Source organism: Saccharopolyspora hattusasensis (assembly GCF_050972075.1).
GTDB lineage: Bacteria > Actinomycetota > Actinomycetes > Mycobacteriales > Pseudonocardiaceae > Saccharopolyspora > Saccharopolyspora hattusasensis.
The window spans coordinates 5392264-5448490 of sequence record NZ_JBPCDC010000001.1; the positions used below are offsets into that span (position 1 = coordinate 5392264).

The window sequence follows — 56227 nt, forward strand, 5'->3', positions numbered from 1 at the left end:
AGCGCGTCGCCGACGTCGACCACCGGCTCCAGCGGTTCGTAGTCGAGTGAGACGAGTTCGGCGGCGTCCTCGCCCAGTGCCCGGGTCTCGGTGAGCACCACGGCCACCGGTTCACCGACGTAGCGGACCGTTCCGCTGGCCAGGTGCGGACGCGCCATCGCCGCAGGTGGGGGCCCGCTGATGCCGGCGTTCGGCGGGAAGGGCGGGAGGTCGACGTCGGCGGCGGTGAATACGCCGACCACGCCGGGCAGCTCGCGGGCCGCCGAGGTGTCGATCTCGGTGATCTTGGCGTGCGCCAGCGGGCTGCGCACGTAGGTGACGTGCAGGGCTCCGTCCAGCGCTGGGTCTCGCAGGTCGTCCACGTAGGTGCCGCCGGCGGTGAGGAGGCGCGGGTCCTCACGGCGTTCGACCCGGGTGCCGAGAATGCTCAATGATGCCTCGCAGTCAACACGATCAGAATCGGGAACCGACCGGTGAGTCTGGTGCGATGCCATGTCGGGCCACAAGACCCACTGGCGTTTGGTGGTGGTCGTCCTCGCGGCCTTCCGCCGCGCGACAGGTTAGGCGTAGTTGTTCGCGCCCCCAGCCTCCTCTGCTTGCCCTGTCAGCTGGCGCACTCCGGCGGAGGCCGCCCCGCGGAGCAGGACCGCGTCGGAGGCTGGCGTCGTCATGCCGAAGCCCAGGTCTTGCCAGCGTTGCACGGTTTGGACGCTGTCACAATGGATGCCCGCCACCGCCCCGTTCCGCTCGCAACTGTCCAAAATGGAGCGGACGAGCCGCTCGTGCTCGGTCCCGCGGACCGCCAGCGTCGGACACGAGCTGCTTGCCGAGCCCGGTGCTGCCGAGGCTTACGCGGCTGCTCGCATCGCCTTCGAACTCGGCAGGTCCACGAGGGAGATGCGGAAGGCGCGGAACTGGACGCAGGCGCAGCACGCCGCCGCCGCTGGGATGACGCAGCCGGAGGTCGCTCGGTTCGAGGCGGGAGGCACCGTCCCGACGATCGCCGTTCTGGAGCGGCTCGCGCGTGCTCTCGGGGCCGAGCTCGTGGGGCGCTTCGCGGAACCGCGCAGCAGCGACTGACCCCGGTGGGGGAATTCGTTCAAGATCTACAGTGTGGCACTTGTCACATTCCTTCGTTAGGGGCAGAGTCGGTGCGGTAATCCCACCACTAGGCGGAAGAGGTGTTCGCCAATGGCCTCGACGACGACCGAACTGGCCGAACTCCAGCGGGTCCTGGCGCAGCTCCGCAGCAGCGTCGGCGCGCTGCGATCCCGCTACGGCGACGCCCCGGCCGTGCGCCGGATCCACAACGACGTGGAGCGGCTGGACATCGACGTCGCAGAACTCTCCGGCACCCTCCCCATCCAGCGGCGCAGCACCGAGTCGACCGAGGACGTGGTGATAGTGCCCGACACCCCCTACGACCCGTCGCTGTGGCGCGACGCCGACGACGAGGGGTTGGGCGGGCGGGCCCCGCAGTAGGGCCGCCGTCAGGTACCGCTCGCCGCCAGCCGGCAGCCGCCCGCCTGTCCGCCGTGGACGGGTCCGGATGCGGGGGATGCGTTCCCCCGCATTTCGCTTGATCGGGGTAAGCCCCCCGGCTGTTGCGCCGGTTGGGGGACTACCTGCACCGGGACCGTTGATCCACAATGAGCGGCCTCAGGTGAGCACTGCCGGACGACCAAGACAACGAGGTCTGCGAAATGTCCGCACCACCAACCGCCACCGGCCGGGCACGGATCTCCGTGCGAACCCTGCGAACCGACCGGTGGTGGCTGCCGCCGCTGGTCACTTTCCTCGGGTTGTTGGCCTTCGTGGTCTACGGCCTGATCCGCACCTTCATGAACCAGTGGTACTGGGTTCCCGAGTACCACTACCTGGCGCCGTTCTACTCGCCGTGCCTGTCCACCGCCTGCGTGCCGGGCTCCAGCCATTGGGGGCAACCGGCACCGGATCTGGGGCCGTTCGTGCCGCCGCCGATCTTCGTGCTGCCGTTCGTCCTCGGCTTCCGGCTGACCTGCTACTACTACCGAAAGGCCTACTACCGGTCGTTCTGGGCGTCGCCGCCGGCCTGCGCGGTCACCGAACCGCACCGCCGCTACACCGGCGAGACCCGGTTCCCGCTGATCATGCAGAACGTGCACCGCTACTTCTTCTACGCGGCGCTGATCGTGGCAGCGGTGCTGACCTACGACACGGTGATCGCCTTCCGGGGCGCCGACGGCGGCTTCGGCATCGGGCTGGGCACCCTGCTGATGGTGGTCAACGTCGTGCTGCTGTGGTCGTACACGCTGTCCTGCCACTCCTGCCGGCACCTGATCGGCGGCAGGCTCAGCCACTTCTCGAAGCACCCGGTGCGCTACTGGTTCTGGACCAAGGTGACCTGGCTTAACGGCAAGCACATGCTGCTGGCCTGGTCGTCGCTGGTGTCGGTGGCGCTGGTGGACCTCTACGTGCTGCTGGTGGCCAGCGGCGCGTTCCCGGATCCGAGACTGTTCAACTAGAAGGACGTTGATGGTGGAGATCGAACGGCACGAGTACGACGTCGTCGTGATCGGCGCCGGTGGTGCGGGCCTGCGCGCGGCGATCGAGACGCGGTCCCAGGGCTTGCGCACGGCAGTGGTGTGCAAGTCGTTGTTCGGCAAGGCCCACACGGTGATGGCCGAGGGCGGCATCGCCGCGTCGATGGGCAACGTCAACTCCCGCGACAACTGGCAGGTGCACTTCCGCGACACCATGCGCGGCGGGAAGTTCCTGAACAACTGGCGGATGGCGGAGCTGCACGCGAAGGAGGCGCCGCAGCGGGTGTGGGAGCTGGAGACCTACGGCGCGCTGTTCGACCGAACCCCGGACGGCCGGATCAGCCAGCGCAACTTCGGCGGTCACGAGTACCCGCGGCTGGCGCACGTCGGCGACCGCACCGGGCTGGAGCTGATCCGCACGTTGCAGCAGAAGATCGTGTCGCTGCAGCAGGAAGACCACGCCGAGCACGGCGACTACGAGGCCCGGATCAAGGTCTTCCAGGAGTGCACGGTCACCGAGTTGCTCAAGGATGACGGCCGGATCGCCGGGGCGTTCGGGTACTGGCGGGAGTCCGGGCGGTTCGTGTTGTTCCAGGCGCCGGTGGTCATCCTCGCCACCGGCGGGATCGGCAAGTCGTTCAAGGTGACCTCGAACTCGTGGGAGTACACCGGCGACGGGCACGCGCTGGCGCTGCGAGCCGGGGCGTCGCTGATCAACATGGAGTTCGTGCAGTTCCACCCGACCGGCATGGTGTGGCCGCCGAGCGTGAAGGGCATCCTGGTCACCGAGTCGGTGCGCGGCGACGGCGGCGTGCTGCGCAACTCCGAGGGCCGCCGGTTCATGTTCGACTACATCCCCGAGGTCTTCAAGGACAACTACGCGGACAACGAGGACGAAGCCGACCGCTGGTACGACGACCCGGACAACAACCGCCGCCCGCCGGAGCTGCTGCCGCGCGACGAGGTGGCGCGCGCGATCAACAACGAGGTGAAGGAAGGCCGGGGTTCGCAGCACGGCGGGGTGTTCCTCGACGTGGCGACCCGGTTGCCCGCGGAGCAGATCACCAAGCGGCTGCCTTCGATGTACCACCAGTTCAAGGAACTGGCTGACGTCGACATCACCGCGGAGTCCATGGAGGTCGGCCCGACCTGCCACTACGTGATGGGCGGCGTTGAGGTGGACCCGGACACCGCGGCGTCGCGGGTGCCTGGGCTGTTCGCGGCCGGCGAGGTGGCCGGCGGGATGCACGGGTCCAACCGGCTGGGCGGCAACTCGCTGTCCGACCTGCTGGTCTTCGGCCGCCGCGCGGGCGCCGGTGCCGCCGAGTACGTCGCGGGGCTCGGGGCGCGGCCGGACATCGGTCAGTCCGATGTGGACGCTGCGGCCCGTCGCGCGCAGGACCCGTTCGAGTCCGCTGCCGCGCCGAACGCGGAGAACCCCTACGCGCTGCACGCCGAGCTGCAGCAGGTGATGAACGACCTGGTCGGCATCATCCGCAAGGGCGAGGAGATGCGGCAGGCGCTGGAGAGGCTGCGGGACCTCAAGGCCCGCGCCGAACACCTCGCGGTGGAGGGCAACCGGCAGTTCAACCCGGGCTGGCACCTGGCCCTGGACCTGCGCAACATGCTGCTGGTCAGCGAATGCGTGGCGCGGGCGGCGCTGCTGCGCACCGAGAGCCGTGGCGGCCACACCCGCGACGACCATCCGGTGATGGAGTCGAAGTGGCGGCGCAAGCTGCTCGTGTGCGGCATCGGCGACGAGCAGGTCGAGGTCGTCGAGCAGTCGCAGGATCCGATGCGCGGGGACCTGCTGGAGCTGTTCAAGGTCGAGGAACTGCGCAAGTACTACACCGAGGAAGAACTGGCGGACGTCGAGGTGAAGGGGCTCTGATGGGATACCAGGCGCACTTCCGGGTGTGGCGCGGTTCGGACGACGGCGAGCTCCGCGACTACACCGTGGAGGTCAACGAGGGCGAGGTGGTGCTCGACATCATCCACCGGTTGCAGGCCACCCAGTGCCCGGACATGGCGGTGCGGTGGAACTGCAAGGCGGGCAAGTGCGGCTCGTGCTCGGCGGAGATCAACGGCCGCCCCCGGCTGATGTGCATGACCCGGATGTCGACGTTCGAGCCGGCCGAGACGATCACGGTCACGCCGATGCGGACGTTCCCGCTGGTCAAGGACCTCGTCACGGACGTCTCATATAACTACGTGAAGGCCCGCGAGGTGCCGTCGTTCAAGCCTCCGGAGGGGCTGGAGCCGGGCGAGTACCGGATGCAGCAGGTGGACGTGCAGCGGTCGCAGGAGTTTCGCAAGTGCATCGAGTGCTTCCTGTGCCAGAACACCTGCCACGTCATTCGCGACCACGACGACAACAAGCAGGCGTTCTCCGGGCCCCGCTTCCTGATGCGGGTGGCGGAGCTCGAAATGCACCCGCTGGACGCGGCGGAGAACCGCCCGGAGGAAGCACGCGGCGAACACGGCCTGGGCCTGTGCAACATCACCAAGTGCTGCACGGATGTCTGCCCGGAGAACATCCAGATCACCGACAACGCGCTGATCCCGCTGAAGGAGCGGGTGGCGGACCGCCGCTACGACCCGATCCTCCGCCTCTTCCGCCGCAAGAAGGACTGAGCGCGACGACGTCAACCCGAGAGTCCCGCCCACCCGGCTCCGCCAGGTGAGCGGGACTCTCGTCCTGTTCACGTGTCGTCATGCGCCGCGCGGAGGGCGTTAAGGGCTGCGGTGCTCTTGGCGACCAGGTTCTCCAGGCCGGTTTCGGTCGTTGTCAGGTAGAAGCCGTCCAGATTGCCACCCAATAGGAACTCCACTTCGTCGTCGTAGATCGTGTAGTTGATCGAGCAGCGGTCTATCCACGCGCACGCCTTCACGTCGACATCGCCCATGCCCCGACTCCTTCCAAACTGAACGTGCTGGCTGACCGGACGATCCGCGGTGCGCTCTAAGCTGGTCCCGATGTCTTCCGCGCCGCGGTGTTCGGACTCGGGGCACATGTACCCCTCGCAAGATCGAGAATACTGGGGTACATGTACCCCAGTCATTGCCCTGATCGGGGAATGCTGATCGGGTGCGACTGAGACCAGTACGGAGGTTTTCCCGGTGGGCGAGGCAGTTCCGACGTTGCCGAGGTTGTTCCTCGGTGAGGCGTTGCGGCAGTTGCGCGAGGATTCCGGTCGGTCGCTCGATGCTGCGGCGGCGCACATCGGGAAGAACCGGCAACGCCTGATCCGGCTGTTGGACGGCAAAGCCACGCTGACGCGGGACGAACTGGAAAGGCTGATCACCTTTCTCGGCGCGGGCAAGCAGCTCCGTCGTGAGCTGGCCGCGCTCGGCGAGGAAGCACGCAAGAAGCCGAACGACGAGCCGTACACCGACCTCGGCCCGGGTGCCTACCGGCGAGTCGCGTACCTGGAGGCGATGGCTACGACTATCCACTCCTACGAGAAGGGAATCTTCCCTGCGCTGGTCCAATCCCCGGCGTACGTGGAGGCGCTTATGGGCGTGGGGCACGGTATCTGGTGGGACGAGATCGACGATCAGGAACGACTGGATCGCATCTCGATTCGGCTGGAACGGCAGAGATTGGTACTCGAAGCGGCGAAACCCAAGCAAGTTCATCTTCTGTTCACAGATGATGCCTTCGACGCGGTGGTCGGCGATTCAGACGTGATGTACGAGCAGTCCAGCCACCTGCTGGATCTCATCAAGGGCAAACGCGATCTGACCGTGCAGGTCGTGCCGACGGAAACGCGCGGCAATCCGGCTCAGCAAGGTGGGCTGACGCTTTTCGACTTCGGAGGGCTGCTACGACCTGTTGGATCAGTGCCTGTTGTCTACGGTCCGGCGACCTACTTCGACAAGGAAGCCGACACGGGGCGTCTGGCGCGGGCCTTCAACAAGATCCAGGAGCTTGCTCTGTCCCCGTCGAAAACTGTTGACTTCCTTGAGCAGAAACTGCGGAAGGGAATCTGAGCATGGTGGACACCGGATGGTTCAAGAGTAGTTACAGCTCGAACGACAGTGACAACTGTGTTGAGGTTCGGATCGTCGCTGGTGACGAGTGGTTAAAGAGCAGCTACAGCGGTAGCGGCAATGATCACTGCGTCGAGGTGCGGCTCGGGCGTGGTGCCGTGGGCGTTCGGGACTCGAAGGACCGGGGCGGGCCCGCGTTGTGGGTCGGGGCGTCCGGCTGGGGTTCGTTCGTCGGGCGCATCAAGGCCGGGGGCTTCGACGCCGCGTAGTGCGAGGTCGTGAGTGCGCAGCAGGGCTCTAGCCCGATTACGCACTCACGACCCCCGTGGTGGGTCAGATGCCGAACGGGGCCGGGTACTCGACCTTGCCGCTGGGGATTTCGGCTTCCGGGTCGAGGGGGAAAGCCATCACGGCCTCGTCCGGGACCTCGATCGTCAAGCCGATCCCGAACTCCGACGCCCTCTTGAACCCGAAGCGCGGGTAGTACTCGGGATGCCCGAGCACCACGACCAGTTTCTCGCCCATCGCGCGCGCCGCTGCCAGCCCGGCCCGGATCGCCGCCGAACCGGCTCCGGTGCGCTGGTAACGCCGCAGCACCGCGCACGGCCCGAGGGTCAGCGCCGGGAAGCCGTCGACGTGGTTGCGCGTGAGCAGCGAGTGGCCGACGACCTCACCGTTCGCGTCCTCGGCCACAATGGACAGTCCGTCGATCCACGCCGGATCCTCGCGCAGTGCCTCGATCAAGTCCGCCTCCAGGGCGGTCGGGAAGGCGTCGAGGTTGACTGCGCGGATCGCTGGGATGTCGGCGTTGGTCTCCGGGCGGGTGGTCCACATCTCGGTGCTCTCCTCGTTCTCGGGCGCAGGACATAGCCGGCGTAGCGGTAGTCGCGGCCGTGCGCTCGGCGAACTCGATCTCGGCTCGAGCCCCGACCGCAGTAACGGTGAAGGGCACCTTCTGCCGAGTTGGCAGAAGGTGCCCTTCACCTGTTGAAACCGTGTCAGTTCAGAGCGAGTTGAGCTTGGTCGTCGTCTGCTGCTCGTCGGCCACGAGTTCCTCGGCCAGCTTGCGCATCACCTGCGCCGAGCCTTCCTCTTGCTCGGTGCGGGCCAGCTTCCCGGCGCCCTGCTGCAGCGACAGCATCGCCTGCTTCCACTGCTGGTCGAACTGCGCGCCCGAGGCCTTCGAAAGCTGCTGCAGCTGCTGGTCGGTCTGCAGGCCCGCGTCGGCGGAGTTCTCGGCCTCGTCCTCCGGGGCGCTGCCCGACTGCTGGCCGGCGGCGGAGTTCAGGAACCCGCTCAGCTGCTCGACCTGCGGCTGCACCGACTGCTTGAGCTCCGCGGCGAGCGACTTGACCTCGGCGCTCTGCGCGTTGGTGGCGGCCAGGTCGGCCAGCTTCGACACCTGCTGCCGGTTGGCCAGCAGTTGCTGCGCGAACTCGCGGTCCGTCGCGGTGTGCTCGCCGGTCGACCCGGTGCCGTGCTCGGCGTGCTGCTGCGCTGTCGCGGGCGGCGGCGTGCCGGGGGCCGGGGGCTGGTCGCTGGGTGCCTCGCTCGGCGTGCAGCCCGCGAGTGCGAGACCGCCGGCCAGCACGGCGCCGATGATCGTGCTCCTCCGCACGTGCTTCCCCTCCAGGATCTGGTGGACGTCGTCCCAGGGCGGCCCGTTGATCGGTAGCGGCTGATCACAGGTGGGCTGCCGGACCTCTTGCCCGTAGGCTAACCGGCGCCCCGCGGGCGCGTGCGGGCGACGTCGCCGCGTGCGCGCGCTGTCGGGTGGATCTCACTGTGGGTGACGGTGCCCGTCCCAATGAATAGGGTGGCTACGGCCCGGCCGAAGTACGGCCGGAGTCCCGGACTAGTATCCGCAGTCGGCAGGCATCGCGACTGGCTTGTGCTGCAGGGGTCCTGCAGGGTGTCGCGTGCTGTCAGTCAACCGGCCCAACCGGGTCGGGGCGGACCCAGTCGGGTTCGATGAGGCTTCAAAAGGGAGTGCAGGAGGCACCGTGACGGCCGTCGCGCCACAGCCGATCGCCACGCGCCCCTATCCGGTGCGCAAAACGGTCAAGGGGTCATTCCTGGCGCGGATGTTCCGCACCACGGACCACAAGCAAATCGGCATCCTCTACCTGGTCACGTCGATGGCGTTCTTCCTGGTCGGCGGCCTGATGGCGATGCTGATCCGCGGGGAGCTGGCCGTTCCAGGGCTGCAGTTCCTGTCGCAGGAGCAGTACAACCAGCTGTTCACCATGCACGGCACGGTCATGCTGCTGCTGTACGCGACGCCGATCCTGTTCGGCTTCGCGAACTACATCCTGCCGCTGCAGATCGGTTCCCCGGACGTCGCGTTCCCGCGGTTGAACGCCCTGGGTTACTGGCTGTACCTGTTCGGCGGCCTGATGGTCGTCAGCGGCTTCCTGCTGCCGGGTGGCGCCGCCGACTTCGGCTGGTTCGCCTACACCCCGCTGTCGGACGCCCTGCACTCGCCGGGCCACGGCGCGGACATGTGGATCGCCGGTCTGGCGGTCTCCGGTCTGGGCACCATCCTCGGTGCGGTCAACATGCTGACCACCGTGGTCTGCCTGCGCGCCCCGGGCATGACGATGTTCCGGTTGCCGATCTTCACCTGGAACATCATGGTCACGAGCCTGCTGATCCTGATGGCGTTCCCGATCCTGACCGCCGCGCTGCTGGGCCTGATGGCCGACCGCCACCTCGGTGCGCACGTGTTCGACCCGGCCAACGGCGGCGTGATCCTCTGGCAGCACCTGTTCTGGTTCTTCGGCCACCCCGAGGTCTACATCGTCGCGCTGCCGTTCTTCGGCATCGTGTCGGAGATCTTCCCGGTCTTCAGCCGCAAGCCGCTGTTCGGCTACACGGGTCTGGTCCTCGCGACGCTGGGCATCGCGGCCCTGTCGGTCGTGGTGTGGGCGCACCACATGTACGCCACCGGCGCCGTGCTGCTGCCGTTCTTCGCGTTCACCACGTTCCTGATCGCGATCCCGACCGGTGTGAAGTTCTTCAACTGGATCGGCACCATGTGGAAGGGGCAGCTGACCTTCGAGACGCCGATGATCTTCAGCGTCGGCTTCCTGGTCACCTTCCTCTTCGGCGGTCTCACCGGTGTCCTGCTGGCCATGCCGCCGGTCGACTTCCACGTCTCGGACACCTACTTCGTGGTGGCGCACTTCCACTACGTGCTCTACGGCACGATCGTGTTCGCGACCTTTGCCGGCATCTACTTCTGGTTCCCGAAGATGACCGGGCGGATGCTCGACGAGCGGCTGGGCAAGCTGCATTTCTGGCTGACCTTCATCGGCTTCCACGGCACATTCCTGGTGCAGCACTGGCTGGGCAACGAAGGCATGCCGCGCCGGTACGCCGACTACCTGGAGTCCGACGGGTTCACCGCGCTGAACACGGTCTCCACGATCGGCGCGTTCATCCTGGGCGCCTCGATGCTGCCGTTCCTCTACAACATCTTCAAGAGCTACCGCTACGGCGAGGTCGTCACGGTCGACGACCCGTGGGGCTACGGCAACTCCCTGGAGTGGGCGACCTCCTGCCCGCCGCCGCGGCACAATTTCACCGAGCTGCCCCGGATCCGTTCCGAGCGGCCGGCCTTCGAGCTGCACTACCCGCACATCTCCGAGCGGATGCGGCTGGAGGGACACCTCAGCCTCACCGGCAAGACCCTCGCGCACAAGCACGAGGCGAACCCGGCGGTCGGTGTCTCGGAGGGCTCCGAGAAGTGATTTGGGCGCTAGCCCCGCACGGCAGAACTGTGCCAGGGTGGAGTTAGCTCGACGATGAGCCCCGGCGGGCTGTGTCCCGCCGGGGCTCAACGTTTGTCTGGGGTCTAGAGAGGAATACCGCTGTCGTGAACGCGACTACCGTGTTGATCACCGTGACCGGGAAGGACAAGCCGGGGGTCACCTCCGTGCTGTTCGCCGCGCTGACCCGGCACGGGGTGGACATCGTCGACGTGGAACAGGTGGTGATCCGCGGTCGGCTGGTGCTCGGCGTGCTGGTGTCCACCGAACGCGACCCGGAGCAGCTGCAGGAGGCCGTCGAGCAGGCGATGGCCACCGTCGGCATGACCGTCGACGTGGCGATCGGCACCGAGGACGGCGGCGCGGCCAAGCTCGGCTCGACGCACGTCGTCGTGGTGCTCGGGCAGCCGGTCACCGCCCGCAGCTTCAGCGAGGTCGCCCGCGGCCTGGCCGAGATCGGCGTGAACATCGACTCCATCCGCCGCGTCGCCGACTACCCGGTGACCGGGCTGGAACTGCAGGTCAGCGTCCCGGACGACGGGGAGGGCTCGGACGATGCGCTGACCTCGGCGATGGCCGACCTGGCCGCGCGCATCGGCGTGGACCTGGCCGTCGAGCGCACCGGGCTGGCCCGCCGCGCCAAGCGGCTGGTGGTCTTCGATGTGGACTCCACGCTCATCCAGGGCGAGGTCATCGAGATGCTGGCCGCGCGGGCCGGCTGCGAACAGGAGGTCCGCGAGGTCACCGAGCGGGCCATGCGCGGCGAGCTGGACTTCGCCGAGTCGCTGCGGCAGCGGGTCGCCGTGCTGGAGGGCCTGCCCGCCTCGGTGCTCGACGACGTCGCCTCGGAGCTCGAACTCACCCCCGGCGCCCGGACCACCATCCGCACGCTGCGCCGCCTGGGCTTCCACACGGGCGTCGTCTCCGGCGGGTTCACCCAGATCATCGACCAGCTGGTGGACGAGCTCGGGCTGGACTTCAGCGCCGCGAACGAGCTGGAGATCGTGGACGGCAAGCTGACCGGCCGGGTCGTCGGGGAGATCGTGGACCGCCCCGGCAAGGCCAAGGCGCTGCGGCGGTTCGCCGAGCTGTTCGGGGTGCCGGCGGCGCAGTGCGTCGCGGTCGGCGACGGGGCCAACGACATCGACATGCTCACGGCCGCCGGGCTCGGGGTGGCGTTCAACGCCAAGCCCGCGCTGCGGGAGGTCGCCGACACCGCGCTGTCGTACCCGTTCCTGGACACCGTGCTGTTCGTGCTCGGCGTGACGCGTGCCGAGATCGAGACGGCGGACGCCGAGGACGGTGTGCTGCGGCGGGTGCCGCTGGACGTGTGACGTCCGCGGTGGGGCGGAATATCGGTGGGGGAATATCGGTGGGGCGGAATAGCGGTGGCCAGGGATCGGATAATCGTGGTGTGCCTGATTCCGCTGCCCTCTCCATCCTCGACCCGCTGATCGCCCGGTACGCCTCGTGGCTGGCGCTGCCGGGGGAGGCCACTGCGGACACCTCGGACGAGGACCCGGCGAACGTGGTCCTGATGCCGATGGTGCTGAGGATCGAGCGCCGCGAGCCGCCGGATCGCACGGCGCTGCTGGAGGCGGCCGCGGCGGCGGCGATTGCGGTGTGCCTCGACGAGCGCTGCAAGCCGGGCGGTGAGTGGCACCAGGCGATGCACACCTGGATCTCCGGGCGCATCCGCAAGGTGGCGCGGCGGGCGCGCGGCGCGCACTGGGAAGCGGTCCAGTCGTTGCCCGGGTGCACCGTTCGGGTGGGCAACGACGAGGTGCGGGCGTTCCTGCCGATGCGCGTGGCGGACATGCCCAAGGAGCTCAGCCGGTTGCAGATCTCCGGCAGCGAGTTGGCCGCCGACGAGCCGGGCGCGCCGGTACCGGATGCCCCGACGCTGTGGCTGAACCCTGATGTGCCGATGAGCGCCGGGAAGTCTGCGGCGCAGGTCGGGCACGCGACGATGATCCTGGCGGCGCAGCTGCACGGGGCGGGCCTGGACGCCGAGCTGGAGGGTTGGGCGGCCGACGGGTTCCGCTGCTCGGTGCGGCAGGCTGACGCGGCGACCTGGGCGCGGCTGCACCCGCGCGACGACCCGGAAACGGCTTGGCGGCAGGCACGGGTGGCGATGGTCCGCGACGCCGGTTTCACCGAGGTCGACCCGGGCACCGTCACGGTCCTGGCGCAGTGGCCCTGACCCTGACCCTGACCCTGACCCTGACTGTGGCCCTGACCGTGGCCCTGGCCCTGGCCCTGGCCCTGACCGTGGCCCTGACCGTGGCCGCAGGCAGCTAGCTGGCCGGGAATTACTTCGGGTCGCTGTAGCGGCTGTTTCCGACCTCGCCGTGCGCGGCGGAACCTCAGCCGCCGTCTGGTCTCCGGGCCGACTCATGGACCAATACGCTGCCTCGGGGCTGTCGTAGCCAGAAGACGTCTGAGAACCCGCGGCGGTGCGAGCAGCGGGAGCTGGGAGGCGGGCCGAGAACGGGCCCAGACATAGGCCGGGCCCGAGAATGTTTTGCAATCTTTCGATTGCTAGGTCTCTGGCGGCCTGATTGGTCGTCAAGGCCACTGCATCCTCGGGCCGGTCGCCGGGTTTCCCCGGTAACCATCAATTTGGCCACTGCGGCGGGATCGATACCAGGGCCTAAAGTCCCGGTTTCGCCGCGTCCCGCAGGCGGCCGCTGGGCAGGATCCAGCAGGGCAGCACAGGAGCTGTGAGCGTTTCTGGGTGCCATAGCGCCCAAAAGTACTCACGGGTGCTGTGTCGTCACGGGTAGCCGAACGAAGTCAGTCGTCGCCGACGCCGCGGGCCGCGAGGGCTTCGCCGAGTTCGTCGGAGTGGCGCAGGGTGCGGACCAGGAACGGCACCGCGAAGGCCGGGAAGGAGCGCTCCGCGTTTCGGGCTCGTTGCGCGTCGCGCACCTGCGTCGCGATCGTCGAGAGCGCCGCCACCGCTTGGAGCGTCAGGCCCACCAGCAGACCGATCCGTTCCGGCCGGACGCCGAAGCGCCGCAGCGGGCCCAGCCCGCGCTCCACGGCCGTGACCAGGTCGTCGACCCTGGTGGTCAGGGTGAAGAGGTTCGCGGCGGCGAGCGCGCCGAGCAGCCGCAGGCACACCACCGCGGCGCTGTCGAGGCCGAGCATCCACCACTGCAGGAGGAAAACCACCAGCAGCAGCAGGATAAGCACCCGCATCGCTTGCCAGCAGCGGCGCGGCGAAATCCGGCCGACCAGGTAGGCGACCGCGACGCCGAGCACACATCCGGCCAGCGCGAGCGGCGAGTGCAGCACGAACGTCACCACGGCGAAAGCCAGCAGCGCCAAGAACTTCCAGCCCGCCCCGAGCCGGTGCACGGGGCTGCTGCCGGGTTCGTACAGGCCAAGCGGGCTCACCTGATCTCCAATCTGCGGATGCCCCGTCCTTCAGGGTGGGGAGGAGCAGATCTCGCGTGTCGGTCGCGTAGCGACCGCTGATAGTCTTGATTTCGGTAGGTGAGACCTACCACTCCCACGCAAGTGGGAGCACCCGAGCAGGTACGTGGGTACCGCTGGTCGAGTGGGAACCCGGACCACCCCGGTCCGAACGCCTGAGTGAGATCGTGTGAGACCGAACCGCCACGGTGGGGACGCTGCGGTCGTTGAAGCAGGAAACTCAGTCCGCGAGGACTGAATCTCCTTCCTTCAGGGAGGAGAGAAGTCAATTGATCAGCTCCCGGTAGTACGGAATGGCCGCGGCCGGTTCGTCGTCGGCGACGACCTTGCCCGCGTCGAGCACCACCACCCGGTCGAAGTCGTCCAGCAGGTCCAGGTCGTGGGTGACCAGCACGACCTGCTGCCGCAGCCCGCCGAGGACGTCGACGAAGTGCCGCTTGTTGCGCAGGTCGAGCAGCGTCGTCGGCTCGTCGCAGACCAGCACGTCCGGCGCCAGCACCAGCATCGAGCACAGCGCCAGCAGCTGCTTCTGTCCGCCCGAAAGCTGGTGCGCCGGGTGGTCGGCGTAGCCCTCCAGCCCGTGCTGCGCCAGCACCTCCGCGGCCCGGCGCTGCCGCTCCGTCTTGGAAAGACCCTGCCTGCGCAGCGAAAACGCGACGTCTTCGCCCGCGGTGGGCATCACGATCTGGCTGTCCGGGTTGGTGAAGATGAACCCCACGCGTCGTCGCACCGCCCGGCCGTCGCGCACCGGATCCACCCCGTCGACCAGCACCCGGCCGCGGCTGGGATGCACCAGACCGTTGATCATCCGTGCCAGGGTGGATTTGCCCGAGCCATTCGCCCCGACGAACGCGACGCGCCGCTCGACCAGCCGCAGGTCCACCCCGTCCAGCACGGTGCGTTCGTCGTAGCTGTGCCCGACTTCCTGGAACTCGATCAACCTACTCGCTCCCACATCGTGGCCACGCCCAGCCCGCCGCCCGAGGACAGCGCCGCCAGGCCGATGCGCGGCCCGTCCGCCCGCACCATCCGGCTGAACAACCGCACCACCAGCACCGCGCCGGAGGCGCCCCAGGGGTGGCCGAGCGCAATGGCGCCGCCGTCGGGGCTGACCAGCTGCTCGTCGATGCCCGCGGCGTCCAGGCAGGCAAGGGCCTGCCCGGCGAAGGCCTCGTTGAACTCGACGACTCCCGGGGTGTGCCGCTTGAGCAGCTCCTGCATGGCGGGCACCGCGCCCAGGCCGAGTCGGTTCGGATCGACTCCCGACGTGCGCCAGTCCAGCAGCCGCAGCCCCGGAACGCCGAGTCGGCGGCGCTGCTCCTCGGTGGTAATCAGCACGGCGGCCGCCGCGTCGTTGATCCCGCACGAGTTCGCTGCGGTCGCGGTCCCGCCCGGGGTGAACGCGGGCCGGAAACGGGCCAGGCGTTCGGCCGTGAAACCCTCGCGCGGCCGCTCATCCGCTGCGGCGCTCCCGATCTGCACCAGCTCAGCGTCGAAGCGCCCCGCCCGTTGCGCGGCGATGGCGCGGTCGTGGCTGCGGGCGGCGAAAATGTCTTGGCGTTGCCGCGAAATCCCGGCTTCGGACGCCACGAGGTCCGCCGCCGAGCCCATGTCCGGGTCGCCGATCTCGGCCGGTGCGAACGGCGCACGGCTGTAGAAGCGGGGCGGTTCGGTCGCCGAGCGCGGTCGCCATGCCCGCCACGGCGCGGTCGACGGGCTCTCGACACCGCCGGCGATGAACCAGTCCCCGGCTCCGCCGCGGATCACCGCCGCAGCGGTGGTGATCGCGGTCAGCCCGCTCGCGCACTGCCGATCGATCGTCATGCCCGGTGTGACCTCGCCCAACCCGGCGCGCAACGCCGCCACCCGAGCAGGATTCCCACCAGGGCCGAGGACGTTGCCGAGCAGCACATCGTCCACTGTGTCCACACCGGCATCGTCGAGAACAGCGCGCAACACGGGCGCCGCGAGCCGGTCGACGGGCACGTGGCGCAGCAGCCCACCAGCCTCGCCGATCGGAGTGCGACGCGCCGCGATCACGACAGGAGTCCGGTTCACAACGCCTCCGTGCGAAGGGTTCCGGCGCGCAGGCGCTCCGCGATCATGGCGCGCGCCGGTTTGCCGGACGCCGTTCGGGGCAGGGCGCGCACTGCCAGCCAGCGCCGGGGGCGCTTCGCCGGGTCCAGCGCTCCTCGGACCCTCGCCCGCAGCTCGCGCAGGGACGGCGGGGCGACCGGGTCGATCTCGACGACCGCCGTGACGAGCTCGCCGAACCTCGGATGCGGGGTTGCGCAAACCAGCACGTCAAACACGCCTTCGGCACCGCGCAGCACCGACTCGACCTCCTCCGCGCCGACGATCCGGGCACCGGTGTTGATCGCCGACCCGGCGCGACCGAGAACGTCCAGCGAACCGTCGGAGTGCAGTGCCGCGCGGTCGCCGACCGTCGACCAGCCGTCCTCCGTCGCCGCTGGCACGATCTCGCCGCCGCGGAGGTAGCCGTCGAAGACCAGCTCGGAGCGCACCCACAGTTCCCCCACGCCGTCAACGGGATCGCGCACTTCTACGTCGACCACAGGCCGTAGCGGACCACCCCGCCGAACCGCGATCAGCGAGTGCTCCGCCGACCCGTAGTACTCGACGAGCTCGCACCCGGGAAGCACCTTGTCGAGCCGTTCCTCCAACGCTTCGTCGACCTTCGCCCCACCGCAAACCACTGTTCGCAAACCACATTCGGCCCGCAAGACCGGATCGTGTTCCAAAGTGGACAGGAGCGCCGACAGCATCGCCGGCACGAGGTGGACGGCGGTGGCCCGCCGCGAAGCGTCGGCGGCGTCGGCCACAGACCACTTGTCCAACAGCTCCACCTCGGCACCCGAATGCAGCGCGTGCAGCGCGCCGAAGAGGAACAACGACGAACCCAGCGGCCCGGGCACCAACATGCGATCCCGAGCGGCCAACGGCAGGTCGAGCGCGGCGAAGCTGCGAAGCCACGACCGTCGCGACCGGATCAGCACCTTCGGAGGGCCGCTGCTCCCGGAGGTGGTGGGCAGGTAGAAGTGCGTGAGCTCGCTGCCGACGGGCATTGAGCACGTGGCGCGAACGGTCCGTTCACTGTGGTGAGGGACCTGATCGCGTTGTTCCGTTGTGCGGAGATCGGGGGTGGGGTGAACGGCCTGTTCGTCTCGATAGGTGGCGCGAATGGTCCGTTCGCCCTCGTCGGCGGTGTGTCCGGGCCACTCGTCCAGGCTCAGCACCAGGTCTGGGCGGGCGTCGGCGAGGACCGCCGCGCGGTCACCGTCGGTCCAGGCGGGTTCGAGGAGCAGGGTCGCACAGCCCGCGAGATCCGCACCCAGGAAGTGGATCAAGCGCGTCAGCGCGTTGCCGCCCTCGAAGGCGACCCGGGAGCCGGGCGGTAGGAGCTGCGCAGCGCGGGTGGCCCGCGCGAGCAGCTCCTGGGGATCCACCGCGGTTCCGGCGTGCAAGACGCGCGAAGCGGGGGAGCGGCCGAGGATCGGTAGCACGCTCAGCCCTCGGCGGTGGCGCGGCGCGCCGAGCCGGTCAGGGCTGCCGGGACGGCGCGGTGCACCGCGACAGCGACGAGCGAGACGGCGACAAGCTTCACGGCGTCGCCGGGGAGGAACACCAGCGACTGCACCGCGGCAGCGCGCAGGTCACCGATGACCAGGCCCCAGTACGGGATGCCGAGCAGGTAGTCCACGGCGACACCGGCGACGTTGGCCGCGAGCAGCACGAACAGTCCGGGCTTGGGCAGGCTGCGCTGCACGATCAGGCCGACGACGACAGCCGCCGCCACCCAGCCCACCACGAATCCACCGCTGGGCCCGATGAACGGCGCAATGCCGCCGCGGCCACCGGACAGCAGGGGGAGGCCGATCGCGACCAGGGCGAGGAACAGGAGCGTGGCCGCACCGCCTCGGCGGGCACCCAGGATGCTGCCGGCCAGCAGCGGTCCGGCGTTCTGCAGCACAACCGGTACCGCCGCGCCGCCGAGGTAGAGGCCGGGGAAGATCCCGAGTACGGCGATGAATGCGGCGAAGACCACAGTCCTGGCCAGGTTCGCGGCCGGCGCAGCTTGGCGTGGTGCGGACACAGCGTCTCCCTAGCGGTAGATCGACAACTTGGTCGGTCGGTGGCATTGCCGGACCGGCGACCCGTGCCGCGCCCGACGAGACCGCTTCCGGCCTGTCGGAAAGCCTCCGCGACCAGCGGTTCTCGTCGAATCGGGCGCCATCGGCGCGACCCGATCGGCGCGGCGAGCTCAACCTACCCGCCAACCCCGCCGAAACATAAAGCCCAGCGCCAAGTTGTCGATCACCTACAAACCAGCCACCTCGATCCCGGCTGCCCAGGGCGGCCCGGCGTTTCGCCGGGGTGGGAGTCCGTGAGTGCGGTTCGTGCTGCGGATGCCGTTCCCGGGAACCCGTCCTGCCTGGCGGTCCAGCCGGGCGCCCTTGCGGGAGTGGTCTGGTTCTGCCTCGCCAACCGGTGTGCAGCGAACGGCCTGTTCGCCTCGATAGACGGCACGAAAGGGTCCGTTCGCTCCACACCAGCACCTCCCCAACGTCTCCCGGTACTGGACGTTGCCCGCCGGGTAGCCCTCCCGGCGATCTCCCAGGCCGTTTCGGCCGGGATGGCGCCCACTAGGTGCCAGTGCAGCCTCCGCCTTCGGCAGGCGGCGCAAGAAGTCCTCGAACGAGATCACGACGCTCCAAATCTCGGTTCCGTGCCGTCCCCGACCAGAGATTCCCGCAATTTCAATGGAAATCGGACCTCCGATTTCCATGGAAATTGCGGCGCCGCTAGACCGCCGCTAGACCTCCGCGGCGGCGGAGGACAGCCGCCGTAAGGCCCCGCGGACGACCTCCGGGTCGTGGGTGGTCCAGAACGGCGGCAGCGAGGCGCGCAGGAAACCGCCGTAGCGGGCGGTGGCCAGCCTGGGGTCCAGCACCGCGATCACGCCGCGATCGTTCGGCGCGCGCAGTAGCCGGCCGGCGCCCTGCGCCAGCAGCAGGGCGGCGTGCGTGCCCGCAACCGTGATGAACCCGTTCCCGCCGCGTTCGGACACCGCTTTCTGCCGGGCCGAGGCGAGCGGATCGTCAGGGCGCGGGAACGGGATCCGGTCCATCACGACCAGCTGCAGCGAGTCGCCGGGCACGTCCACGCCCTGCCACAGCGACAGGGTGCCGAACAGCGAGGTCTCCGGGTCTTCGGCGAACCTGCGGACCAAGAGCGCGGTCGAATCGTCCCCCTGGCACAGCACCGGCGTGCTGAGCCGCTCGCGCAGCTCTTCCGACGCCTGCTTGGCCGCGCGCATCGACGAGAACAGCCCGAGCGTGCGCCCGCCGGCTGCCTGCACCAGCTCGGTCAGCTCGTCCAGGTACTGCGATGGCAGCCCGTCGCGGCCCGGCGGCGGCAGGTGCTTGGCGATGTAGAGGATGCCGCTGCGCTGGTGTTCGAACGGAGAACCCACGTCCAGCCCGGTCCACTTGGGATCGCTGGTGTCGGAGGGCACCTCCTTCGCGGTGGCCATCCCGGAGACTGGCTGGGACTGCTGCTGTGGCGGCAGGCCCCACTGCCGGGCCAGCGTGTCGAACGAGCCGCCGAGCGCGAGCGTCGCCGATGTCAGGACCGTGGTGCGCTGCCCGAAGAGCCGTTCTCGCAGTAGCGCGCCGACCCCCAGCGGCGCGACCCGCACGCTCGGTGGGCGGTTCGGCTCCGCCGACACCCACACGACGTCGAACTGCTTCTCGTCGTCGAAGGCCTCCAGCAGCCGGACCGCGGTGTCGTGGACCTCTTCGGTGACCGCGTGCGCGAGCTTGCGCGCCGTGCTGCCCTCGGCGTCTTCCTTTCGTTCCGGGCCGAGGGCGTTGATGCAGGCCCACGCGGCGTCGCGGGTCACCGTCAGGGCGCCGCCCAGGTCCTGCGGGAGTTCTTCCAGCCGACCGGGATTCGCCGACTGCAGCACCAGATCGAGCCCCTCGGCGGCCTCGTTGAGCCGGTCGGCGACCTCTTCGTCGGTGGCCCGCCCGCAGCGCCGCGCGGCGATCCGCACCGCGCCGGCCGTCAGCTCGCTGGTGGCCGCCGAGGTAACCCGGTCCACCAGGTCGTGCGCCTCGTCGACCAGGACGACGTCGTGCTCGGGAAGCACCGGCCGGTCGTCCAAGGCGTCGATGGCCAGCAGCGCGTGGTTCGTCACGACGATGTCCGCGCGCCCGGCCTTGGCCCTGGCACGTTCGGCGAAGCAGTCGATGCCCACTGGGCAGCGGTGCACGCCGAGGCATTCCTTGGCGGTGACCGACATCTGCCGCCACGCCTGGTCGGTGACGCCGGGCACGAGCTCGTCGCGGTCGCCGGTCTCGGTTTCGGTGGCCCACTCCCGGATCCGCTTGACCTGCCGCTCCAGCGCGGACGCGGCGAAGGCGTCGAACAGCGCGCCGTCGTCGGGCTCTTCGGGAGCGTTGCCGTGCACGCGGTTCAGGCACAGGTAGTTGCGGCGGCCCTTGAGGATCGCGAACGTCGGCGGCCGGCCGATCGCGTCGGCGAGCGCGGCGGACAGCCGGGGGAGATCCCGGTCGACGAGCTGGCGCTGCAGGGCGATGGTTGCGGTCGAGACGACCACGGAGGCGCCTTCGGCGACGGCGTGCCGGATCGCCGGTACCAGGTACGCCAGCGATTTCCCGGTGCCGGTGCCGGCCTGCACGGCCAGGTGCTCGCCGGAGCCGATGGAGTGCTCGACGGCTTGGGCCATCCGGGCCTGGCCCTCGCGAGGCACGCCGCCGACCGCCCCGATCGCGATCTCCATCAGGGTCGCGAGGTCTGGGATGTCCTGTTTGGGCTTGGCGGTCAGCGGGAGTTCCGGCGCGTCCCGCTTGCCCACCTTGGCGAGGTCGGCGGCGATCTCCGGTGGCAGCTCGTCGTCTTCGTCGGGCTCGAACGCAACCGGGTCGGACCATCGCGGGATAGAGGTGGGCACGAGAAGAAACTACCGCGCACCCCTGTCCACGAGCCCCGATGCCCCGGCGAACCGCGCGCTGCTGCATGCGCTGTTAGAACCGGGCGCGGCGGGGCAGTCGTGATCTGGGAAAAACTGCAGCATCGTGGTGAGGCAATTCCGCGGAGTTCGTAGCGTCGCGCGAGTTTTTCGAAGACCCTCGGGATTTCGCCGCAGGCCCTGCACCACCCGACCCGCCTCGTCCTCGAGCACCTCGACGGCCGGTGAACTCCGCAGCTCCCCCCGCACGCCGAGGTAGCGCGTGCTCGGCCAGGCCATGCCCTCGTTCGGTCTCCCCGATGGCGCCGCCTGGTCCCTGGCCAGCGGAAACGCGGCTACCGGACCACCGGTTCGCCGATGAGGTTCACGCCCTCGGAGTCCAGCTCCGACAGCGCCGCGTCAACCGTTTCGCGGGACACACCTGCCGTCAGCTCCAGCAGCACCGTGGTCTCCAGGCCGGATCGGACCGCGTCGAGCGCCGTGGCGCGGACGCAGTGGTCGGTGGCGATGCCCACGACGTCGACCCGGCGGACGCCGTGGTCGGCGAGCCAGTCGCGCAGCGGCCGGTCCCGGAAGTCGATGCCCTCGAAACCGGAGTAGCCGTCGCTGTACTGGCCCTTCGAGAACACCGCCTCCACCGGGCCCACGTCCAGCTCGGGGTGGAACGCCGCGCCGGGGGTGCCCGCCACGCAGTGCCGCGGCCAGGAGCGGACGAAGTCCGGCTCGTCGCTGAAGTGGGCACCGGGATCGATGTGGTAGTCGCGGGTTGCCACCACATGGTCGTGGTCGAACCCCGCGAGGTACCGCGAGATCTCCGTCGCCACGCCCGCGCCGCCGGCCACCGCGAGCGATCCGCCCTCGCAGAAGTCATTCTGCACGTCCACGATGATCAAAGCCTTGGTCATCACGACCTCCTCGCCGCCGTTACCGCAATTCTGAAGCGCCCGGGAATAGATCCGTGAGTGGTTTTGGGCGCCATGGCAACCAAAATCACTCACGGGCACTGGTCCGCACCGGGCCCCGCGGGAAGCGCCGGGCTCAGGCCTCGTGGAAGACCGTCGGAATGGCCGGTTCGCCGTGCGAGAGCTTGAGCCCCTCCCACGGCAGGGTCACCAGCGCGTGCCGCAGCCGCTGCCGGTCGTCCTCCAGCGTCGGCACGTCGTCGACCCGCTTCCCGTCACGGATCAGCGGGATCTGCAGGAAGCGGTCGTGTGGCCCGAGCACCGGCTCGGCGGCGCCCGGTGCGATCTGGAAGATGACCTCCTCCACCGCGGTACCGGTTTCCTTGTGCCGCCGCACCGCCGCCTTGCGGCCGCCGCGCGACGTCTTGTGCGAGCTCCGCTTCGCGACCGGGCGGCCCTCGACCTCCACCAGCTTGTAGACCATCTCGGCGGTCGGCGCGCCGGAGCCGGTGACCAGCGCGGTGCCCACCCCGTAGCCGTCGACCGGTTCGGCGCGCAGCGAGGCGATGGCGTACTCGTCGAGGTCGCCGGAGACGACGATCCGGGTACCCGTCGCGCCGAGCCGGTCGAGCTGGTCGCGGGCCTGCCGGGCGAGCACGCCGACGTCGCCGGAGTCGATCCGGACCGCGCCAAGGCCGGTCCCGGCGACCTCCACCGCCAGCTCGATGCCGCGGGTGATGTCGTAGGTGTCGACCAGCAGCGTCGTGTCGGTGCCGAGCGAGGCGATCTGGGATTCGAAGGCGGCCCGCTCGGAGTCGTGCAGCAGGGTGAACGCGTGCGCCACGGTGCCCGCGGTCGGGATGCCGAAGCGGCGGCCCGCCTCCAGGTTCGAGGTGGCGGTGAAACCGGCGAGGTAGGCGATCCGCGCCGCCGCCACGGCCGACTCCTCGTGGGTGCGCCGCGAGCCCATCTCGATCATCCGGCGACCGTTGGCCGCCGACACCATCCGCGCCGCCGCGGCCGCGATCGCGCTGTCGTGGTTGAGGATCGACAGAATCAGCGTCTCCAGCACCACGGCCTCGGCGAACGTGCCGCGCACGGTCAGCAGCGGCGAGCCGGGAAAGAACAGCTCGCCCTCGGGGTAGCCGTCGACCTGCCCCTGGAACTGGTAGCCGCGCAGCCACTCCAGGGTCGCGTCGTCCACGACGCGGGTGGCGGCAAGCTGTTCGAGTTCCGGCTCGCCGAAGCGGAAGTTCTCGATCGCGTCCAGCATCCGGCCGGTGCCGCCGGTGACCCCGTAGCGCCGGCCGTCCGGCAGGCGCCGGGTGAACACCTCGAAGGTGCACGGGCGGAGCGCGGTGCCGTCCCGCAGCGCACTGGCGAGCATCGTCAGCTCGTACTGGTCCGTCAGCAGCGCGGTGCTGCCCGTCGGAGAGCTCATGCCGCTGAGACTAAATAGTGCCGGCCGGGGTGCGCTTGGGTGGTCACCTGGAGGAACACCGGATTCGGGGTTCCCGCAGTCGCGCGTGGTCGAATGCCGCTCGCCGGACGCACGGGTGCCGGGTGGCGGAAGTGGCGCAAACCCAGTGCGTGTGTCGGGTTTGCCCGTGCGGTCGACACTGCTGTGACGGCAGCGTGCGACGATGGAGGCATGACCTCGCCCGCTGAAATCGAGCGCGCGCAACTCGAACCGGACGCATTCGGTACCGAGGACAAGCCGTGGGTGACCGTGGTGTGGAACGACCCGGTCAACCTGATGTCCTACGTGACCTATGTGCTCCAGAAGATCTTCGGCTACACCCGGGATCACGCGACGAAGTTGATGCTGGACGTGCACCACAAGGGCAAGGCGGTGGTGTCCTCGGGCTCCAAGGAGAAGGTCGAGGGCGACGTGGCGAAGCTGCACGCCGCCGGCCTGTGGGCGACGATGCAGAAGGATTCCTGAGTGGAAGGCTGGACCCGCAAGAACGGTCACGTGCAGGCCGAGCTGTCGCAGCAGGAAGCCGCGGTCATCCGGGGTCTGGTGGGGCAGATCAAGGACATGCTCGCCGCCCGGTCCGACGAGGCGCCGAAGGACGAGCTGACAGAGCTGACCGGCATCCGCACCGGGCCGACGACGCCGCCCGAGGACCGCGTGCTGGCGCGGCTCCTACCGGACTTCTACCGGCGCGACCCGATCACCGGCGAGACCGACGAGGAAGAGTCGGACGCGGCCGGGGCGATGCGGTCGCTGCACGAGCCGGGGCTGCTGGAGGCCAAGACCGGGGTGGCCGCGCTGGTGCTGGAGACCTGCCCACCTCAGGGCGGCCGGATCAAGCTGACTGGCGAGCAGGCCGATGGCTGGCTGGCGGCGCTCAACGACGTCCGGCTGGCGCTGGGCACGGCGCTGGACGTGGCGGAGGACATGCCGGACGAGCCGCCCGACGACGACATGCGCCGCGAGCACTTGGGCGTGTACCAGTGGCTCACCTGGGTCCAAGACAGCCTCGTCGGCGCTTTGGTGGCCTGAAAAGGTAATCCAGACTTATTGATAGGGAACTCAAGGGTGTGATCTTCGTTGGTCTGGCGGGATCGCTGGTGCGCGGGATGCGCGGAGGTTATCGCCTGAGGCGCAGCAGGATCTGCGGCGCAGAGTGGTCGCGGCGGTGCATGGTGGGATGAGGCAGGTCGAGGTGGCGCGGGTGTTCGCGGTAGCGCCGCAGTCGGTGTCCGGATGGGTGCAGGTGTGGCGGAAACAGGGTTCGAAGGGTCAAACACGACCAGCTCGCCAATTGTGGTGCCGATTCGCCGGGCGGCCGACCTGGTCGGCCTACTTACTTCGTGCGGCGTGAGTTGTCTCTACGAGGCGAAGCCGGGGCATTTCGAGCGCGTTCGGGTGGCCTGAAGGTGTTATGTCGTTCTTCCTGAAGCGCAGGGTGGTCGGTGGCCGGGCGCGTGGGGCATTCGCGCCCGGTCACCGGGGGAAGGTCTGGTGCGGCGGAGGCCGGGGGAGGCGCCGCACCGGCCCGGCTGGGGAGGTCAGGTCTCGTGAGTGATCCTTCCGGTAAGAACCGGAAGGATCACTCACAAGCGTTCAGGCACACCGGTGGTGCCGCCGGGTGGGTTCTCTGGGGCGCCGGGCTCGTCTGGGTCGGCTGTGGAGATCCCGGTGGTCTGGGGGGTGTCCTTGTTCCGCCCGGTGTCTTCGTTGCGGGTTTCGGCTTCGATGTCGGCTATGAGGTGCCAGACCGTGTAGGCGGCTTCGCCGCCGCCTCCGGCGTGCTGGCCGGATCGAGAACGCGAGGGCTGTTGCGGGTAGCTGGGTGGTGAGTATGGCGAGGATCAGCAGGGTGAAGAGGACGAACGTGCTGAGCTGGGCCCAGGACATCGGTGGTTCTCCTTCGGTGGGGCGAAGGGTGGGGTCAATTTCGCGAGAAATTGACGTTCACCCGGGTGACGGTCAATTTCTCGCGAAATTGCCACCACCTGCACGAACGCACTGCGGCGATCACGAAGCGCGACGATGGCCCGTCACCCGGGGTGGGCGCAATTTCTCGCGAAATTGCGCCGTCCTCGGGTGACCACAGGCGGGTGGTGAGGGTGTGTCGGCAGCGCATGCGGGTGCGGATCCAGTCCCATTTCGGCTCCGCCGCGTTCGGCTGGGGCGGTGGCCGAGTTGATCCGGGTGCGCCACGGCGTCGTGTTGAGTTTGCGCACCGTCGGCGACTATCTGCGCTGTTGGGGTTTGTCGCCGCAGAGACCGATCCGCAGGCCTACGAGCGGGACCCCGAGGCCGTGCGCCGATGGGGGGAGGACTATCCGGCCATCGTCGCTCGCGTTTGCCGCGAGGGCGCGGTGATCTTGTGGCTGACCAGACCGGGATCCGCTCGGATGCCGCAGTGGGCCGAACCTGGGCACCGGCCGGCCGGACACCCGTGGTGGGCAAGACCGGGGAAACGGTTCAGCGTGATCACTTGGACCGTCAGGTCCAGGTGATCGTCGACGGTCATCCTGTCCACCGCCGTAAGACCGTCCGCAAGTGTCTGGACCGATCACGCTGCGGCGATCGAGATGCACTTCCTGCCCGGATACAGCCCGGAGCTCAACGCGGACGAGATCCGGGGTGCCGACCTCAAGCGGACCATGTCCACCGGCACAGCACCGAAAACCCGCGACGAGTCGAAACAAGCGGTCCGCTCCTTCCTCCACCGGCTCCAGAAGTCGCCTGGCCGAGTTCGCTTCTACTTCGGCAAATCCGAAGTCCGCTACGCCGCCTGACATCACACAATTGCCCTACGAACCAATAGAGCCTGTTGGTGGATGGTCTGGGTGGGTGGTCGCTTAGCGGAACCTGAGCGGTTCCCTGGACTGCGGGTGCCCCTCCTGACGTATGCCCAGTACGCGGCGGAGGGGCCGTCCTCGCCAGAAAACCTCTCAGAACCCGCCGGTGGTCGTCTTGGCAAGGTGAATGCAAGCGGCTGCGCCGCTTCCAAAGGCGCGGACGGCATTCGCCGACAGGCTCTCAAATTGCGGGCGGAGCGAACGGACTGTTCACGCCGATAGAGACGGCACGAACGGTCCGTTCGCTCCTTCCGCTCGACGTGGGCGCTACCCGCGCCGCCACGCAAAACGAGTTTGGAACACCTGCATTCAGCCGTGGAGGTCGCGGTAGGCGCGTTCGGCGCCGGGGTGCAGCGGTACCGCGCCGGTACCGATCAGGTTGCGGACGTCCAGGAACTGGGTGCCCACCGTTTCCTGCGGGACCAGGAACGGCGCGCGGAGCACCAGGATCCGGACCACCGCTTCGGCCAGGTCCACGGGAAGTTCCGGGGTGCAAGCCAGGATGTTGGGCACCCCGACCGTGGGGACTCCGGCGGTGTGCCGGTAAGCGCGGGGCGGCACCACGACCGGCTCGCACATCGGACCGCAGCCGGCCGCCGTCGTCTCCAGCGGCAGCAGGCGGATACCGACCCGGTCGTCGAGCGTCTTGAGCACCGGCGTCGGCAGGCCGCCGGACCACAGCAGCGCGTCGATCCGCCTGCGCTCCAACGCCGCGATCGCGTCTTCGAGCGGCAGCGCTTCGCTGTGCACCCCGCGGTGCTTCGTGAGCAGGTGGGCCCCGAGCATCGCGGTACCGGACTTCGGGGCACCGATCGAAACCCTGCGTCCGGCCAGCTCATCGATGCTGTGCACGGGGCTGTCGGCCAGCACGACCAGTTGCGTGTAGTTCTCGTAAACCCGACCCAAGGCGCGCAGCGGAATCCGCGGGCCGAGGTCGCCGTTCTGCGCCGCCGCGGCGGTGTGGGAGAGCACCATGCCGAGATCGGCCTGCCCGTCGCGCAACAATTCGACGTTCGCGACGCTGCCCTGGCTGCTCGACACCGTCAGCCGCAGGCCCGGCACGGTTGCCGGCACCTCGGCGGCCAGCTGCCTGGCGAAAGCGGTGTAGAACCCGCCGGGCTCGCCGGCGGCGATGCGGAGCGTTCGCTCGGGCGTCTGCCCGGTGCAGGCGCTGAGCAGCCCGGTGCCGGCGAGCGCGAGCAGGGTTCGGCGGCGCATCACGCGTCCTCCCGAGACGGCAGTTCCAGTCGAACCGACAGGCCGTGCGGCTGGGCGGGTTCGATGCGCAGCGAGCCACCGCGAGCCGTCACCAGGCGGTCGGCGATCGCCAGCCCGAGCCCGGAACCGCGACTGCCGCGATGCCGCCCGGCGCGCCAGAAGCGCCGCGCGGCGAGGGATATCTCCTTGCCGGACAGCCCCGGGCCGGTGTCGCTGACGGTGAGCGCGCAGCTGCCGGGGCCGGCCTCGCAGGTCACCGACACGGTCGCCCCCTGTCCGGCGTACTTGATGGCGTTGTCCAGCAGGATGTCGAGGACTTGGGCGAGGTCGTCCGCCGGGAGGTCCGCCTCGGCTGGGTCCAGCCGGGCCTCTGCTAACCGGATCCCGGCCGCCTCGGCGGCGGATCGCCACGCCTCGATCCGGTCGGCCACCACGATGTCCGCCTCGCAGGGTTCCACTGCGGACTCCGCGGGTTCGCGGTCGGCGGTGGCCAGGTCCAGCAGCCGGTCCAGCAGCGACTCCAAGCGGTCCACCTCGTCCAGCGTCGACCGGTAGGTCTGGGTACCTTCCGGCATGATCCGCCGTTCCAGCGCGTCGACCCGCAGGCGCAGCGCGGCCATCGGGTTGCGCAGCTGGTGCGACGCGTCCGCGACGAGCCGCCGCTGCTGCTCCTCGGCGTCCGCGACCGCCTCCGACATCCGGTTGAACGACACCGCCAGTCCCCGCAGCTCCGGCGGGCCGGCGTCCTCCGGCACCCGCGAGCGGCGCGAACCGGCGCCCACCGCCCGCACCCCGGCCCGCAGCTCCGCCAGCGGCCGCAGGATCCACCGGCCCAGCACCAGCGCCAGCACCCCGCACACCGCCAGCGCGCTCAGCGCGCCCGCCGCGATCAGCGCCCACCGCCCGGCGATGTCCTGCGTCGCGTGCTGCACCGAGGCGCGCAGGACGATCGCACCGGTCACTCGCATGCCGTCGCCGACCGGCCGGTACCGCACCAGCTCCCCCCCGGACCACGGCCGGAGCCACGGCACCGGCCCCGCCAGCTCGTTACGCAGCGCCTTGTCGATCGAATCGGCCACCTCGGCGGCGCGCATCCCGCCGGTTTCCACCACCGGCGCGCGGTTCGCGTCGACCACCACGAGAGGCTCGCCGTAGAGCTCGGTGTAGCGGCCGGCCTCGGCGATCAGCTGGGTGGTGTCGCCGGCGCTGAAGGCGTGGTCGGCGAGCGCGGCGAACCGGTCCAGGTCGGCGGTGCGGGCCAGCACCAGCTGCTGCGTCCGCTCCGCGGCGGTGGCGCGCAGCAGCGGAGCGGCGAACCCGGCGACCGCGAGGACCGAGAAGGTAAGCAGCACCAACAACAGTCGCTTGCGCATCAGCCCCCACGCCGTCCAGGAGATTCCACTTGGTCAACCGTACTTTCCGTGCCGACTGGACCGAGCGGCGGTTTCCGCAGGTCCGGGCCGTGAGTCTGTTGGGTCGCCATCGCTGCCCAAAAGTCTCACGGCCCTTGTGAGCAGCGGTTTCAGTCCCCGAAGCGGTAGCCGAATCCGCGGATCGTCACCAGCAGTTCGGGGCGGGCGAGTTTGGCGCGCAGCTGCGCGATGTGCACGTCCAGGGATCGGGAGACCGCCAGGTAGGCGTCGCCCCAGACCTCGTCCATCAGGCGTTGCCTGCTGACCGCGCTGCCCGCCTCGCCCGCCAGCACCGCGAGCACGTCGAACTCCTTCGGCGTCAGCTCCACATCGCGGCCGTCGACCCGCACCCGGCGGGTCCGCAGTTCGACGTAAACGTCGCCGACCTGGACCTCGTCGGCGGCCGCGCCCGGCAGGCGAGCGCGCCGGGCCACCGCCTCGATCCGGGCCAGCAGCTCCGCCATCCGCACCGGCTTGACCAGGTAGTCGTCCGCGCCGGAGCGCAGGCCGCGGACGATCATGCGCTCCTCGCCGCGGGCGGTCAGCACCACCACCGGGATCGGCCCGATCCGGCGGAGCTTCCGCAGCACGTCGAGGCCGTCGGCGTCCGGCAGGCCCAGGTCGAGCAGCACCAGGTCGTGCTCCCGGTGGCGGGTCAGCGCGTCGGCGCCGCGGGACACCCGGGTGGGCCGGTGGCCGTGCGCGGCGAGGACTTCGACGAGCGCGTTCGCCACGCCGTCGTCGTCCTCGACGAGAAGCACGCGCACCGGCCACCTCCGAAACCCCGCTCAGAGTACGGCCATGCGCCGGGTCACCGGTCGAGGTGGGAGTCCTTCGAGGTCTCGCGCATCCGCAGGTACACCAGGAGCGAGATCAGCACGCAGCCCGAGACGTACCAGAAGTACGCCTGCTCGACGCCAGACTGCTTCAGCCACAGCGCGAGGGGCTCCGACCAGCCGCCGAAGATCGCCACCGTCAGCGCGTACGGCAGGCCGACGCCGAGCGCGCGGATGTTGGCCGGGAACAGTTCTGCCTTCACGATCGCGTTGATCGAGGTGTAGCCGGTGACGATCACCAGACCGGCCAACATCAGCCCGAACGCAGCCACCGGGTTCTTGGTCGAGCCGAGCAGCGTCATGATCGGCACGGTCAGCACGGTGCCACCGACCCCGAAGGCCAGCAGCAGCGAGCGGCGGCCGATGCGGTCCGACAGCGCGCCCGCCAGCGGCTGCAGGCACAGGAACACCAGCAGCGCCAGGAAGTTGATCCAGGCGACGGTGCCCTTCTCGATGCCCGAGGTGGCCACCATGTACTTCTGCAGGTACGTCGTGTAGGTGTAGAACGCCACGGTGCCGCCGAGGGTCAGCCCGACGACGAGCAGGCACTCCTTGGGGTACTGCAGCAGCGCCTTCAAGGTGCCGCGCGACTCGGTGCCACCCGCGGCGGCCTTGTAGCTATCGGTTTCGTCCATGCCCCGGCGCAGCCACATCACGATCACCGCTCCGATCGCGCCGATCACGAACGGGATCCGCCAGCCCCACGACTCCATCTGGTCATTGCTGAGCACCTGGAGCAGCACGATCTGCACGCCCAGCGCGGTGAGCTGTCCGGCGACGAGCGTCACGTACTGGAAGCTGGAGTAGAAGCCGCGCTTGCCCGCGGAGGCGACCTCGGACAGGTACGTCGCCGACGTCGCGTACTCGCCGCCGACGGAGAGTCCCTGCACCAACCGGGCGAGCACCAGCAGCAGCGGGGCGGCGAGGCCGATGGTGTTGTAGCCCGGGGTCAGCGCGATCAGCAGCGAGCCGCAGGCCATCAGCGTCACCGAGAAGGTCAGCGCGGCACGGCGGCCGAAGCGGTCCGCGTAGCGGCCGAGCAGCCAGCCGCCGAGGGGGCGCATCAGGAACCCGACGGCGAACACGGCCGCGGTGTTGAGCAGTTGGGCGGTCAGGTCGCCCTTCGGGAAGAACGCCGCCGCGAAGTACACGCTGAACGCGGTGTAGGCGTACCAGTCGTACCACTCGATCAAGTTGCCGATCGAGCCGCGAATGACGTTGGCGACCACCCTGCGCTCGCCGCCGGAGCGAGCCGCATCGTCGCGGCTGTGCACCTCAGTTGACATCCATCCTCCTCATAGTGAACGGACTCACAGTGCGGACGCGGCGGGGCGACAACAAGAACGGCGGCGCTTCCTTTACGTCTGGTTAACGTGATGCCAGCGTGAATGACGACGATGTGCGGTTGGTACGTGCCTCGTGAGTACTTTTGGGCTGTCACGGTTGCCCGAAACACCCACGACCCTGGAAGGGGGGAGCCTGCCGGATGACCCGGTCGGGAGCGCTCGATGCGATCGTCGACGTCGACGGTGTGCGGGTCGGGCACGAGCAGCGGCTCGACGAGCACTGGGCGACCGGCACCAGCGTGGTCCTGGTGCCGGACGGGGCGACGGCGGCGGTGGACGTCCGCGGCGGCGGCCCGGGAACCAGGGAAACGGACGTGCTCGAACCGAGCCACCTGGTGCAGAAGGTGCACGGCATCGTCCTCAGCGGCGGCAGCGCCTACGGCCTCGCGGCGGCCGACGGGGTGATGCGCTGGCTCGGCGATCGGGGGCACGGCGTGCGGGTCGGTCCCGACCCGAAGCACGTGGTCCCGGTGGTGCCGGGCGCGGTGATCTTCGACGTCCCGATGGGCGACTGGGGCAACCGGCCCGACGCCGGCTTCGGCCACCGGGCCTGCGAGAACGCGAGCCGCACCGAGACCCGGAAGGGCAACGTCGGCGCGGGCACCGGCGCCGTGGTCGGGACCGTCAAGGGCGGCATCGGCACGGCCAGCGCCGTGCTGGACGACGGCACCACAGTCGGCGCCCTGGTGGCGGTCAACGCCGCGGGGTCGGCGATCGACCCGGACACCGGGCTGCCGTGGATCCCGACGCCCGGGCTCCGCGCGCCCGACCCCGCCGAGGTCGAGGCGGGTCGGCGGCTGTTCGGCAAGCGCCCGGGCCGGCACGGCCCGATCGACCGGCCGCTCAACACCACGATCGGCGTGGTCGCCACCGACCTGGAGCTGTCCAAGGCCGAATGCCGGCGGCTCGCGGTCGCCGCGCAGGACGGGCTGGCCCGCGCGGTCCGGCCCGCGCACCTGCTGGTCGACGGCGACACGATGTTCGCGCTGGCCACCGGCACCGGGGCCGCCCTGCCCGCGCCGGGGGAGCAGGACTGGGCGGCGCGGCTGGACGCGGTGTGCGCGCTCGCCGCGGATGTCGTGGCGTGGGCGATCGTGCGCGGCGTGCTGGCCGCGGAACCGGTCGGTGAGGTGACTTCCTACACGCGGCTCTACCCCTCGGCGCGGGAATGAATCATCGTGTACCTGCGTTTCGGCCGACGAAGCCGCACCGGTGCAAGAATTTTCCACATCGTGGGAGACCGGTGCCTCACCTACTAGGATGGTTGCTGTGCTGGTGATCCGACGCGACCTGGTCGATGCGATGGTCGCGCATGCCCGACGGGACCACCCGGACGAGGCGTGCGGCGTGATTGCCGGCCCGGAAGGGTCGGACCGCCCGACGCGCCTGATCGAGATGATCAACGCCGAGCGCTCGCCCACCTTCTACCGGTTCGACTCCGGTGAACAGCTGAAGGTGTGGCGCGAGATGGACGCAGGCGGCGAGGAACCGGTGGTCATCTACCACTCGCACACCTCGACCGAGGCCTACCCATCGCGCACCGACGTCTCCTACGCCTCGGAGCCCAACGCGCACTACGTGCTCGTGTCTACCCGGGACCCGAAGACCCATGAGCTGCGTTCCTACCGGATCCTCGACGGTCAGGTGACCGAAGAGCCGGTGGAGGTCGTGGAGTCGTACATGTTCGCCCACACCGGTGCCGACGAGGTTCCAGACCTCGACTGAGCCGCGGCTCGCCCACCCGTGTTCGCGTCCCGTTCCCAACGAAAGTCCTTCGTGGACAGGAGGTTCCCCATGGCAATCAACGTTTCAATCCCGACCATCCTGCGCACCCACACCGGTGGCCAGAAGTCCGTCGAGGCCTCGGGCAACACGGTTGCCGAGGTGATCAACGACCTCGACACCAACTTCAACGGCCTGAAGGACCGCCTGGTCAAGGAAGGCAATCTGCACCGCTTCGTCAACGTCTACGTCAACGACGAGGACGTCCGCTTCGCCGGCGGTCTGGAAGCCAAGGTCGCCGACGGCGACAGCGTCACGATCCTGCCCGCCGTCGCCGGCGGCATGCGCTAAGCGCCCTCCGCGGACCCGCTCCGCGAAGCGGTGCCGGTGGCGGAACCTCAGACGCCTTCTCGATTCCGGGCCCCGGTGCATGCCGGATACGTGGTGCTGGGTCTGTCCTCGCGAGAGGACGTCTGAGAATCCGCGGCGGTGCCGATCGCGAGGTTGGCCAAGCGTCGCTTGGAAAACTGCGCCGCTTGGAAACAGCCGCTTGAAAAACAGAAGACATCCTCTGCAGGTAGAGGGCAAGGAGGAGGCGCACCGTGGCTCGTTACGACTCGTTGCTGGACGCGCTCGGTGACACCCCGCTGGTGGGGTTGCCGCACCTGTCGCCGGCACCGGACGTCCGGCTGTGGGCAAAGCTGGAGGACCGCAACCCGACCGGTTCGATCAAGGACCGGGCGGCGCTGGCCATGATCGAGGCGGCCGAGAAGGAAGGCCGGCTCACCCACGGCTGCACGATCCTGGAGCCGACCTCCGGCAACACCGGGATCTCGCTGGCCATGGCCGCCAAGCTCAAGGGCTACGGCCTGGTCTGCGTGATGCCGGAGAACACCTCGGAGGAGCGCCGGCAGCTGCTGCAGGCCTACGGGGCGCGGATCATCTCCTCGCCCGCGGCTGGTGGGTCGAACCAGGCGGTCGCGGTGGCCAAGGAACTGGCCCAGCAGAACCCGGACTGGGTGATGCTCTACCAGTACGGCAACCCGGCTAACGCCGACGCGCACTTCCGCACGACCGGCCCGGAGATCTTGCGGGACCTGCCGACCGTCACGCACTTCGTGGCCGGGCTGGGCACCACCGGCACCCTGGTCGGGGTGGGCCGCTACCTGCGCCAGCAGAAGCCGGGTGTGCAGGTGGTGGCGGCCGAACCGCGCTACGGCGAGCTGGTCTACGGCCTGCGCAACCTCGACGAGGGGTTCGTGCCGGAGCTGTACGACCCGGACGTGCTGACCCGCCGGTTCTCCGTCGGCTCCTACGACGCGTTGCGCCGGACCCGCCAGCTGCTGGAGAGCGAAGGCATCTTCGCAGGCATCTCCACCGGCGGCGTGCTGCACGCGGCGCTGACCATCGCGGAGAAAGCGGCGGCGGACGGTGAGTCGGCCGACATCGCGTTCATCGTGGCGGACGCGGGCTGGAAGTACCTGTCGACGGGTGCCTACAGCGGCACCATCGACGAGGCGGCCCAACGCCTCGAAGGCCAACTCTGGGCGTGACCCGCCTCCGGCGACACCGAGCGCTGACGCCTGAAGGGCACCTCCCGGTCCGCAATTTCAATGGAAATCAGACCTCTGATTTCCATTGAAATTGCGGTGAACGAGGTCGGCGGGGGCTTCAGCCGGTGAAGGAGTAGGGGCGGTTTCCGGTGCCGATGTTGGGGAGGACCAGCAGGGCTCCGTCCGCTTCGGTCGGGTCCAGTAGGCCGTCGCGGGCCGTGGTGACGTACAGGTCCGTCAGGTCCGGGCCGCCGAAGCAGCAGTCCGTCGGGCATCGGGCCGGCAGCGGGATCGTCTGCTCCAGCTCGCCTTCCGCGGTGTAGCAGCGGATTTCGCCCCGGTCGCGCACCGCGAACCAGACCCGGCCCGCGTCGTCGATGCACAGCCCGCCCGGTTCGCCATCGACGTCGACGAGCGCCCGGCGGTTGCCGGCCGCACCGGCGACGAGGTCGAAGTCCAGCACGTCGATGCGCCGCGCCGCGCCGTCCGACAGGTACATCCGGGTGTCGTCCGGGCTCCAACCGATGCCGTATCCGGCGACCAGGCCCGGCACCGCGATGTTCGCCGCGCCGTCCGCGGTCACGCGGGCCAGCCAGCCGCCTTCGCCCACCGTCGTCGCCCACAACCGGCCCTTGCGGTCGATCATGGTCGCTCCGGCCCGGATGTCGTCGCGGGCCCAGTAGACCAGCCACGTGCGGTGCGCACCGCCGGCGTCGAACAGGGCGATGCCTTCGGCCAGGTGCAGCAGCAGCCCGCCGCGGCTGCGCGGTTTCGCAGCGCCGACCTGCTGCGGCAGCCCCATCACGTGATCGGTGTGCCCGGGGACGTAGCGGTGCGCGGTGTGGGCGGGCGCATCGGTCCAGAGCAGCGTGTCGGTGCCGACGTCCCAGGTTGGTGCCTGTCCGGACCGAGCCTCCGCCGGTACCGCGATGTCGACCTGCACGGGTCACCTTTCCGGGTAAGAAGCACAACGATCGGGAACCTTACCGGGGAAGCCGATGTTGATCATGGTTCGCCCCGAATGAAGTGCTGACGGAGGCGAAACTCAGGGTCATCCCGGAGACCAGCGGGGTCTCCGCCGCGTAGCCTCATTGGTGTGAACCGACTGCCTGAACGCCGCCGGGCGCGAGTGATGCCCCAGAATCCGCTGCGCGCCGCGGTGGGCATGCTGGTCGCCGTCGCGGTGCTCTACGGCATCGAGCTCTTCGACGTCGCCGACCCCGCGGCGGATCTCGAGGCCAACGGCATCGCGCCGCGCGACGTCAGTGGCCTGGACGGCATCCTGTGGGCGCCGCTGCTGCACGCCGGCTGGGGGCACCTGTGGGCCAACACGCTGCCGCTGGTGGTGCTCGGCTGGTTGGTACTGGCCGGTGGGCTGCGGCAGTTCGTCGCGGTGACCGCGACGGTCTGGATCGTCGGCGGCGTCGGCACCTGGCTGATCGGGGCGCCCGGCGTGCACGTAGGCGCGTCCGGGGTGATCTTCGGCTGGATGGTGTTCCTGCTGCTGCGCGGCTTCTTCCAGCGCAGCTTCGCGCAGATCCTGGTCGCTGTCGTGCTGTTCTTCTACTGGGGCGGCATGTTGTGGGGAGTGCTGCCCGGCCAGGTCGGGATCTCCTGGGAGGGGCACCTGTTCGGCGCGCTGGGCGGGGTGCTCGCGGCCTGGCTGGTGGCGCGCAGCACGCGCGGGCAGGCCGCAGGATCTGAGACTGGCAAACTGGCCGGGTGACTGACGCACCGATCGGGATCTTCGACTCCGGCGTCGGCGGGCTGACCGTGACCCGCGCGATCATGGACCAACTGCCTGCCGAAAGGCTGCACTATGTCGGCGACACGGCCAACGCGCCGTACGGTCCGATGCCGCTGGCGGAGATCCGCGCCCGAACCCTCGCGATCACCGACTCGCTGGTGGACGAGGGCGTGAAGATGCTGGTGCTCGCCTGCAACTCCGCGTCGGCGGCGTGCCTGCGCGACGCCCGGGAGCGCTACCGGATCCCGGTGGTCGAAGTGGTCCTGCCGGCGGCGCGGCGAGCGGTGGCGACCACCCGCAACGGGCGGATCGGCGTGATCGGCACCAAGGCCACCATCACGTCCCGCGCCTACGACGACGCTTTCAACGTCGCCCCGGGCATCACGGTCACCACGGTGGCATGCCCGCGCTTCGTGGACTTCGTCGAGCGCGGCATCACCAGCGGCCGCCAGATCCTGGGCCTGGCGCAGAGCTACCTGGACCCGCTGCAGCAGGCCGACGTCGACACCCTGGTGCTCGGCTGCACGCACTACCCGATGCTCACCGGGGTGCTGCAGCTCGCGATGGGTGATCAGGTGACGCTTGTCTCCAGCGCGGAGGAGACGGCCAAGGACGTGCTGCGGGTGCTCACCGAGAACGACCTGCTCGCAGCCCCGGAAGCGGTGCCCGAGCACGAGTTCCGCGCCACCGGCGCACCGGACCGGTTTGCCCGGATGGCGGCCCGGTTCCTCGGCCCGGCACTTGTGGCCGATGCCGTTCGGCCGCTGACCGTGTCAAGCTCGATCGCATGAAGCTGACGATCCTCGGTTGTTCCGGCAGCTTTCCCGGCCCTGATTCGCCGTCGTCCGGGTACCTGCTGGAGTCCGGCGGCACGCGAATCGCGCTCGACCTCGGCAACGGCACGCTCGGCGCGATGCAGCGGTTCATCGACCCGTTCCAGCTCGACGCGGTGTTTCTCAGCCACCTGCACCCCGATCACTGCGCGGATTTCGGTGCGCTGGCGGTGCTGCGCCGCTACCACCCGAAGCCCCCGTACGACGCGACCGAGCGCCCGTTGCCGGTGATCGCTCCCGAGAACGCGCCGGAGCGGCTCGCCGCCCTCTACGCGCCGAACGCCGCCGAGCTCGCCCAGACCGATCTGTCGGATGTGTTCGAGTTCGTCCCGATTTCCGCGGAGCCGGTGCGCATCGGGCCGTTCGAGGTGCAGGCGGTGCCGATGGCGCACCTGTGCCCGGCGTGGGGTTTTCGCGTGGCGGCCGAGGGCAAGGTGCTGGCCTACACCGGCGATACCGGGCCGTGCCAGCAGCTGATCGAACTCGCCGCGGACGCCGACGCGCTGCTGTCGGAGGCGTCCTGGGCGGACTTCCCGGACGCGCCGGACGGCGTGCACCTGTCCGGGCGCCAAGCGGCGGAGGTGGCGAAGACGGCCCGGGCCCGTCGCCTGCTGCTCACGCACATCGTGCCGTGGGCGGATCGCGACGCGATCCTCGCCGAGGCGAAGGCCGCCTTCGACGGCCCCGCCGAGCTCGTCGTCGCCGACCGAATGTACGACATCTGACGGATATTCGGCTGCGTCGCGACGCCTCCGCTGCGACAGTCGGCCGTCGTGGACGATCACCTCGTGCTCCGGCGTGCCGGTGACGCCGATGCGCTCGACATGGCCGACGTGTGGCTGCGTTCCGTCGCCGCAGCGCTGCCGACCGTGCGCCGCGCGCACGGCGATGACGTGGTGCGGAGCTGGTTCTCGCGCGTCGTCGTGCCGCAACGCGAATGCTGGGTGGCCGTCGACGCGGGCTCGGTTGTTGGGCTCCTGGTGCTCGACGGCGCGGAGCTGGACCAGCTCTACCTCGAACCGTTGTGGCGCGGCCGTGGCCTGGGTGGCAGGTTCGTGGACCTGGCCAAGCGGCGCCGACCCGGCGGACTGGACCTGTGGACGTTCCAGGTCAACGCCCCGGCGCAGCGGTTCTACGAGCGGCATGGCTTCGTCGAGGTCGAACGGACCGAGGGGCGGCGAAACGAGGAACGAGAACCGGACATCCGGTACGCCTGGCGACCGTAGAGCTGGCGCGCGGAATGGCGCCCCCACCTGGGAGCGGCGATTTCGCGCGAAATCGCCACTCGCCACGCGTGCCAGGCGGCGATTTCGCGCGAAATCGCCATCCCGCGCGCGGCGTTCCGCGCGCGGCGTCTCACGTTCGGCGTCTCGCGCGCCGTCTTACGCGCCGTCTTACGCGCGCCATCCCACGCGCCATCCCACGCGCCATCCCACGCGCCATCCCACGCGCGGCGTTCCGCGTGCGGCGTTCCGCGTGCGGCGTCCTGCGCGCGGCGTCTCGCGCCGACGCGGCGTGCCCGGTTCGTCCGGCCGGGTGCCAGGGGTGGTCGGCGGGGCGGGGACAGGGCGGGCTTAGGGTTGGGGCGTGGCACGAGCTGACGGGCGGAGCGACGACGCGCTCCGAGAGGTGCGGATCACCCGCGGATACCAGGACTGGCCGGCCGGGTCGGTGCTGGTGGAATTCGGCAAGACCCGGGTGTTGTGCGCGGCCAGCGTCCAGGATGGCGTGCCGCGCTGGCGGACCGGTTCCGGGCTGGGTTGGGTGACCGCCGAGTACGCGATGCTGCCGTCCTCGACGAACACCCGCAGCGCCCGCGAGTCGGTGAAGGGCCGCATCGGCGGTCGCACCCACGAGATCAGCCGGCTGATCGGCCGCTCGCTGCGGGCCTGCATCGACATGGCGGCGCTGGGCGAGAACACCATCACGCTGGACTGCGACGTGATCCAGGCCGACGGCGGCACCCGCACCGCCGCGATCACCGGCGCCTACGTGGCGCTGGCGGACGCGGTGACGTGGCTGGGCGCGGCCGGTCGGCTGTCCGACCCGAAGCCGCTGTCCTGCTCGGTCGCCGCGGTCAGCGTCGGCGTGGTGGATGGCCGGGTGCGGCTGGACCTGCCCTACGAGGAAGACTCCCGCGCCGAGGTCGACATGAACGTGGTGGCCACCGACCACGGCACCCTGGTGGAGGTGCAGGGCACCGGCGAGGGCGCCACCTACACGCGGTCCACGATGGACAAGATGATCGACTTCGCGCTGGACGGCTGCGCCAAGCTCGCCCAGCTGCAGGCCGCGGCGCTTGCCGAGCCCTACCCGGGCGAGCTGCCGGGGAGCGCCGCATGACCCGCGTCCTGCTGGCCACCCGCAACCAGAAGAAGCTGGTGGAACTGCGCCGAATCCTGGAAGCCGAGGGCGTGACGGGCGTGGAGGTCGTCGGCCTAGCCGACGTCCCGGACTTCCCGGAAGCCCCGGAAACGGGAGCGACGTTCGAGGAGAACGCGGTGGCGAAGGCCGCCGACGCGGCGAAGGCCACCGGCCTGCCCGCGGTCGCCGACGACTCGGGCATCGCGGTCGACGCGCTGGGCGGCATGCCGGGCGTCCTGTCGGCCCGCTGGTCCGGCAAGCACGGCGATGACCAGGCGAACCTGGACCTCCTGCTGGGCCAGCTCGCGGACGTCCCCGACGAGCGCCGCGGCGCGGCATTCGTCTCGGCGTCGGCGCTGGTGCTGCCGGACGGTATGGAAACCGTGGTGCGTGGCGAATGGCGAGGAACGGTGATCCGGGAGGAGCGCGGAGCCAACGGCTTCGGCTACGACCCGGTCTTCGTCCCGGAAGGCGAAACCCGAACCAGCGCAGAGCTCTCCCCGGAGGAGAAGGACGCCGACTCCCACCGGGGCCGAGCGCTCCGGCTGCTTCTCCCAGCGCTGCGCAAACTGGCGGCCTAGTCGGCCTGCGCCTCAGCGCCTGTTGGTGAATGGTCTGGGTGGGTGGTCGCTTAGCGGAACCTGAGCGGTTCCCTGGACTGCGGGTGCCCCTCCTGATGTATGTCCAATACGCGGCGGAGGGGCCGTCCTCGCCAGGAAACCGCTCAGAACCCGCCGATGGTCGTCTTGGCAAGGTGGCTGCAAGCGGCTGCGCCGCTTCCAAGGCGCGGACGGCATTCGCCGACAGGCTCTCAGACCCGGTGGACGGTGCCGGGCCTCAGCAGCGGGATGCCCTTGACCCGGTCCTTCGCGCCCACGACCACCCGGATGTCGCGTCCAGCCAGCGGTGACAGGTCGAGGCCGGGGCGGGCGCCGCGGAGGTTCACGGTGCGCAGGCGCGGCATCCGCCGCAAGGCGTCCAAGCTGGTCAACGACGGGCAGTCGATGATCTCCAGGCGTCGGAGGTCCGGCAGCGCGCCCAGCGCCGCGAGGTCGGTGAGCCAGCATCTGTTGAACAGGACCCGCCGCAGCTCGGGAAACGACTCGTAGGTGCGGTCGAAGACGTCGGCGGTCGCGCAGTCGTGGATGTGCAGTTCTCGCAGCCGGGGCAGCGCGCTCAGGTCCGCCAGGAAGCCGATCTTGCGCGGGTTCTGCAGGCTGAGCACCTCCAGGTCGGCGCTGCTGGTGATGGGCGCGTAGTCGCTTATCTCCTGTAGTTCGAAAAGCCACAGCTCCCGCAGCCGCGGCAGGTTGTCCAGGAAGTCCAGCCGGTCCGGGCCGGGGCGCTGCGCGAAGAAGAGGTGCCGGAGCCCGGGTAGTTCGCGGAGGACGTCGTGGTCGCGCCAGCTCGTCGAGTTGCTCAGCAGCAGGTAGGTCAGCTCAGGGTGGTCGCGTAGCGGGCGCAGCGATGCGGGGGCGCGGCTGTATGCGTTGATCGCGGAGATCCGGATGTCGCGCGGGAGGAAGTCCAGGTCGCTGATCTCCTCCCGGATCCGCAGCGAAACCCGTTGCAAGGCCGTGACTTTCGGCAGGTGCGGCAGTTGATCCAGGTTGCGCACCGTGAGGTGGCCGTCGTTGAGCGGGGCATGCGCGAGCACCCGCTCGGCGAACACCTGCGGCTCGAACAGCTCCCAAGCCGCCGCGAGCTCGTCCTGCACCTCGCCGCGCGGGTCCACCGCGTACTCGGCGAGCCGCTCCACCGCTGCCGGGCCGTTGATCAGCGCAGCCGTGCGCACGCACGCCACCGCCTGCGCCGCGGACAGCTCGCCGGTCCGTTCGGGCAGGTAGCACAGCAGGGCCTCGCCCACGGTCGCCAGTGACTGGCTCTCCCGGGTGTTGCGCGGCGGAACCAGGCTGCCGATCGCCGCCTCCAGCCGCTCCACCACGGACAACGGAAGGTCGTCGAGGGATTCCTGGCAGGTGGCGACCAGCAGCAGCAGGCGGCGGCGCTGCTTCACGTTCGACTGCTCGGCGCGGTCGAGCAGGCCGGTCAGGAGGTCCGCGCGGCGCGGCCGGGTCAGTAAACCCGCCGCCATGATCACGGTCTCCCGCCACTGGTCGGAGTGTGCGTTGTCCACCAGCAGCGGGACGTGCTCCTCCGCGGCTATCTCGCGCGCCGCGAGGAACTCCTGGAACGTCCGGTGCACGAAGTCGATGCGACCCTCGGCGGGTTCGCGGACGACCCCGCTGCGTTCCACCAGGTAGGCCAGGCAGTCCTCGGCCCGGCAGGTCACCCCGGGCATGGTCGGCAGCTTCCGCTCGATGCGGCGCAAGGCGTTGTCGCGGTCGATCTCCGCGCGGCCGTTGAGATTCAGCCAGAACGCCAGGTCCTGCAGCACCACCAGCTTCTGCGCGTAGGTCAGGTCGATCTCGTGCCGGATGCCGCGCAGCGATTCCCGCCGGATCAGCAGCATCTCTAGCGCCGCCTCGTAGAGGTTCTTGCGATCGCGAGGCAGGTCGCCGCCGCGATCGAGGTTCAACGCGCACAACATCGCGCACAGCAGCGGGCTACGTGCCAGGTTGCGCAGGTGCGGACGGGCATCGAGCTTCGCGATCAGGCTGCGGTGGTGGGCCCGGACCTCGGCCCGGTCGAAGGGCAGGGCGTCGACCTCGGAGTCGATCAGGGCCTGGTGCCAGCGCCGCAGGAACTCGTGGACGTCCGAAGCGGTCATGTGCTCCAGATCGACTGCGGTGAAAGCTTCGGCGCGCAGCCACGCGGTGCTGGCCGCGGCAGGTCGTGCGGTCACCACGACGGCAGTGTCGGGGTAGCTCTGCAGCACGTTGCCGAGCCAGTCGCGGACCCGGCCGCGTTCGTCCTCCACGAGCTCGTCCACGCCGTCGGCCAGCAGCAGCACCTCACCAGCGATCAGCCGGCGGTGCATCCAGTCGGCCGGAACCGGACCGACCAGCGGGCTCAGCGGCTCGGACAGGAACTCCTCCGGGCGCGGCAGCGGGCGGTCGGCGTAGCCGCGGAGCTTGATCAGCACCGGCACGCGGCCGTTCCACTTCTGCAGCGCACCGGTGAAGCCGTTGCGCGCCGACTGCACGGCGATCCAGCGCAGCAGGGTGCTCTTGCCCGAACCGGCCTCGCCGCGCACCAGCGTGCGTTCGGCCCTGCTCAGCGCGGATTCGACCCGCATCGACTCGTTGCGGTGCTTGTGCTGCGCGGACCACGGGTCGTTGCGGTGGCGCCCCTCGTCGACGCTGAGGCTGAGGTAGGCCACGGAAAGCCGGGTCTTGGGGCGGAAGTTCCGGATGCTGACGCCGATCAGCTCCAAGTCGTCGTTGTGCTTGGCGACGAGGTCGAGGTAGCGGGCGCGGAACTGCTCGTCGTGGTCGGCCCCGGCGGGCGCGTCCAGGCTGGTGACCGGTAATCGCTCCAGGACCCGGTCGATGCCGGACAGGACGTCGGATGCGCGTCGCAGGGTCTCCTCGGCCAGGCGGGAGTCGTATTCGGGCAGCTCGCGGACCAGGTGCACCAGCTGCACGCAGCTCTGGTCCAGGGCACGGTCGAACAGCGCCCGCGCGCCCGCGCCGAGCCCGGCGCGGGCGGGTGCGTCGAGCACCTGATCGCGGACCTGCTTGGCGAGCGAGATCGGATGCAGGTCCGCGCCGAAGAGCACGGCGTCGGACAGGTCTGACTCCGCGAGGGCGTCCACGACCGCGTCGAGGGCGGCGAGGCGTTCGCCGTCCGCCAGGTTGGCGAATTCCCGCGTGCACAGCTCTTCCAGCTGTTCCCCGGCGAGCTCACCGACCTCCTCCAGCTTGCGGCGCAGTGCGCGGCGGTCCCGCTCGCGCAGCCCGCCGAAGCGCTGCGCGATCAGATCGGTGAGCTCCGCGCCTCGACGGTTCTCGGTCTTCCTCCTGGTCAGCCAGGCCGTGGCGACGTGCTTGACGACGGTCCCGCCGACCCGCAGGAACGCTGTTTCGAGTCCGGACACGCCAACCCCCTCAGGCAGACTCCGCTGTCGATCTTCTCGGGATCGCTTGCTCCGGACAAATACGCTGGTCGGTCCTCAGGTCTCCGCGTGACTGGCTGCCCTGGAAGCCGCTGGAGAAGGGGCTGGGAGCCGGACTTCCGCGCGCGGGGCGGGTGGTATGGCTCGGCTAGTCGTTGCGGTGGGCGCGGGGCGTGACGAAAGGTCGTGATCGGAAAACTCTCGGTAATTCAATACGGGGCAATTCCATTCAATTCGGATTTATTGCCCCCATGCGATATCCCGCCGCTCTTGTCTTGTCGCACCCCGTAATCCGTTCGTGGCAGGTGAAACTACGCTTGTAGGTGGGGTGAGCAAATGAGACAAGGCAATATGCGGCAATTCGTCCGCTTTCGGGTGTGTGTTGCAGGTGTTGTTCTCGGGACGTTGATCGGGGTTGCCGCGTGCTCTCCGGCCGGAGGCGGCGGGCAGGGCGCCGAGGCGCCTCCCAAGCCCGCGCCGGTCGTCGACATCACGGCCGCCGGGGGCGACCAGGTGAACCCGACCACGCCGATCGACGTGTCGGTCCACAACGGCAAGCTCACGGCCGTCACCGTGACCAATCCCGACGGCAAGCAGGTCGCCGGGCAGATGGCGGACGGTCAGGCGAGCTGGCGCACCACCGAGGTGCTCGCCTACGCCAAGGTCTACGACGTGACCGCGACGGTCGTCGACGGCGACGGGAAGAGCAGCACGCAGCACAAGGCGATCCACACGCTCGCCCCCGCGGCGCAGGCGTACCCGAGCGTCGTCCCGGCGCCGTCGACCCACGACGTGGGTGTCGGTCAACCCATCGTCGTCCGGTTCGACCACTCCATCAAGGATCGCGCCGCCGCGGAGAAGGCGCTGCAGATCAGCAGCACCCCCAACCAGCCCGGGGGCTGGTACTGGCTTTCCGACAAGGAAGTGCACTACCGGCCGCAGAACTACTGGCAGCCGGGCACGAAGGTCTCGCTGAAGATCAACCTCTACGGCGTCGACCTGGGCGGCGGGGTGTACGGGCAGACCGACCGCAGCATCGACTTCGCGGTGCACGACTCCTGGATCGCGAAGGCGGACGGCAACACCGAGCAGATGCAGATCTTCCACAACGGTCAGCTCGTCAACACGATGCCCATCAGCATGGGCAAGGACGTCACCCCGACGCACCTCGGTGCGCACGTGATCTCGGACAAGCAGCAGAAGTACACGATGGACTCTTGCTCCTACGGGGTGTGCCCGCCCGATCCGAACGCGTACCGGTCCGACGAGTTCTTCGCCGAACGCATCTCCAACGACGGCGAGTTCGTCCACGAGAACCCGGCCAGCGTTGCCCAGCAGGGCAGTTCCAACGTCTCGCACGGTTGCATCAACCTTGACCAGGCCAACGCGCAGTGGTTCTTCGACCACTTCGGGCTCGGCGACGTCGTCGAGGTCACCAACTCCGGTGGTCCGGCATTGCCGGTGTGGGACACCTACGGCGACTGGTCGCTGTCCTGGGACAAGTGGAAGGCCGGTAGCGCCCTCCACTAGCGAATCGCGGAGCCCGCAGGTGGTCGGCATGCGAGGTTCGATAACGGCGCTATGAACCGATAACGGCGTTACCGAACGGGGCAAGGGTCCTCGGATCTGGTCGCCGCACCAGCGCGGTGTGATGCCGCTCGCCCCGGAGTAAACCTGAGTATTTCCAGAAGCTAACTTCAGAGGCCGTGTTCACAGATTGGTTCGAACTGGCGCTGCTCGTCGTCGTCGGCTTCCTGTCCGGCGCGATCAACGCCGTGGCCGGGGGCGGCTCGCTGCTGGTCTTCCCGGCCCTGCTGGCGACCGGAATGTCGCCGCTGGTGGCCAACGTGACCAACTCGGTGGCGCAGGGCCCCGGATTCGTCGGGGCCGCGATCAGCCAGCGCAAGGACCTCTCCGGAACGCCGCGGCGGGTGTGGCTGACCACGGTGGCCGCGGCCGTCGGATCGGCGCTGGGCTGCGTGCTGCTGATGGTCCTGCCGGGCAAGGTCTTCGACGCCGTCGTGCCCGTGCTGGTGGGGCTGTCCGCCGTGCTGATGGCGTTCCAGAACACCATCCGCAAGTGGCTGGGGACGCCCGGCGAGGACGCTCCGGACCGCACCGTGCTGCTGACCGTCGGGATCTTCGTCGCCTCGATCTACGGCGGCTACTTCGGCGGCGCGCGCAGCGTCATCCTGATCGCGATCCTGGTGCTCGCCACCACCGACAGCATGCGCCGGTTGAACGCGCTGAAGAGCTGGCTGGGCATGATCGGCAGCGCGGTCACGCTGATCGTCTATGCGCTGATCGCGCCGGTCGACTGGATCGCCGTGCTGATGCTGGTGCCGACCACGGTGCTGGGTGGTTTCGTCGGCGGCAAGCTCGCCCAGAAGCTGCCGTCGAACCTGCTGCGCTACCTGGTCGTCGTGATCGCCGCCGGGGTGGCGATCTACATGGCGCTTGACTAGCGCAGCGGAGGTCCGGTTGGGAGGGGCACCGGCCGAGTCGGTGCCCGTTCGGTCAGACTCCGAGATCCTTGCGGAGCCGGTCCACATGGCCGGTGGCCTTGACGTTGTACAGCGCCTTGGCGATCTTGCCCTCCGGGTCCACCACGAAGGTCGACCGGATCACGCCCCGCACGGTCTTGCCGTAGTTCTGCTTCTCGCCGAACGCGCCCCACGCGGTCATGACGGACCTGTCCTCGTCGGCCAGCAGCGGGAACGTCAGGCCCTCGGTGTCGCGGAAACTCGCCAGCTTGGCCGGCTTGTCCGGGGAGATGCCGAGGACGTCGAAGCCCGCGTCGCCCAGCACCGCCAGGCTGTCGCGGAAGTCGCAGGCCTGTTTGGTGCAGCCGGGCGTGCTCGCCGCCGGGTAGAAGTAGACCACCACGGACCGGCCCCGGTAGTCGCTCAGCGACACGGTGTTGCCGTCGGCGTCCTGCAGGGAGAACTCGGGTGCCTTGTCGCCTGTCGAGAGTCGGTTCTGTTCGCTCATGCTCCCGACGCTAGCCGATGCTCCCGACCCGTTCGTGGGCGGTAAAGCGACGATCACTCCGACCGGAGCTCCCCGCTGGCGGGGATAAGCTGGGAGACCTGGGTGATCCGCGGTTGGGCGGGGGCTCGGTCCGCTGTCGCGATGAATCCGCCGACGAGCAGTCCGGCGACCGCCGAGGCGGTCACTGCCAGCGCGCAGGTGGTGTATAGGCGGATGGACACCGCGATTCCCTTCGGGTGGCTGGGATTCCGGCGATCGAAGCCGGCGTGGACCTGATCGACTTTTTCGCCCGGTTCGTTACCGGCGTCCCTCGAAAGGGTGATCACGGGTTTCGAGTTGCGGGCCGTGAGCACCCCGCGTAGACGGGAGTGGCCGTGCCCCCCACCGACTGCCGGAGGATCACCATGCCCACCGTCGCCGACCAGTTCATCGAAGTGCTCGTCCAAGCCGGGGTCCGGCGGATCTACGGCATCGTCGGGGACAGCCTCAACCCGGTGGTCGATGCGGTCCGCCGCACCGAGGGCATCGAGTGGGTCCACGTGCGCCACGAGGAGGCAGCCGCCTTCGCCGCCGGGGCGGAAGCGCAGCTGACCGGGCGGCTCGCGGTGTGCGCGGGCAGTTGCGGACCGGGCAACCTGCACCTGATCAACGGCTTGTTCGACGCGCACCGCAGCGGGGCTCCGGTGCTGGCGCTCGCGTCGCACATCCCGTCCGAGCAGATCGGGACCGGGTTCTTCCAGGAAACCCACCCCGAGGAACTGTTCGCCGAGTGCAGCCACTTCTGCGAGCTGCTGTCGCAGCCCGAGCAGATGCCGCGCCTGCTGCGCACCGCGATCCAGACCGCTGCCGGTCGGCGCGGCGTTTCAGTGCTGGTGCTGCCCGGTGACGTCGCGCAGAAGTCCGCGGTCCGTCCCACCGGCCACGGGATCGTCGAGTGCGAACCACCGGTGGTGGTGCCGTCCGAGGACCAGGTGGCCGCATTCGCCGGCAAGCTGAACGGGGCGGAGCGGCCGATGTTCTTCTGCGGCGCGGGAACCCGCGGCGCGCACCGGGAAGTCATGGAACTCGCCGGGCGGTTGAACGCTCCGGTCGGGCATGCGCTGCGCGGCAAGGAGTGGATCCAGTACGACAACCCCTTCGACGTCGGGATGAGCGGCCTGCTCGGCTACGGCGCCTGCTACGACGCGATGCACCGCGCGGACCTGGTCGTGCTGCTGGGCACCGACTTCCCCTACGACAACTTCCTGCCGCAGGCCAACACCGTGCAGGTCGACATCGAGCCCGCCCACCTCGGGCGGCGCACGGTGCTGGACCTGGCCGTGCACGGTGATGTCGGGGAGACCATCCGCGCCGTCCTGCCGCGCGTTCCGCAGAAGTCGGACCGGTCCTTCCTGGACCGGATGCTGCGCGAGCACGCCGGCCAGTTGGAGCGCGTCGTGGACGCCTACACGCGCAACGTCGAGACGCAGGTGCCGATCCATCCGGAGTACGTCGCGGACGTGCTCGACGACCTCGCCGCGGACGACGCGGTGTTCACAGTGGACACCGGGATGTGCAACGTGTGGGCGGCCCGCTACATCACGCCGAACGGGCGGCGGCGGGTGCTCGGCTCCTTCGTGCACGGTTCGATGGCCAACGCGTTGCCGCAGGCGATCGGGGCGCAGATCGCCGAGCCGGGGCGTCAGGTGATCTCGATGTCCGGGGACGGCGGGCTGTCGATGCTGCTCGGCGACCTGCTGACCCTGCGCACCCATCGGCTGCCGGTGAAGGTCGTGGTGTTCAACAACTCATCGCTGGGCATGGTGAAGCTGGAGATGCTGGTCGACGGGCTGCCCGACTTCGGCACCGACCACGACCACGTCGACTTCGCCGCGCTCGCGGCCGCCGCCGGGATGCACTCGGTGCGGGTGGAGAAGCCCGGCGAGGTGCGCGATGCCCTGGCCGACGCGTTGCGCAGCCCGGGACCGGCGCTTGTGGACGTGGTGACCGACCCCAATGCGCTGTCGATCCCGCCGCGGATCACCGGTGACCAGGTGAAGGGCTTCGCGCTCGCGGTCAGCCGCACGGTCCTCTCCGGCGGCGTGGGCAAGATGGTGCAGCTCGCGCGCAGCAACCTGCGCAACGTGCCGCGGCCGTAGGCCGGCGTTCGCGGCCGGGGCGGCGCCTCAACCTGGGGCGCCGGCTGGTCGCAGCCCATTAACCGGCGGCGTCGCGCGTCGGTTTCGCTTGCCCGCCAACACAACGCGGGCACCGTCCAATGCGGCGCGGAACGAGCCTGCGGCGACCCGTTCCGCCGGTGAACCGCGTTCTGCGGAGTGCATTCAGCCATTCGCCCTATTCACCGGAATAGTCGGGTGGTCGATTTCTGTACGGGTGATGGGGTGGTGACGCAACGTGGAGAGCCGTGGAGGATGTAGATCATGACAGTCAGTCCCACGGTGCGTCGTCGTCGCCTTGCCGCCGAGTTGCGCCGCCTGCGGGCGCAGGCCGAGGTCACCCAGCAGCAGGCCGCCACCCACCTCGGCTGCACGCAAGCGAAAATCGGACGGTTCGAAACCGCGAAGCGGTCCCCATCGGTCGGCGACGTATCCGCTTTGCTGGATTTCTACGGGGTGGACGGTGCCGAGCGGGACCAGCTGATCAACCTGGTGCGGGACGCCCGGAAGCGTGGCTGGTGGCATTCCTACAGCGACGTCCTGCCGGAGTGGTACGAAACCTACGTCGGGTTGGAAGCCGAAGCGTCTTCAATTCATACGTACGAGTCCGAGGCCATCCCGGGATTGCTCCAAACACGTGAATATGCGCATGCGTTGACCAAAGCGACGCTCATTCGAGCGGACGATTCCGAAATAACCCGGAGGGTCGATCTGCGGATTCAGCGTCAGCAGCGGGTCGTCGGCCCGAACCCGCTAGTAGAGTTGTGGGCGGTCGTGGGGGAATCGGCCTTGCGGCGCTGCGTCGGGGGCAACGGGGTGCTGCGCCGGCAGCTGGAGCACGTGCTCAAGCTGGTGGAAATGCCGCACGTAACGCTGCAGGTGATGCCGCTGGACGCGGGTGCCCATCCGGCCCAGGCCGGCCCGTTCGTTATCCTCCGCTACTCGAATCACATCGATCCCGATGTGGTTTATCTGGAAACCCATGTGGGCGGGCTTTACCTCGAAAGGGAGATCGAGCTGTCTAACTACGTCATCATGATGGACCATTTACGGGCGCATGCGGTAGATCCGGAAGGTTCCGTTCAACTCATCCAACAACGCATAGGAGAGCTGTAGATGGCAAACATCACCGACTGGCGCACCAGCACCCGGACCCAGGGCCAGGGCCAGTGCGTCGAAGTCGGCTTCGGGGCTGACTGCGTCGGGGTTCGCGACACCAAGAACCGAGCCGCCGGTCAGATAACCGTTGCAGTGCCACGCTGGCACGAGTTCGTCCGCGGCCTAAAGCACGGCAGCTTCGGCTCCTGACGGGTAGTGGCTCCGCTCACCACCGGAGCGGAGCCACCAACAACCGGAACCGCTCGACGGGTCAGCCCCGCTGGAGGAACGGCGCCAGCAGCCCCGGCACCGCTTCCTCCGCCATCGCCAGGCCAGCTCCGGTGCCGACGTCGTGCACCTCGTAGATGCTGTTCCCGGCGGCCGTCGTCGCCCCGATGCTCATCAGGTTCGAGCGCCGTTGGAAAACGGTCCGGGTGATGCGCCAGCCGATGATCCCGTCGCGCTGCAGGGCGACCGTGCGGCGAATTCCGGTGCCGGACCGTGCGATCAGGTAGCGATCGTCGACCCGGTGACCGAGGCTCCGGTAGGCGTCCACCGCGAAACCGAGCGCCACCGCTACCGCGACCACCCCCACTGCCGCGGGCACGGCTGCCGGCACCCAGCCGATCATCGCGGCCACCGCGGCCGCCGCGATGAACGGCACCGCCGCCACGAGAGCCCAGGTGATGCGCCGCCGCAGCGCGGCCCGCGGATGCCGCCGCAATTCGCCTTCGGTGGGCGTCCTTCCCTCCCGCAGGACCTCGGCAGCCACCCGTTGCGCTTCCGCGCGGGGAGCCGGCGGCAGCAGCGTCTTGTTGTCCGGCTGGTGCTCTTCCTGCTTCTGGTTCAGCCCGGTGGCCACGGCGTGCAGCCGCGCCCCGCGGGCCCAGCGCAGCAGCAGCGGTTCCGCGAGCTCGACGCCGCGCAGGCGGCGTTCCTCCAGCGAGACCGACCGGGTGGTGAGCAGGCCGCGTTTCACCCGCAGCGTGTCGCCCCGCTCCCGGGTCAGCCGGAAGCCCCACCACATCTCCACCGACAACGCGATGGCGCCTAACACGCCCACCACCAGGGCGATGACCAGTCCGGCCGCGATCACCAGCCACAGCGACGACACCAGCACGGCGTGTGCGACGGAGTCGAAGAACCCGAAGGCCTTCAGCAGTTCGCTGAACGATCCGACGGCCGAGCCGATCGCGCCCCAGACGATCAGCACGAACGAGAAGGTCAGCGCGGAGTAGCGGAACCATGCGGGGTTGAGGCGGGCGAGCACGGCCTCGCCCGGTTCGGCGCTCGCCGCAGCGGTGCCCGCCGCGATGTTCGGCACGGTGACCGGATCGCCGTGCGGCGCGGTGTCCGAAGTGGACGATCCGCCGAACAGCAGTTCCTGGCGCAGGGATTCGGCGTGGTGGCGGGAGATCGCGTCGAGCTTGAGATCGTTGCCCTCGCTCGCCTGGCCGCCGGTGCCGATCTTGACGGTGGTGACCCGGAACAGCCGGTGGCCCGGATCCGCCGTGAGGTCCACGCTGCGGATCCGCTCGCGCGGGATCCAGCGGTGGTTGCGGGTCAGCACCCCGTGGCGCAGCTCGAAGCGCTCCTCGGTGATCCGGTACCAGGTGAGCCACCACTCGGCCGCGGCGTACCCGGCGATCAGCACCGCGATGCCGACCCAGATCAGCGCGGTGATCAGCAAGGTTGCCGGCTTGGCGTTGGACAGGAGCATGACCGCCGCGGTCGGCACCAGCGGCGCCAGCACCAGGGTGGCGGCCGCCGCGATGGTCTTCGGGTCCAGGCGCCGCCACTGCCCGTCGATGACGCTGCTCATGTGGCATCCCCCGGGGTGACCTGCGTGGTGGCCGTCAACTGCTCGACGAGCGCCGCCGCGACCTCCCGGTCCAGGCCGTCGATCGTCAGCGGGCCGGCGGCGGACGCGGTGGTGACCGTGACGCTGGACAGGTTGAACAGCTGCTGGATCGGGCCCCGCACGGTGTCCACCGTCTGGATCCGCGACATCGGCGCGATGCGCCATTCCTGGCGCAGCCAGCCCGCTGCGGTGTAGACGGCGTCCTCGGTGGTTTCCCAGCGGTGCACGCGGTACCGCCACTGCGGCATCACCAGCGTGTAGGGCACCCCCAGCGCGGCGACCACGACCAGCGCGAGCACCAGCCAGAACCGCGCGGGTGGGATGAACACCGCCGTGATCGCCAGCGCGACCAGCGGCGGGACGACGAGGACCAGGGCTTGCACCGTCCACCAGCCGATGGCGCGGCGCTCGACCCGGTTGCGCGGCGGCCGAAGCCGCAGCCCGGGGGAGTTCGGATTCGTCGGGGTGGCCACTGTCGGCCCCTCTCTGTTTCGCATCGGTCAAGAACCTGTCTCCGACCGTGTTCTGGGTGGCGGTGCGGGTAGCGGACCTCGGACGCCGGCTGATCTCCGTCCTACGCAAGTTCCATTGAAATCGGACCTTCGATTTCAATGGAACTTGCGGCCCCCTTCCCACACACGCACACGCACACGCACACGCACACGCACACGCACACGCACACGCACACGCACTGACGCCATTGTCGCAGCGGGCGGCCCCGGGAATCGCCAGCCGCGGCTCAAAGGGACTTGAGCTGTGGCCAGATCTCCGCCCAGGTTCCCCGTTTTCCGGTGCAGAGCCAGATCGGGACCTCGCCGTTGCCCACCTGCCGCACCTCGGCGAACTGCTGCCGCAGCGCCGTCGAGTCGCCGACGACGAGCACGGACTCGATCCGCTCGGTCGGCGGCGGGAAGTAGCCGTAACCGCGGTGCGGGCTGAAGACCTCCGGCAATTCGTGTTGCGCCCCACCGGCTTCGAGCATCGCGGCGATGACGTAGCTGTCGCCCACGACCGCGGTGTGCGAGCGCTGTTCCGGCGGCAGCGCAGCGTAGGCGGCAGAGGCATCGCGGGCCAGCGAATCGGCCGTCGGAACCCCGAACATCGACGTCATCATCACGGACACCGACAGCATGTATCCCGCCGCCGCGGCCGAAAGCGCGTACACCGGCCAAGCCGTCCAGCCGAACCGGGTTCGCCGGGACTCCCGGCGCCGCTGGAACCCCACGGCCCCGGCGGCGATCGACACGCCGTAGAGGCCGATCAGGTAGTACGGCCGCGCGGCGGTCGCGACGAAGAAGACGTACAGCAGCAAGGTCGTGATGGCGAGGAACCGGTACGAGCGCAGCTCGGGGTTGCGCAGGAGCCGCCACAGCCCGAACAGGAACAGCGCGGCGCCTGCGACGCCGGCGTAGAGCACCATGGTCACGGCGGTTCCGCTGCGGCCCCCGGACAGCATCGGCGACTCTTCCGCGACGACCGCGCCCATCTGCAGCTGCGGCCAACCGTGCAGCGCCTGCCAGAGCACCGTCGGCACGGCGATCACCGCCGCGATGCCGACGCCGCCCCAGAACTTCGGCCGGCGCAGGACGTCCCGCGGGCCGACCAGGAGAACGCTGCTCAGCAGCGCCACGCACAGGATCGCGACCTGGAACTTCAACTGCATGTTGATGCCGAGCAGCACGCCGAAAAGCAGCAGCAGCCGATCATCGGGTTGGCCCAGATCGCGCAGCCGAACCCAGCGCACCAGCGTCCACGTGAGCAGCAGCCACAGCAGCGGTTCGAACGTGTAGGGCGTGATCCAGTGCCCGACCAGCGCGGTCCACAGGCCGGTGGCGCCGGCCCCGGCGGCCAGCGTCTGGGCCCGCCGGTCGCCGCCGAACTCGCGGGCGAGCAGCGCGGTCAGCACGACCAGCGCGGCGGTCGCGAGCACTGCGGGCAACCGGAGCACGAGCATCGACCCCGGTGCGATCCAGTCCATCGCCGCGGCGATCAGCGGTGCCAGCGGCGGCTGGTCGACGTAGCCCCAGTCCAGGTGGTGCTTCCCGGCCGCGAGCATGTACGCCTCGTCGATCCAGAAGCCGCCGAACGGGCTGAACGCCAGCTGGGCGGCCGCGACGAGGCCGGCGATGGTGAACACCGGCCACTTCGCGAGCGGCGGCAGTCCGGGTTCGGCAGGCGGTGCTGGCTGCGGGCTTAGCAGCTCGGCGCGCATCGTTCCCCCAGGTCTCGGTTGGATTGTGCACCCATTGAACCCGGGTTGATCATCTCGGCGACACCGCGCTTGGTAGCGGTTCCACGGGCCGAAAGCTGTGCCGCCCGGCGGCAGGCGCAACTTTCGTATCTGCCTCGTGGCCGCGAGTGGGTACTTCGCCGATTCCCAAGACGCGGTTAACTACGGTGGTCCACGTGAAGCGCCCGTTGTGGCGGCTGCTGTGGAACTCCAAGCGGGAAGCCGCGTTCGACGTCGGCCTCGTGATCGGATTGCACCTGCTCGGCCGCGTCCTCGAAGCCCTCTTCCCCTCGGAAACCCCGCCCGAGGCGTACGACTGGGTCGGCGGGCTTTGGCCGAACGACCTGCTGATGACAGGGTTATTGCTGTCGTTGCTGGTCAGGCGGCGCTTCCCGGTGTCGGTCATGGCATTCAACACGGCGCTGTCGATCGCGCAGGTGCTGCTGATCGAGGCCGGGCCGGGGCCGCTGCTCGCGATCAACCAGAACAGCGATCCGCGGATCCCGGGCCTCACGCCGTGGGTCATCTACGCCGTCGCGGCCTACGCGCGGGGCCGCGTCAGGCAGTTCTTCGCCTGGGACATGGTGGCCATCACCACCGTGCTCGCGGTCCGCCCCTGGGAGCAGTTGAACGGCGACGTCATCGTCGTGGGGGTCGTCTGGACGATCCTCCCGGCGGTCCTGGGCCTCTACATCGGCGCGCGGCGCCGCCTGGTGCTGGCGTTGCGGGAACGCGTCGAGCGGGTCGAGTACGAGCAGGAACTGCTCACCGAGCAGGCCCGGGCCGACGAGCGGACCCGGCTGGCGACCGAGATGCACGACGTCGTCACGCACCGGGTCAGCCTCATGGTGCTGCAGGCGGGCGCGCTGGGGATCGCGGCGAATGACCCGGAGACCAGGCGGGCGGCGGAGGAGCTGCGCACCAGCGGCTGCGCGGCGTTGGAAGAGCTGCGGGACCTCGTCGGCGTGCTGCGGCGCGGCGTGGCGGACGAGGACGGCCTGCCGGACGTGACCCCGCCGACCGAGGTGCCCGACCTGACGGAGCTGATCGGGCAGTCCGAGGCCGTCGGCGTGCCGGTGGAGTTCACTGTGGACGGTGCTGCGGCGATGGTCTCGGCGGCGGTCGGGCGGACCGCCTACCGCGTCGTGCAGGAGGCGCTGACGAACGTCCACAAGCACGCGTTCGGGGCCCGGGTGAGCGTGCACGTGATCTACAGCGACGACCGGTTGCGGTTGGTCATCCGCAACACCGAGCCGCCGGGCCGCGCCGCCGCGGACCTGGCGGGCAGCGGATCGGGGTCCGGGCTGCTGGGGCTGCAACAGCGGGTGGAACTGGTCGGCGGTACGTTCCACGCCGGGTGTGGTGCCGACGGCGGCTTCGAGCTGGACGTGGTGCTTCCTGCGTACGTGCCCACTGGGGAGGCGGTCGGCGATGAGTGATCCGATCCGGGTCGTCGTGGTGGACGACGAGCCGATGGTCTGCGCGCACCTGCGCACCATCCTCGGCTCCGCGGACGACATCGAGGTGGTCGATGACGCGCAGGACGGCGCGGCGGCCGTCGAATGCGTGGTGCGGCACCGGCCGAACGTGGTGCTGATGGACCTGCGGATGCCCGGCGTGGACGGACTGACCGGCATCGAACGCATCTGCAAGCTGCCGGACCCGCCGGTCGTGGTCGCGCTGACGACCTTCGACGCCGACAAGTACGTGCTGCGCGCGCTGCGGGCCGGGGCGGCCGGGTTCCTGGTCAAGTCGACGCCGCCGGAGGACCTGATCGGGCTGGTGCGGGTCGCCGCCGACGGGCACACGGTGCTCTCCCAGGAGGCGAAGAAGCGGCTGCTCGCGGCGTCCGCCGACGAACAGAACACCCGGCAGCGGGCCGTGGAACTGGTGCGGGACCTCACCAATCGCGAGATCGAGGTGCTCACCTGCCTGGGGCAGGGCCTGTCCAACGCGCAGATCGCCGAACGCCTCTACCTGTCGGAGGCGACGGTGAAGAGCTACGTGTCGCGGATGCTGGTGAAGCTGTCCTGCGCGAACCGGCTCCAGGCCGGGCTGCTCGCCTACGACGCGGGCCTGGTGCCGAGGTAGTCCGCCCGGTCCCAGCAGCGGTTACGCCGAGAGGTTCAACGTTCAACCGAGCGGGCTGCGCCGATTGGCTCTGGAAAATTCCGCCGAAGATTGTGTAAACCATGACGTAGCACGTTCCGGTCAAGGCGGTCGGGGCCTTGGAGCGTGCTTGCCATCGGTTCGGGGATCGATGGCGAACACCGGTCGGAGGGGTCCGGCCGAGGTTGAGGTGTCCCCGGTGCAAATCGGGGTGCACCGGGGACATCTTCGTTGGTTGGTGTTCCAGCCTTGGCTTGGTGGGCTAAAGCGCCTTCGGCGCCTCAAAGACGAAGAACAAGATGCAGCGGTGCAAGCTGGTGCTGTTTTCTTGCTTGTGGCAAAGAGAAAGCGGTTGGGCTGCTCGTGCTTGCTTGGTTTGCGTGGGGTGCGTTGAGTATTCGCCGGTCTTTGGACTCTTGGCCGTGCGGGATCTGCTCGTGGGCAACGGGAATCGGTCGTCGCTGGCCTTCGAGTTGTGGAAAGTTGTTGTGCGGACTGGTTAAAACGGCAAAATCGGAGGCTATCCCGGTGGGTGCGGGCGCCGTTATCGTTTCGATCAGGTTCGTCGCTGTGCGTAACGGACCCGAGGGAAAGGCAGGCCGCCGGGCCTGATGCGCAGCGACCCTTGGGACAAGGAGAAGCAACGATGGTCGATGCCCCACGTCACCTGGCCCGGCTCGCCGGAGTCACCGCGATCGCCGTCGCCGCGCTTACCACTGCATCCGTCGCGCAAGCGCAGCCGTCGGACGTCATCCCGTACATCGTCGGCG

The 56227-nt window shown here is 69.4% G+C and carries 57 protein-coding genes (2 of these 57 running past the window's edge); 33 read left to right on the forward strand and 24 right to left on the reverse strand.

Annotation, left to right across the window (positions count from 1 at the left end):
* Window positions 1-431 carry the 5' end (the start) of a xanthine dehydrogenase family protein molybdopterin-binding subunit gene (locus tag ACRXBZ_RS25755; protein ID WP_433881275.1) on the reverse strand. Its footprint begins 1831 nt before the window's first position, so 431 of the gene's 2262 nt are visible here — the first part of the coding sequence; its start codon is at window positions 429-431; its stop codon lies off the left edge, out of view.
* A 129-nt stretch (window positions 432-560) separates the two neighbouring features.
* Window positions 561-701, reverse strand: a complete 141-nt coding sequence (locus tag ACRXBZ_RS25760; protein ID WP_168586794.1) for a hypothetical protein — start codon at window positions 699-701, stop codon at window positions 561-563.
* A 22-nt stretch (window positions 702-723) separates the two neighbouring features.
* On the opposite strand from ACRXBZ_RS25760, the gene ACRXBZ_RS25765 reads away from it, so the two are divergent.
* The 5 genes from ACRXBZ_RS25765 to ACRXBZ_RS25785 all read left to right on the forward strand — a co-directional run bounded on the left by ACRXBZ_RS25765 (window position 724) and on the right by ACRXBZ_RS25785 (window position 5156).
* Window positions 724-1080: a helix-turn-helix domain-containing protein gene (locus tag ACRXBZ_RS25765; RefSeq protein ID WP_433881276.1), complete on the forward strand. Its 357-nt coding sequence runs from the start codon at window positions 724-726 to the stop codon at window positions 1078-1080.
* A 111-nt stretch (window positions 1081-1191) separates the two neighbouring features.
* Window positions 1192-1482, forward strand: coding sequence for an Rv0250c family protein (locus tag ACRXBZ_RS25770; RefSeq protein WP_168586795.1), 291 nt, complete (start codon window positions 1192-1194; stop codon window positions 1480-1482).
* Window positions 1483-1703: 221 nt separating this feature from the next.
* Window positions 1704-2504, forward strand: coding sequence for a succinate dehydrogenase subunit SdhC (gene sdhC, locus ACRXBZ_RS25775; protein WP_168586796.1), 801 nt, complete (start codon window positions 1704-1706; stop codon window positions 2502-2504).
* Between the two features lie 10 nt (window positions 2505-2514).
* Window positions 2515-4413: a fumarate reductase/succinate dehydrogenase flavoprotein subunit gene (locus tag ACRXBZ_RS25780; RefSeq protein WP_433881277.1), complete on the forward strand. Its 1899-nt coding sequence runs from the start codon at window positions 2515-2517 to the stop codon at window positions 4411-4413.
* Entirely contained in the window at window positions 4413-5156 is a 744-nt protein-coding gene (locus ACRXBZ_RS25785; protein WP_168586798.1) for a succinate dehydrogenase/fumarate reductase iron-sulfur subunit, read from the forward strand. Before ACRXBZ_RS25780 ends, ACRXBZ_RS25785 begins: the two co-directional genes overlap by 1 nt.
* A gap of 68 nt (window positions 5157-5224) precedes the next feature.
* Here ACRXBZ_RS25785 and ACRXBZ_RS25790 read toward each other — a convergent pair whose 3' ends face one another.
* Window positions 5225-5428 (reverse strand): hypothetical protein, encoded by a 204-nt coding sequence (locus ACRXBZ_RS25790; RefSeq protein ID WP_433881278.1) that lies wholly within the window; start codon window positions 5426-5428, stop codon window positions 5225-5227.
* Window positions 5429-5642: 214 nt separating this feature from the next.
* Between ACRXBZ_RS25790 and ACRXBZ_RS25795 the strand changes: the two genes are divergently transcribed.
* Complete coding sequence (locus ACRXBZ_RS25795) at window positions 5643-6515, forward strand: helix-turn-helix domain-containing protein (protein ID WP_433881279.1); 873 nt, start codon at window positions 5643-5645, stop codon at window positions 6513-6515.
* 2 nt (window positions 6516-6517) lie between these two features.
* Window positions 6518-6784, forward strand: a complete 267-nt coding sequence (locus tag ACRXBZ_RS25800) for a DUF397 domain-containing protein (protein WP_433881280.1) — start codon at window positions 6518-6520, stop codon at window positions 6782-6784.
* 64 nt (window positions 6785-6848) lie between these two features.
* On the opposite strand, the gene ACRXBZ_RS25805 is transcribed toward ACRXBZ_RS25800, so the two are convergent.
* Window positions 6849-7349 (reverse strand): GNAT family N-acetyltransferase, encoded by a 501-nt coding sequence (locus ACRXBZ_RS25805; RefSeq protein WP_433881281.1) that lies wholly within the window; start codon window positions 7347-7349, stop codon window positions 6849-6851.
* Between the two features lie 169 nt (window positions 7350-7518).
* On the reverse strand, window positions 7519-8133 hold the full coding sequence (locus tag ACRXBZ_RS25810; protein WP_433881282.1) for a DUF305 domain-containing protein: 615 nt from the start codon (window positions 8131-8133) through the stop codon (window positions 7519-7521).
* A 385-nt stretch (window positions 8134-8518) separates the two neighbouring features.
* Between ACRXBZ_RS25810 and ctaD the strand changes: the two genes are divergently transcribed.
* The 3 genes from ctaD (at window position 8519) to ACRXBZ_RS25825 (ending at window position 12488) form a co-directional block, all read left to right on the forward strand.
* Window positions 8519-10267, forward strand: a complete 1749-nt coding sequence (gene ctaD / locus ACRXBZ_RS25815; protein ID WP_168586802.1) for an aa3-type cytochrome oxidase subunit I — start codon at window positions 8519-8521, stop codon at window positions 10265-10267.
* Window positions 10268-10392: 125 nt separating this feature from the next.
* Entirely contained in the window at window positions 10393-11619 is a 1227-nt protein-coding gene (serB, locus tag ACRXBZ_RS25820; protein WP_433881283.1) for a phosphoserine phosphatase SerB, read from the forward strand.
* Window positions 11620-11699: 80 nt separating this feature from the next.
* The gene (locus ACRXBZ_RS25825; RefSeq protein WP_433881284.1) at window positions 11700-12488 is read left to right on the forward strand and encodes a peptidyl-tRNA hydrolase; all 789 of its coding nucleotides are present in this window, start codon (window positions 11700-11702) and stop codon (window positions 12486-12488) included.
* Window positions 12489-13081: 593 nt separating this feature from the next.
* On the opposite strand, the gene ACRXBZ_RS25830 is transcribed toward ACRXBZ_RS25825, so the two are convergent.
* From ACRXBZ_RS25830 to ACRXBZ_RS25865, 8 genes are all read right to left on the reverse strand, one after another.
* Window positions 13082-13687: an energy-coupling factor transporter transmembrane component T family protein gene (locus ACRXBZ_RS25830; RefSeq protein ID WP_433881285.1), complete on the reverse strand. Its 606-nt coding sequence runs from the start codon at window positions 13685-13687 to the stop codon at window positions 13082-13084.
* Between the two features lie 304 nt (window positions 13688-13991).
* A complete protein-coding gene (locus ACRXBZ_RS25835) occupies window positions 13992-14666 on the reverse strand; it encodes an energy-coupling factor ABC transporter ATP-binding protein (RefSeq protein WP_433881286.1) in 675 nt (224 codons plus the stop codon).
* Entirely contained in the window at window positions 14663-15784 is a 1122-nt protein-coding gene (locus ACRXBZ_RS25840) for a thiolase family protein (RefSeq protein WP_433881287.1), read from the reverse strand. Before ACRXBZ_RS25840 ends, ACRXBZ_RS25835 begins: the two co-directional genes overlap by 4 nt.
* Window positions 15781-17193: a class I adenylate-forming enzyme family protein gene (locus ACRXBZ_RS25845; RefSeq protein ID WP_433881288.1), complete on the reverse strand. Its 1413-nt coding sequence runs from the start codon at window positions 17191-17193 to the stop codon at window positions 15781-15783. Before ACRXBZ_RS25845 ends, ACRXBZ_RS25840 begins: the two co-directional genes overlap by 4 nt.
* 59 nt (window positions 17194-17252) lie before the next feature.
* Window positions 17253-17840, reverse strand: a complete 588-nt coding sequence (locus ACRXBZ_RS25850) for a biotin transporter BioY (RefSeq protein WP_433881289.1) — start codon at window positions 17838-17840, stop codon at window positions 17253-17255.
* A gap of 720 nt (window positions 17841-18560) precedes the next feature.
* A complete protein-coding gene (locus ACRXBZ_RS25855; RefSeq protein WP_433881290.1) occupies window positions 18561-20723 on the reverse strand; it encodes an ATP-dependent DNA helicase in 2163 nt (720 codons plus the stop codon).
* A gap of 353 nt (window positions 20724-21076) precedes the next feature.
* Window positions 21077-21646 (reverse strand): nicotinamidase, encoded by a 570-nt coding sequence (locus ACRXBZ_RS25860; protein ID WP_168586810.1) that lies wholly within the window; start codon window positions 21644-21646, stop codon window positions 21077-21079.
* Window positions 21647-21779: 133 nt separating this feature from the next.
* Window positions 21780-23084: a nicotinate phosphoribosyltransferase gene (locus ACRXBZ_RS25865; protein ID WP_168586811.1), complete on the reverse strand. Its 1305-nt coding sequence runs from the start codon at window positions 23082-23084 to the stop codon at window positions 21780-21782.
* 210 nt (window positions 23085-23294) lie between these two features.
* Here ACRXBZ_RS25865 and clpS point away from each other — a divergent pair, with 210 nt between their 5' ends.
* From clpS to ACRXBZ_RS25890, 5 genes are all read left to right on the forward strand, one after another.
* On the forward strand, window positions 23295-23588 hold the full coding sequence (clpS, locus tag ACRXBZ_RS25870) for an ATP-dependent Clp protease adapter ClpS (RefSeq protein ID WP_168586812.1): 294 nt from the start codon (window positions 23295-23297) through the stop codon (window positions 23586-23588).
* A complete protein-coding gene (locus ACRXBZ_RS25875) occupies window positions 23589-24152 on the forward strand; it encodes a DUF2017 domain-containing protein (RefSeq protein ID WP_433881291.1) in 564 nt (187 codons plus the stop codon).
* A 124-nt stretch (window positions 24153-24276) separates the two neighbouring features.
* Window positions 24277-24474, forward strand: coding sequence for a helix-turn-helix domain-containing protein (locus ACRXBZ_RS25880; protein WP_433881292.1), 198 nt, complete (start codon window positions 24277-24279; stop codon window positions 24472-24474).
* An 815-nt stretch (window positions 24475-25289) separates the two neighbouring features.
* A complete protein-coding gene (locus ACRXBZ_RS25885; RefSeq protein ID WP_433881293.1) occupies window positions 25290-25481 on the forward strand; it encodes a helix-turn-helix domain-containing protein in 192 nt (63 codons plus the stop codon).
* A gap of 152 nt (window positions 25482-25633) precedes the next feature.
* On the forward strand, window positions 25634-25900 hold the full coding sequence (locus ACRXBZ_RS25890; RefSeq protein ID WP_433883971.1) for a transposase: 267 nt from the start codon (window positions 25634-25636) through the stop codon (window positions 25898-25900).
* Window positions 25901-26272: 372 nt separating this feature from the next.
* Here the strand turns inward: ACRXBZ_RS25890 and ACRXBZ_RS25895 are convergent, their stop codons facing one another.
* The 4 genes from ACRXBZ_RS25895 to ACRXBZ_RS25910 form a co-directional block, all read right to left on the reverse strand.
* Window positions 26273-27181, reverse strand: a complete 909-nt coding sequence (locus tag ACRXBZ_RS25895) for a TAXI family TRAP transporter solute-binding subunit (RefSeq protein ID WP_433881294.1) — start codon at window positions 27179-27181, stop codon at window positions 26273-26275.
* Window positions 27181-28554 (reverse strand): sensor histidine kinase, encoded by a 1374-nt coding sequence (locus ACRXBZ_RS25900; protein ID WP_433881295.1) that lies wholly within the window; start codon window positions 28552-28554, stop codon window positions 27181-27183. The genes ACRXBZ_RS25895 and ACRXBZ_RS25900 overlap by 1 nt, the downstream gene beginning before the upstream one ends.
* Window positions 28555-28703: 149 nt before the next feature.
* Entirely contained in the window at window positions 28704-29360 is a 657-nt protein-coding gene (locus ACRXBZ_RS25905; RefSeq protein WP_168586816.1) for a response regulator transcription factor, read from the reverse strand.
* 44 nt (window positions 29361-29404) lie between these two features.
* Window positions 29405-30715 carry an MFS transporter gene (locus ACRXBZ_RS25910; protein ID WP_433881296.1) on the reverse strand — a complete coding sequence of 437 codons (1311 nt, stop codon included), beginning with the start codon at window positions 30713-30715 and terminating at the stop codon, window positions 29405-29407.
* Between the two features lie 200 nt (window positions 30716-30915).
* Between ACRXBZ_RS25910 and ACRXBZ_RS25915 the strand changes: the two genes are divergently transcribed.
* From ACRXBZ_RS25915 to ACRXBZ_RS25930, 4 genes are all read left to right on the forward strand, one after another.
* Window positions 30916-31947: a P1 family peptidase gene (locus ACRXBZ_RS25915; RefSeq protein WP_433881297.1), complete on the forward strand. Its 1032-nt coding sequence runs from the start codon at window positions 30916-30918 to the stop codon at window positions 31945-31947.
* Window positions 31948-32044: 97 nt separating this feature from the next.
* The gene (locus ACRXBZ_RS25920; protein ID WP_305852035.1) at window positions 32045-32500 is read left to right on the forward strand and encodes a M67 family metallopeptidase; all 456 of its coding nucleotides are present in this window, start codon (window positions 32045-32047) and stop codon (window positions 32498-32500) included.
* A gap of 69 nt (window positions 32501-32569) precedes the next feature.
* Complete coding sequence (locus tag ACRXBZ_RS25925) at window positions 32570-32848, forward strand: MoaD family protein (RefSeq protein ID WP_168586820.1); 279 nt, start codon at window positions 32570-32572, stop codon at window positions 32846-32848.
* Between the two features lie 251 nt (window positions 32849-33099).
* On the forward strand, window positions 33100-34050 hold the full coding sequence (locus tag ACRXBZ_RS25930) for a PLP-dependent cysteine synthase family protein (protein WP_168586821.1): 951 nt from the start codon (window positions 33100-33102) through the stop codon (window positions 34048-34050).
* A gap of 118 nt (window positions 34051-34168) precedes the next feature.
* Here the strand turns inward: ACRXBZ_RS25930 and ACRXBZ_RS25935 are convergent, their stop codons facing one another.
* The gene (locus tag ACRXBZ_RS25935) at window positions 34169-34993 is read right to left on the reverse strand and encodes an SMP-30/gluconolactonase/LRE family protein (RefSeq protein ID WP_433881298.1); all 825 of its coding nucleotides are present in this window, start codon (window positions 34991-34993) and stop codon (window positions 34169-34171) included.
* A gap of 186 nt (window positions 34994-35179) precedes the next feature.
* On the opposite strand from ACRXBZ_RS25935, the gene ACRXBZ_RS25940 reads away from it, so the two are divergent.
* The 6 genes from ACRXBZ_RS25940 (at window position 35180) to rdgB (ending at window position 39575) form a co-directional block, all read left to right on the forward strand.
* On the forward strand, window positions 35180-35776 hold the full coding sequence (locus tag ACRXBZ_RS25940) for a rhomboid family intramembrane serine protease (protein WP_433883972.1): 597 nt from the start codon (window positions 35180-35182) through the stop codon (window positions 35774-35776).
* Entirely contained in the window at window positions 35773-36588 is an 816-nt protein-coding gene (murI, locus tag ACRXBZ_RS25945; protein WP_433881299.1) for a glutamate racemase, read from the forward strand. The genes ACRXBZ_RS25940 and murI overlap by 4 nt, the downstream gene beginning before the upstream one ends.
* Window positions 36585-37355, forward strand: a complete 771-nt coding sequence (locus ACRXBZ_RS25950) for an MBL fold metallo-hydrolase (RefSeq protein WP_433881300.1) — start codon at window positions 36585-36587, stop codon at window positions 37353-37355. The genes murI and ACRXBZ_RS25950 overlap by 4 nt, the downstream gene beginning before the upstream one ends.
* A gap of 63 nt (window positions 37356-37418) precedes the next feature.
* The gene (locus ACRXBZ_RS25955) at window positions 37419-37856 is read left to right on the forward strand and encodes a GNAT family N-acetyltransferase (protein ID WP_433881301.1); all 438 of its coding nucleotides are present in this window, start codon (window positions 37419-37421) and stop codon (window positions 37854-37856) included.
* Window positions 37857-38217: 361 nt separating this feature from the next.
* Window positions 38218-38973 (forward strand): ribonuclease PH, encoded by a 756-nt coding sequence (gene rph / locus ACRXBZ_RS25960; protein WP_168586826.1) that lies wholly within the window; start codon window positions 38218-38220, stop codon window positions 38971-38973.
* Window positions 38970-39575 carry an RdgB/HAM1 family non-canonical purine NTP pyrophosphatase gene (gene rdgB, locus ACRXBZ_RS25965; protein WP_433881302.1) on the forward strand — a complete coding sequence of 202 codons (606 nt, stop codon included), beginning with the start codon at window positions 38970-38972 and terminating at the stop codon, window positions 39573-39575. The genes rph and rdgB overlap by 4 nt, the downstream gene beginning before the upstream one ends.
* A 230-nt stretch (window positions 39576-39805) precedes the next feature.
* Here rdgB and ACRXBZ_RS25970 read toward each other — a convergent pair whose 3' ends face one another.
* Window positions 39806-42994 carry an NACHT domain-containing protein gene (locus ACRXBZ_RS25970; protein WP_433881303.1) on the reverse strand — a complete coding sequence of 1063 codons (3189 nt, stop codon included), beginning with the start codon at window positions 42992-42994 and terminating at the stop codon, window positions 39806-39808.
* A 369-nt stretch (window positions 42995-43363) separates the two neighbouring features.
* On the opposite strand from ACRXBZ_RS25970, the gene ACRXBZ_RS25975 reads away from it, so the two are divergent.
* Together ACRXBZ_RS25975 and ACRXBZ_RS25980 are read left to right on the forward strand one after the other, a co-directional pair.
* Window positions 43364-44542 carry a L,D-transpeptidase gene (locus tag ACRXBZ_RS25975; RefSeq protein ID WP_433881304.1) on the forward strand — a complete coding sequence of 393 codons (1179 nt, stop codon included), beginning with the start codon at window positions 43364-43366 and terminating at the stop codon, window positions 44540-44542.
* Between the two features lie 176 nt (window positions 44543-44718).
* On the forward strand, window positions 44719-45477 hold the full coding sequence (locus ACRXBZ_RS25980) for a sulfite exporter TauE/SafE family protein (RefSeq protein ID WP_433881305.1): 759 nt from the start codon (window positions 44719-44721) through the stop codon (window positions 45475-45477).
* Between the two features lie 52 nt (window positions 45478-45529).
* Here ACRXBZ_RS25980 and bcp read toward each other — a convergent pair whose 3' ends face one another.
* Together bcp and ACRXBZ_RS25990 are read right to left on the reverse strand one after the other, a co-directional pair.
* A complete protein-coding gene (bcp, locus tag ACRXBZ_RS25985; protein WP_433881306.1) occupies window positions 45530-46003 on the reverse strand; it encodes a thioredoxin-dependent thiol peroxidase in 474 nt (157 codons plus the stop codon).
* 53 nt (window positions 46004-46056) lie between these two features.
* Complete coding sequence (locus tag ACRXBZ_RS25990) at window positions 46057-46224, reverse strand: hypothetical protein (RefSeq protein ID WP_168584104.1); 168 nt, start codon at window positions 46222-46224, stop codon at window positions 46057-46059.
* A gap of 183 nt (window positions 46225-46407) precedes the next feature.
* Between ACRXBZ_RS25990 and ACRXBZ_RS25995 the strand changes: the two genes are divergently transcribed.
* The 3 genes from ACRXBZ_RS25995 to ACRXBZ_RS26005 all read left to right on the forward strand — a co-directional run bounded on the left by ACRXBZ_RS25995 (window position 46408) and on the right by ACRXBZ_RS26005 (window position 49467).
* Entirely contained in the window at window positions 46408-48141 is a 1734-nt protein-coding gene (locus tag ACRXBZ_RS25995) for a pyruvate dehydrogenase (protein WP_433881307.1), read from the forward strand.
* A gap of 282 nt (window positions 48142-48423) precedes the next feature.
* Window positions 48424-49275: a helix-turn-helix domain-containing protein gene (locus tag ACRXBZ_RS26000; protein ID WP_168586833.1), complete on the forward strand. Its 852-nt coding sequence runs from the start codon at window positions 48424-48426 to the stop codon at window positions 49273-49275.
* Entirely contained in the window at window positions 49276-49467 is a 192-nt protein-coding gene (locus ACRXBZ_RS26005) for a DUF397 domain-containing protein (protein WP_168586834.1), read from the forward strand. It begins immediately after the preceding gene.
* 61 nt (window positions 49468-49528) lie between these two features.
* Here the strand turns inward: ACRXBZ_RS26005 and ACRXBZ_RS26010 are convergent, their stop codons facing one another.
* The 3 genes from ACRXBZ_RS26010 to ACRXBZ_RS26020 all read right to left on the reverse strand — a co-directional run bounded on the left by ACRXBZ_RS26010 (window position 49529) and on the right by ACRXBZ_RS26020 (window position 53330).
* A complete protein-coding gene (locus tag ACRXBZ_RS26010; RefSeq protein ID WP_433881308.1) occupies window positions 49529-51079 on the reverse strand; it encodes a PH domain-containing protein in 1551 nt (516 codons plus the stop codon).
* Window positions 51076-51615 carry a PH domain-containing protein gene (locus ACRXBZ_RS26015; protein ID WP_433881309.1) on the reverse strand — a complete coding sequence of 180 codons (540 nt, stop codon included), beginning with the start codon at window positions 51613-51615 and terminating at the stop codon, window positions 51076-51078. The genes ACRXBZ_RS26010 and ACRXBZ_RS26015 overlap by 4 nt, the downstream gene beginning before the upstream one ends.
* 242 nt (window positions 51616-51857) lie before the next feature.
* Window positions 51858-53330, reverse strand: a complete 1473-nt coding sequence (locus tag ACRXBZ_RS26020; RefSeq protein ID WP_433881310.1) for an ArnT family glycosyltransferase — start codon at window positions 53328-53330, stop codon at window positions 51858-51860.
* A 194-nt stretch (window positions 53331-53524) separates the two neighbouring features.
* Here ACRXBZ_RS26020 and ACRXBZ_RS26025 point away from each other — a divergent pair, with 194 nt between their 5' ends.
* From ACRXBZ_RS26025 to ACRXBZ_RS26035, 3 genes are all read left to right on the forward strand, one after another.
* Entirely contained in the window at window positions 53525-54787 is a 1263-nt protein-coding gene (locus ACRXBZ_RS26025) for a sensor histidine kinase (RefSeq protein WP_433881311.1), read from the forward strand.
* Window positions 54780-55439: a response regulator gene (locus tag ACRXBZ_RS26030; RefSeq protein ID WP_433881312.1), complete on the forward strand. Its 660-nt coding sequence runs from the start codon at window positions 54780-54782 to the stop codon at window positions 55437-55439. The genes ACRXBZ_RS26025 and ACRXBZ_RS26030 overlap by 8 nt, the downstream gene beginning before the upstream one ends.
* Window positions 55440-56103: 664 nt before the next feature.
* On the forward strand, window positions 56104-56227 hold the start of the coding sequence (locus ACRXBZ_RS26035) for a S1 family peptidase (RefSeq protein ID WP_433881313.1). The gene runs 665 nt beyond the window's last position; 124 of the gene's 789 nt are visible here — the first part of the coding sequence; its start codon is at window positions 56104-56106; its stop codon lies off the right edge, out of view.

Bases quoted from the DNA above. Each gene is read 5' to 3' on its own strand.
- ACRXBZ_RS25765 (WP_433881276.1), top strand. From the start codon at position 724: ATGCCCGCCACCGCCCCGTTCCGCTCGCAACTGTCCAAAATGGAGCGG.
- ACRXBZ_RS25770 (WP_168586795.1), top strand. From the start codon at position 1,192: ATGGCCTCGACGACGACCGAACTGGCCGAACTCCAGCGGGTCCTGGCG.
- sdhC (WP_168586796.1), top strand. From the start codon at position 1,704: ATGTCCGCACCACCAACCGCCACCGGCCGGGCACGGATCTCCGTGCGA.
- ACRXBZ_RS25780 (WP_433881277.1), top strand. From the start codon at position 2,515: ATGGTGGAGATCGAACGGCACGAGTACGACGTCGTCGTGATCGGCGCC.
- ACRXBZ_RS25785 (WP_168586798.1), top strand. From the start codon at position 4,413: ATGGGATACCAGGCGCACTTCCGGGTGTGGCGCGGTTCGGACGACGGC.
- ACRXBZ_RS25790 (WP_433881278.1), bottom strand. From the start codon at position 5,428: ATGGGCGATGTCGACGTGAAGGCGTGCGCGTGGATAGACCGCTGCTCG.
- ACRXBZ_RS25800 (WP_433881280.1), top strand. From the start codon at position 6,518: ATGGTGGACACCGGATGGTTCAAGAGTAGTTACAGCTCGAACGACAGT.
- ACRXBZ_RS25805 (WP_433881281.1), bottom strand. From the start codon at position 7,349: ATGTGGACCACCCGCCCGGAGACCAACGCCGACATCCCAGCGATCCGC.
- ACRXBZ_RS25860 (WP_168586810.1), bottom strand. From the start codon at position 21,646: ATGACCAAGGCTTTGATCATCGTGGACGTGCAGAATGACTTCTGCGAG.
- ACRXBZ_RS25865 (WP_168586811.1), bottom strand. From the start codon at position 23,084: ATGAGCTCTCCGACGGGCAGCACCGCGCTGCTGACGGACCAGTACGAG.
- clpS (WP_168586812.1), top strand. From the start codon at position 23,295: ATGACCTCGCCCGCTGAAATCGAGCGCGCGCAACTCGAACCGGACGCA.
- ACRXBZ_RS25895 (WP_433881294.1), bottom strand. From the start codon at position 27,181: ATGCGCCGCCGAACCCTGCTCGCGCTCGCCGGCACCGGGCTGCTCAGC.
- ACRXBZ_RS25900 (WP_433881295.1), bottom strand. From the start codon at position 28,554: ATGCGCAAGCGACTGTTGTTGGTGCTGCTTACCTTCTCGGTCCTCGCG.
- ACRXBZ_RS25910 (WP_433881296.1), bottom strand. From the start codon at position 30,715: ATGTCAACTGAGGTGCACAGCCGCGACGATGCGGCTCGCTCCGGCGGC.
- ACRXBZ_RS25915 (WP_433881297.1), top strand. From the start codon at position 30,916: ATGACCCGGTCGGGAGCGCTCGATGCGATCGTCGACGTCGACGGTGTG.
- ACRXBZ_RS25925 (WP_168586820.1), top strand. From the start codon at position 32,570: ATGGCAATCAACGTTTCAATCCCGACCATCCTGCGCACCCACACCGGT.
- ACRXBZ_RS25950 (WP_433881300.1), top strand. From the start codon at position 36,585: ATGAAGCTGACGATCCTCGGTTGTTCCGGCAGCTTTCCCGGCCCTGAT.
- rdgB (WP_433881302.1), top strand. From the start codon at position 38,970: ATGACCCGCGTCCTGCTGGCCACCCGCAACCAGAAGAAGCTGGTGGAA.
- ACRXBZ_RS25975 (WP_433881304.1), top strand. From the start codon at position 43,364: ATGCGGCAATTCGTCCGCTTTCGGGTGTGTGTTGCAGGTGTTGTTCTC.
- bcp (WP_433881306.1), bottom strand. From the start codon at position 46,003: ATGAGCGAACAGAACCGACTCTCGACAGGCGACAAGGCACCCGAGTTC.
- ACRXBZ_RS25995 (WP_433881307.1), top strand. From the start codon at position 46,408: ATGCCCACCGTCGCCGACCAGTTCATCGAAGTGCTCGTCCAAGCCGGG.
- ACRXBZ_RS26000 (WP_168586833.1), top strand. From the start codon at position 48,424: ATGACAGTCAGTCCCACGGTGCGTCGTCGTCGCCTTGCCGCCGAGTTG.
- ACRXBZ_RS26005 (WP_168586834.1), top strand. From the start codon at position 49,276: ATGGCAAACATCACCGACTGGCGCACCAGCACCCGGACCCAGGGCCAG.
- ACRXBZ_RS26010 (WP_433881308.1), bottom strand. From the start codon at position 51,079: ATGAGCAGCGTCATCGACGGGCAGTGGCGGCGCCTGGACCCGAAGACC.
- ACRXBZ_RS26015 (WP_433881309.1), bottom strand. From the start codon at position 51,615: ATGCGAAACAGAGAGGGGCCGACAGTGGCCACCCCGACGAATCCGAAC.
- ACRXBZ_RS26020 (WP_433881310.1), bottom strand. From the start codon at position 53,330: ATGCGCGCCGAGCTGCTAAGCCCGCAGCCAGCACCGCCTGCCGAACCC.
- ACRXBZ_RS26030 (WP_433881312.1), top strand. From the start codon at position 54,780: ATGAGTGATCCGATCCGGGTCGTCGTGGTGGACGACGAGCCGATGGTC.